This window comes from Rhodoferax sp. GW821-FHT02C08 (genome assembly GCF_059421805.1).
The window spans coordinates 1-56108 of the sequence record NZ_JBWKVR010000015.1 but is presented as its reverse complement, the minus strand read 5'-3'; the positions used below and the strand labels follow the sequence as shown (position 1 = coordinate 56108).

The following is a 56108-nucleotide window of genomic DNA, read 5'->3' as shown; positions in this document are numbered from 1 at the left end:
CAGCTTTCTGGGCGAATGCCAGGCCAATGGCCGGGCCATCCTGGCCGAAGAGGGCGACCCCGACCCGCTGTGCGACGACGGCGGCAGCCGCACGCGGACGGACATCCATGCCGAGCTGCTGTGGCTGGTGTCCAGGGCCTTGCTCAGCCCTTGATCAAGCCTTGAGGTATTCGGCCTTGCTGCCCAGCCAGCGCTGCACATGCTGCTCGGCCAGCGCCGGGTAGCGGTCCAGCATGGTGGGGGCCAGGGCGCGAGCCCAGTCCAGCAGCTCGCGGTCGGTCTCCAGGTCGGCGAAGCGCAACAGCGCGGCACCCGACTGGCGGGCACCCAGGAACTCGCCGGGGCCGCGGATTTCCAGATCGCGCCGGGCGATCTCGAAGCCGTCATTGGTCTCGGCCATAGCTTTCAGGCGGGCGCGGGCTACCTCGCCCAGGCGCGGCGCGTCGCCGGTGGAGTACAGCAGCACGCAGGCCGATGCGGCGGCGCCCCGCCCCACCCGGCCGCGCAGTTGGTGCAGCTGGCTCAGGCCAAAGCGCTCGGCATGTTCGATCACCATCAGCGAGGCGTTCGGCACGTCCACGCCGACTTCGATCACCGTGGTGCTGACCAGCACACCCATCAGGCCTTCGTTGAACATATCCATCACCGCCTTTTTCTCGGCCACCGCCATGCGCGAATGCAACAGGCCGACCAGCACGCCGGGCAGGGCATCGCTCAGGTCGGCATGGGTCTGCGTGGCGTTGACCAAATCCAGCGCCTCACTTTCCTCGATCAACGGGCACACCCAGTAGACCTGGCGGCCCTGGTCGATCTGGGCGCGGATGCGCTCTATCACCTCATCACGCCGGGCGTCGTTCACCAGCTTGGTGACGATGGGCGTGCGCCCGGGCGGCAGCTCGTCGATGGTGGACACCTCCAGGTCGGCGTAGTAGCTCATGGCCAGGGTGCGCGGAATGGGGGTGGCGGTCATCATCAGCAGGTGCGGCTCCAGGCCATCGTCCTGCAGCTTGCTGCGCAGCGCCAGGCGCTGGGCCACGCCAAAGCGGTGCTGCTCGTCGATCAGCGCCAGCGCCAGGTTCTTGAACTCCACCTTGTCCTGGATCACGGCGTGGGTGCCGACCACCAGCGCGGCCTCGCCGCTAGCGATCTTGGCCAGCATCTCGCGCCGGGCCTTGGTCTTCTGGCTACCAGTGAGCCAAGCCACGCATTTGCCCAAAGGCGTGAGCAGCGGCTCCAGCCAGCCCACCAGCTTGCGGAAATGCTGGTCGGCCAGGATTTCGGTGGGCGCCATCAGCGCGCACTGCCAGCCGGCATCCATCGCAATGCAGGCGGCCAGCGCAGCCACCACGGTCTTGCCCGAGCCCACGTCGCCCTGCAGCAAGCGGTGCATGGGCACCGGCAAAGCCAGGTCGGCGGCGATCTCCACGCCCACGCGCTGCTGCGCACCGGTCAGCCCAAACGGCAGCGCAGCCAACAGGTCTTGCTGCAGCCGTGCGCCGGGCAGCGGGTGCAGCGGCGGCGCGCGCAGGCGGTCGCGTTCGCGCTTGGCCTGCAGCTGCGAGAGCTGCTGGGCCAGCAGCTCCTCCGCCTTCAGGCGCTGCCAGGCCGGGTGGCTGCGGTCTTCCAGCGCGGCCAGCGATACATTGGGCGTGGGGTGGTGCAAAAAAGATAGCGCCTCGCGCAGGTTCCATATGCGCTGGCGGCCTATTTTCTGCAAATCCGCATCGGCAGCGCCGGGCGGCAGGGTCTCCGACAAGGGCGCGCGCTTCAGGCCGCCCAGCACGGCACGGCGCAGATAGGCCTGCGGCAGACCCGCCGTGCTGGGGTAGACCGGTGTGAGCGCATCGGGCAGCTCGCCACCGGCCAGCTTGAACACCGGGTGCAGCATCTGCCGGCCGATAAAGCCGCCCTTGAGCTCACCACGTATGCGCAGCCGCGCGCCCACGGACAGGGTCTTCTGGTGCGACGGGTAGAAGCTGAAGAAGCGCAGCTGGCAGGTGTCGCTGCCGTCATCCACCGTCACCACCAGCTGGCGGCGGCCGTGCAGCGTGACCTCGCTGTGCGTGACCGTGGCCTCGATCTGCACCGTCTCGCCCTCGCGCGCATCGGCCAGGCGGATGATGCGGGTTTCATCCTCATAGCGCAGCGGCAGATGCAGGGCCAGGTCGATATCGCGGTGCAATCCGAGTTTGAGCAGGGCCTTCTGGGCAGGATTGAGCTTCGCGGGGGGGGCAACCATGGGGCTGGATTTTGCCTTGTTGTCCATGGCGCTTCGCGGCAAACTTTATGGTGATGGGCACAGCATCCTGGGCCATACTATGCGAGCCAGTCCGTGATGCGGATGGGGGCACCACGTCATTCGCGAGTTTTTCTTGTCCTATGCTCAAACGAATCAAAGTTCAACAACTGACGCTAGGAATGCACATTGATGGCTTTTGCGGGCCCTGGATGGAGCACCCGTTCTGGCGCAACCATTTTGTGCTGACGGACCCCCAGGATCTGGCCCGCGCCCAGGCCAGCGCCATCCAGGAAGTGTGGATCGACACCCAAAAGGGGCTGGACATTGCCCCCGGCGAGGCCCCGGTGGCCGAGGCCGAGTCGATGATGGCCAGCTTGGAGGATGACGCAACCCTGGAGGATGGGCCTGTCCGCGATACCGCCCCCACCTCCGCCAGGACCGAACTCAAACGCGCCGCCAATATCTGCAACAAGGCCAAGGAGGCCGTGGTCGCCATGTTCCATGAAGCCCGGATGGGCAATGCCGTGGATACCGAGCTGGCGGGCCATCTGGTGCAGGAAATCTCCGACTCCGTGGCCCGCAACCCCGGCGCACTGATCAGCCTGGCTCGCCTGAAAACAGTGGACGACTACACCTATATGCACTCGGTGGCCGTCTGCGCGTTGATGATCGCGCTGGCCCGCCAGATGCACCTGAACGAAGAGCAGACCCGCTCCATGGGCCTGGCCGGCCTGCTACACGACCTGGGCAAGGCCATGATGCCCATGGAGGTGCTGAACAAACCCGGCAAGCTGACCGACGCCGAATTCGACATCATCAAGTCCCACCCCCTGAAGGGCTACAGCATGCTGGTCGAAGGCCAGGCGGTGGACAACACCGTACTCGACGTGGTGTTGCACCACCACGAACGCACCGACGGCACCGGCTACCCCGACCAGCAAAAGGGCGGCGCCATGAGCCTGTTCGCGCGCATGGGCGCGGTCTGCGATGTGTACGACGCCATCACCTCCAACCGACCCTATAAAAAGGGCTGGGACCCCGCTGAATCCATCAAGCGCATGGCCGAATGGACCTCGGGCCACCTGGACCCGATGGTGTTCCAGGCCTTTGTGAAAAGCCTGGGCATCTACCCCGTGGGCTCGCTGGTCAAGTTGGCGTCGGGCCGCCTGGGCGTGGTGACGGAGCAAAACCCCAGCAGCCTGCTCAAGCCCCTGGTCAAGGTGTTCTACTCCACCAAATCCGATATGCGCATCCCCCCGGAAGTCGTGGACCTGGCCGCATCGACCACCAAAGAAAAGATCGTCGGCCGCGAAAACCCAGACTTCTGGAACTTCGCAGATCTGAACGAGCTATGGGCCAGCGGTAGCTAACCCACCAGGCCCGACAGCCCCGCGTGGGAGAATCTAGGGTTTTCCCCTCAACTCTTGGTATGGGTTTGTCCAGCCCTCAAGTTCCATGCGCACCTATTCCCTCAGCGATTTCGACTTCATCCTGCCTGAGGCCCTGATCGCCCAGCACCCCGCCCCTGAACGTAGCAGCTCCCGCCTGCTGGACGGCACGGGCACCGCCGCCCAGGACCGCATCTTCCGTGACCTACCCAGCCTGCTGCAAACCGGCGACCTGCTGGTCTTCAACGACACCAAGGTGCTCAAAGCCCGCTTGTTCGGCGAAAAAGCCAGCGGCGGCAAGGTCGAACTGCTGGTCGAGCGCGTACTCACCGGCAACCAGGTTGCTGCCCATATGCGGGTCAGCAAGAAGCCCGAGCCCGGCGCTACCATCAGCTTGGTAGGCGATGGCGGTTTCCGCGCCACCCTGCTGGGCCGCTGGCCCGATGCCGACGGCACGCTGTTCCGCTTCGTGCTCAGCAACGACGCAGGCGACGACCCCTACACCCTGATGGAACGCCACGGCCACGTGCCACTGCCGCCCTACATCACGCACACCGATTCGGCCGAGGACGCGCAGCGCTACCAGACCGTGTTCGCCCGCGCACCCGGCGCCGTGGCCGCACCCACCGCAGCCCTGCACTTTGACGACGCTTTGCTGGCCGAACTCGAAGCCCGTGGCATACAGCGCGCCAGCGTCACCCTGCACGTGGGCGCCGGCACCTTCCAGCCGGTGAAAACCGAGAACATCGCCGAGCACCAGATGCACAGCGAGTGGTACGAAGTGCCTACCGCCACCCAGCAGGCGATTGCGGCCTGCAAGGCCCGTGGCGGCCGTGTGGTCGCTGTCGGCACCACCACCGTGCGCACGCTCGAATCCTGGGCCCAGTCCGGGCTGGCCAGTGGCGACACCCGCATCTTCATCACGCCGGGCTTTGTATTCCAGCATGTGGACCTGCTGGTGACCAACTTCCATTTGCCCAAGTCCAGCCTGATGATGCTGGTGAGCGCGTTTGCCGGCTACGAGCACATCATGGACCTGTACCGCCACGCCATCGCCAACCAATACCGTTTCTTCAGCTATGGCGACGCCATGCTGCTCCAGCGAAAGACCGCCTGACCATGTTGAAATTTGACCTACTCGCCACCGATGTCCCTTCTGCCGACGGCAGCTACGCTGGCAGCCATGCGCGCCGCGGCACGCTGACGCTGAACCACGGCGTGGTGCAAACCCCGATCTTCATGCCCGTGGGCACCTACGGCACCGTCAAGGGCGTGATGCCACGCAGCCTGGAAGAAATGGGCGCGCAAATCATCCTCGGCAACACCTTCCATTTGTGGATGCGCCCGGGCCTGGACGTGATGGCCCAGTTCGGCGGCCTGCACCAGTTTGAGAAGTGGAACAAGCCCATACTCACCGACAGCGGCGGCTTCCAGGTCTGGAGCCTGGGCGAGATGCGCAAGATCAGCGAAGAAGGCGTGAAGTTCTCCTCGCCGGTGAATGGCGACAAGCTGTTCCTCACGCCCGAGATCAGCATGCAGATCCAGACCACGCTGAACTCCGACATCGTGATGCAGTTCGACGAATGCACGCCCTACGACACCAAGGGCCACATCACCACCGAGCGCGAAGCCCGCAACTCCATGGAGCTCAGCCTGCGCTGGGCCAAGCGCTGCCAGGCCGAGTTCGCCAAGCTGCAGAACCCGAACGCGCTGTTCGGCATCGTCCAAGGCGGCATGTTCGAAAACCTACGCCAGGAGTCGTTGGACCAGCTGGTGGAGATGGACTTCCCCGGCTACGCGGTCGGCGGCGTCAGCGTGGGTGAGCCCAAGGACGAGATGCTGCGCATCATGGCGCACACGCCGCACAAGCTGCCGGCGCACAAGCCGCGCTACCTGATGGGCGTGGGCACGCCCGAGGATCTGGTGCAGGGCGTGGCCGAAGGCGTGGACATGTTCGACTGCGTGATGCCGACCCGCAATGCGCGCAACGGCACGCTGTTCACCCGCTATGGCGACCTGAAGATCCGCAACGCCCGCCACAAGACGGACGAGCAGCCGCTAGACGTCACCTGCACCTGCCACGCCTGCGCCGGAACCTCGGGCGTGTCCTACGCCAATGGCGGCCGCGACGGCTTCAGCCGCGCCTACCTGCACCACCTGGACCGCTGCGCCGAAATGCTCGGCCCCATGCTGGCCAGCATCCACAACCTGCACTACTTCTTGAACCTGATGCGCGAAATGCGTGAGGCGCTGGACGCGGGTACCTTCGGTGCATTCCGCGCGCAGTTCAAGGCCGATCGGGCGCGTGGCGTCTAGTCGACTGCAATGCTACATAATTCGTAGCTTGTAGCGCAGGTGGTACCTGCGCTACAGCCACTTTTCACCCAAATCCTCAACGGAACGGCCCGGGCTTCCAGCCCCAAACTAGCACCGGGCTGTGGCCTTTGATGGCCTGCGGACCCAGGTCGGTGAAGATGTGCGGCTGGGCCAGCTCGTCCACCACGGCCTGGGAGCAGACCACCGGGTGTCCCAGCTCCTTGGTCAGGCCCTCGATGCGCGAAGCCACGTTGACTGCGTCGCCAATAGCCGAGTAGTCGTGCCGCGCCTGCGAGCCCAGGTGGCCGACGATGGCCTCGCCGACGTGCAGGCCTATGCCGATGGCAATGGGAGCGCGGCCCTCAGACTGCAGCTCGGCGTTCAGGCCCTGCAGCGCCTCCAGCATGGTGCGGGCGGCGGCGAAGGCGGGTACGCTGGGTTTGTCCATGCCTTGCGGCGCGCCAAAGATGGCCATGATGCCGTCACCCATGAAGCAGCTGATGGTGCCGCCCTGGTCATGGATGGCCTGGTTGACCTGCTCGAAATAGCGGTTCAGCAAGGCGATGACGGCCTGCGGCGCCAGGGTTTCGCTGAGCGTGGTGAAGCCGCGGATATCGGCAAACAGCATGCACACATGGCGCAGCTCGCCGCCCAGGCCGGCGTTGAGGCGGCGGGCCAGTATTTCCTGCATCACCGGCGGGCTGACGTAGCCCGCAAAGGCGGCGCGCAGGCGGCGCCGCTCGTCCATTTCCAGCAGTGCCGTCAGCAGCCAGCGCCCGGCCAATGCCAGTACGCCGACCAGCAGCGGCACCCCCACCGGCAGGTACAGGCCCTGGTGCAGCAGCAGACTGGTGGCGCCCAGCAGACCCACAGCAAAAACCACGGCCAGCGCAAGCGCTACCTGCAGGCGTAGCTGTAAAAACCATAGCAAACTACACAACAGCGCCAGGGCTGCCACCCACGTCCCGCCCACCGGCACCACCAAACCGCCATTCAGCAGCGAACGCAGGATTTGCGCATGCACCAGCACGCCGGGCACGTTGCGGCTGTTATCCACCTCCCAGCCAGCCAGGTTCACCGGCTGGACCTGCCGGTCCTCAAAAGGCAGCACGCTGCCCAGCAGCACCGGCTTGCCGGCAAAGGCCTGGGCCAGCTGAGCCACATCGCCGGCCTCCACCCACTGGTTCACCTGCTGCAGCGGGATGTAGCGTGGGTAGTCGCCCAGGGCGTAGTTGACCAGGCCGGGCTGCGGGAAGGCGCGCGGGTTGAGCTTGCGCAGCATCTGGCCGGCCAGCGAAGGAATGGGCTGGCCGTCCGCGCCCAGGTCTTCGTTGAAGCGACGCACCACGTGGTCGGCATCCGGCGCCAGCAGCAACGAGCCGGTGCCGCCAGCGCCAGCCAGGGTGACGAAAGGCGCATGGATGGGCAGTGGCTGACCGGCCTCGTCGGCCGAGGCGCCCAGCACCACCGGCACCACCGGGCGCGCCGCCACCAGGCCGCCCAGCAGCTGGGCGTCGCTACCGGGCAGCACGCTGTCAAACGAGCGGCTGGGCAGCACCACGTCCAGCCCCACCACCGAGGCCTTGGCCAGCGCCATGCCACGCAGAAACGTACCGATATGGCCGTGCCACAGGGCAAAGGGTTCGGCGAACTGCTGCAGGCTGGCTTCATCGATGCCGACGATGACCACGTCCTTGCGCACCGGCTGGTGTGCGTAATGCAGCTGCAGCCGCTGCTGCACATCCAGCAGGCCCAGCTCCAGCGGGCGGACCAGCGGCGTGCCCAGCAACAGGGCCACCAGCGCCAGTACCAGGGCGTAACCAGCCCAGACGGTGCGCATGGGAATGGTTGGCGGGTTGGCCGGCACTTATTTGTTGGCCAGGCTGCGCAGCTCGGGCAGGTCGGGCCGCTCATCGGCCAGCTGCTGCCAGAGCTTGCGGGAGTCGCTCAGAAACCGGCCCTGCTCCAGCAGCGATGCATAGATCAGCCGGTCGGAAAACGGTGCCTGCGGGCCGGGCCGCAAGGCCTCCATGCGCTCACGCTCCTGCGGACTGCTGAGCGAAAAATACGAAGAGCGAACCAGGCTGTTGGCACCCGGCACCTCCAGCGTCAAGCTCCACACATAGTTCACACCGGCCTGCAACTGCACGCTGTCGTCCAGCACCAGCTGGCTGCCCGACACAGTGGTAGACAGCAGCTGCTTGTCGCTGCCCTCGTCGCGCAGTTCAAACTGCACGCGGGCATTACCGGGAGGCAGGGTCCAGGCGAATGTGGGGCGGACGCCGAGCACCTTGCCGGTGGGCTCCAGCAGTTTGAAGCGGTCCAGGCCCGGCCCGCGCATCACCATGCCGCCCAGCACCACGCGGCCATTGGTGGTCTGCAGCCGCGCGGTTTCGGCGGCCACCACTGACGAACGCAGAATGGCGCTGGCCCCGGCAACAGACTGCGGCCCGGTCGCTCCCAAGGTAATGCGCGCCGGCCCGCGCAGCTGGAATTCGGTGCCCGACTGCAGGTAGACAAAGCTCAGTGTGGCGCCCTTGTCCAGCTGGATGTCGGCACCCGTGGCCAGCTCGGACAGCAGTGCCACCGGCTTGCCGCCGGAGGCGAACGCCACTGCGCCTTTGACATCGGTCACCACTGCTACCGCCTGTGCCTGGGCGCCCGCAGCCCACAGGCTGAGCGCCAGCAGCAGAAGCCAGGCGGTCCATCGGGCCGGTACGAAAGCGTGTGTGGGGGACATGGGATTCCTCGTGAAGGGGGTCAACGCACCGGGTCGCCAAACAGCGCGTACGGCGCCCAGTAAAACGGGTGGCTCCAGCGGCCTCCGCCCAGTGTGCCGTCCAGCATGGCCAGCTGGGCCTGGCGCAGGCTTTCGCCGCGCGAAACCGCCCCCTTGGCCTGGACTGCAAAAGTGGCGCTGGTCAGGGCCGTGGCCGACTCCGATTCCACCGCCCAATGGGTTGCCAGCACCGAGCGCGCACCAGCAAAAAAGAAGCCACGCACCAGGCCGGACATCGCCGCCCCGCCCTGCTCGCCCGCCGCCGTGTTGCAGGCCGATAGCAGCACCCATTGCGCATTCAGGCGCAGGCCCAGCACGTCGTCCAGCTCCAGCAGCGGCGACTCGCGTTCATCACTGGTGGCAGCCATGGCCAGCGAGGGTTTGGAGATACCGGGCAGCTCACCGGGCAGCAGGCCGTGGGTGGCGAAGGCGACCACGCGGCGGTCCAGCAGATTCGCGTCCAGCACGGCGCGGCGCGTGGCCTGGGCGCCCAGCAGCAGGTCGGTCTTGGCATTCGCGCCGAGTGCGCCGGCCAGGGCCAGCAGCTCAGTGCGGGTATCGGGCAGAGCCGGCATGTCGGCGTAGCGAAAGCCCCATTCGGCGTCGTAACGCGCGGCATCCGGCTGCAGCTGGGTGCTCACGCGCACGGCTTTGCCGGCCTGGGCATTGAACAGTGGGTCGCCAAACCCCATCAAGGCCTTGGCCGCCACCGCAGGCTGGGCTACCCGGCGCAGCGCCAGCAAGGCCGAGGACGAAGGCAGCTGAGTCACCGCCATCTGCCGCACCAGCCAGGCCGGCGCCTGGTCGGGCTGCGGCGGCTGTGTGACCAGGGCCGCCAGCGGCAGGCTGGCCAGGGGCCCATCGGTGGCGATGAGCAGCGAGCGCACATCGCGCAGGCTGGGTTCTATGGGGCCTAGCAGGTCTTTGTACAGCGCGTACAGCGGGGCGCTGGGCACGACCGGCTCGCGCCCTGCGGGGGCGCTGCCCAGGTCCAGCTGGCCACGCAGCTGGGCCACGCGCCGGGCCAGATCGGCACGCGACACGGCCACGGCGCTGAAGGCCTTGCGGCCATCCGCACCCAGCAGCCAGACCAGGGTGGCGCTGTCGGTGGGGTAGAGCACCAGCAGGGCCTCGCCAGGGGTTAGCAACTGGCGCAGCTGGTCCGGCCGGGGCGTGCTGGGCGTGACCAGGTCGGCATAGGCGGGGAACTGCTTGGCGATCCGCTCGCGCTGGGTGGTCAGCGCGGTGCGCGCAGTGCTGACACCGGTTTGCTGGGTTTTGATGCTATCGCGCACGGCCTGCTGGCGCTCGGCAAAGGCTTTGCGGTCGGCCTCTGGCAGGGCCTTGAATTCGGCCGTCTGGGCCTGGCGGCGCAGGCTGTCTTCCTCGCCCAGGCTGGTGTTGAGCGTGGCGACCAAAGCGGACACGGCCTGGCGCTGGGTCTGCTCCTGGTCCAGCAGGGCACGCAGGGCCGGTGTGCTGGCCAGCACGCGGGCCGTGCTGTCGGTGATGGCACGCTGGGTCACGCCCAGGCTGCTGCGGTCGGCCAGCTGCAGGGCGCGGTCGCTCATGGCCGGGTCCACCGCCTCACCTTTCAGCGCCTTGTCGGCCACGAAGCGCATGAACTCGTCGAAGGTAATGCCCAGCACATAGCCGCGCACACCGCGCAGGTCCAGGTCCAGCCAGCCGCCGGGGTTGTCCAGCGTGGCGGCGAACAGGGCTTCGTAGTCCACCATGGCCAGGCGCAGGTCGCCGCGCAGCAGGCGCACCAGGCCGCGCATGCCGGCCGCCTCCTGGGTTTGCGGGTGGTTGGCGCCGTACAGGCGGTTGCGGTAGCGCAGCGAGCGCTCAGTCAGCTCCAGCGCCTCTTCCATGCGCCCGTTCTTGACCGCCAGCAGGGCCAGCAGCCGCCAGTCGGATGCGCGGGTGCGGGCCAGAGTGTCGGGCGGCATGCTGGCCAGAAAGCCCCGGTAAGACGCATCGGCCTCGGGCCAGCGCTTCAGGCCGATCAGCGCGCGCACGATCTCCTGGCGTGCCAGCCAGCCGGTATGGCTGGCGGCGCTGACACCGGCGCGCTGCAGCATTTCGTCGGACAGCTGGGCTGCGGCCAGCGCCGGGGCGAATTGCTGGGTGGCGTTCAGGCTGGTGGCCAAGCGGTAGTTCCAGCGCGCGCCCAGGCCGTCGCTGATCTGGCCGGAGCGCCACAGCGCCAGGTTGGCCTGGGCCACATGGATGGCTTCCTGCGGCCGGCCATCGCGCACCAGGGCGTAGGTCAGCATGCCCATGGAGCCGTCAAGACGGCCATAGGCATCCAGCACATCCGGGTCGCGCGGCCCGGTGCTGTGGCTGCGCGCGGCCTGCACGGCACTGCGACTCAGGCCTATCGATTCGCGCAGCGTAGCCACCATGGCCTTGCCATTACCTTGCCAGCGCTCGATTTCGGCACGCACCTGCAGCCGATTGACGGGCAGACCGGCGGGCGCCACGCCCTGGCGCAGGGCCTGCGCCGCCAGGTCGTCGGCACGCGACCACAGCCGGGCCAGAATGGCGCGGTCATTACCCTGGGCGGCGAAATAGGTCTGGCGCAACGCAGCCAAGGCACGCTGGCCCAGCGGCAGGCTGGAATCCGTGACGAAAGCTTCGCTGACCTCCAATGCCTTGCCCGAACTGCCCCAGGTGAATTCAGCATCCAGGTAGGTGGTGATCCAGCTCTCCCCGCCGGGCCGGCCGCGCCCGGCGTCCACCAATTGGCGGGCAGTGGCGATCAGGCGGGCGCGCTCTTCCAGCAACAAGGCCGCACGGTACTGGCGTTGCAGCGCGGCGTAGCGGGCATCCGGGGTATCGGGCAGAGGCTGGGCCAGCAGGCGGGTGGCTTCGTCGCGGGTCAGGTTGCTGCCGCTGACGTCGCCTTCGTCCAGGCTGGACATGTTGCCCGCGTCGTCGGCATCACTTTGTGCGTGGGCCGCCAGCGGCAGGGCTAGGCACAGCGCCAACAGGCAAATGGCGAGCCCATAGTGGCCCCGGTGGTGTCGCTCGGACAGTGCATGCACAAACAGCCTCCCAGGCAACCCAAGTCGGCAAATCTTAGTTCTGGCCGGCGACGGGTGTCAATCGGGGAACGACCTCACATGCTATCTATTCAATAGCTTCCAGCGCAGATACCAGCTGCGCCAGCGGCATATTTGGCTTGAACTTCAATGCGCAAACATCGCGGCCTTACGCGCGCTGGCCGTGCGGTGCGCATACTTGCGGTCCTGCGCGCGGGCCAGGAAGCTCATGCCGAAAGCCACCAACGCCAAGGCCGCGCCCACCCAGGGCAGTTTGGGCATGGGACACGCCGGACTGCAGGGCCGTGGCCTGGGCGCGCTGGTCACGCGACACCAGGTCCGCCGCCACCTCGGGCAGCAAACCCATGATGGCAAATTCGGTGGAGCCTGTACCGAAGGCGCCCGCAGTCAATGCCATCAAGAGAAGCCGCTTGCGCAGTCTGCTCGCTCAGGCGGCCTTGCGGCGGCGCACCGCCACCATCGCGGCCAGGCCCAGGCCCAACAGTGCCACCGAGCCCGGCTCGGGCACATGGTTGGTGGTTACGCTGTTGGCATTGGTGGTGAATCGATAGGTACCGGCCGCGCCATTCAGCGAGGACAGCGCCAGCGAGTAGCGGCCAGCGCCGAGCACCAGGTTGAAGTCGGGATCACCGTATGGGCCGCCCAGGCTGTTGCCGTGGGAGTCGTCGAAGTAGTTGATCCAGGTCAGCGCGGAGTTGTACTGCGCGGCCTGGCTGTAGGAGTAAAAAGCGTTGGCACCTGCCGCGGCGTAGTCAAAACCACTGGTGTCTCCGCGGTACAGGCCGGCAATCAGATCAGGAGCCGCCACCGTACGGTTGAAATTGAAGACCGTGGCTGACGTGCCGTTGGAGTCAAACACAAACCAGTCGACATTGCCGTCCACCGACGAAGCGCCGGTAAGCGAATAACCGGTGTTCATGCCGCTGTGGAACGACTCGGAGGTGACCGGCATGGCCTGGGCGACACCCGAAAGAGCCAAACCAACCAGAGCCAGTGCAGATGCAAATTTCATACGTTTCCTGAATTAATACAGGCGCCAGATGCCTGCTATTGGTAACAGTAACGTAAAGACGAAATGCCGAACTGGCACTAAGTCATTGAAATCTAATGAAATTTTTATTTCATCGCACCCAGTGTGTAAAAGTTGTTAATAGTTACATCTATTTGAGCAACCGGGCACAAGCCCCCATCACGTCGCAGCGCCACAGCTGTGGCAGAACTTGGCAAACGCACTCTTACGGGTGTTGCAGGGTTTGCAGTGGTCGAACAGGCCGATGCCGCAGTGCGGGCAGAAGTCGATACCGGCGTCCTTCAGATCCACCGTGCGCTCGCAGCCCGGGCACACGCTCTTGGCCAGGCGGGCCAGGGCCACGTCGTAGCTGAGTTCCTCGCGCCGCTGGGCATCCGGCAAGGCCTCGGCCAGCTTCTGCTTTTCCAGATAGCGGTTCAAGCCCACGATGGCCTGGCGGCCCACCAGCACGGTCAGCACGATGCCGACCACGTAGCGCACGTAGCCGCCGTAGCTGGGCAGGTAGGGCACCAGCTCGATGAAGAAAGCGAACAGCGCAAAGTAGATGAAGCCCCAGACGAACGGCCAGTAGGTGCTCTTGCGCTTCTTGGCAAACAGCCAGCCCGCCACCACCAGCAGGGGCAAGGTCAGCGCCAACCGGTAGCCGAACACGCGCAACTCCTGCTTGCGCTGCTCGGCGTACAGCGCCTCTTGCGCGGTCTGCTCCAAAGTGGACAGCTTCTTTTGCGCGGCCTGCACCGACTGGCGGGCGTCCAAGGCACGTTGCTCCAGCTGTTCGATCTGGCTCTGGGCGTTGCGCTCTGCGGCCTTGAGCTTGTCCAGCGCCTTGGTGCGCGACAGCAGCTCGGGGTCCTGGTCGGCGCTGCCGGTGGCGTGGCGGGTGGCCAGCCAGTTGTCAAAGGTTTCACGCGCCGCAGCGGCATCGGTCTGCGCCACCTGCAGCTTGAGCTGGGCCTGCTCCAGCGCAGTGTCGGCCTCGTGTTCGGCCTGCTCGCCGGTCTTCACGGCGGCACGCGCCTGGGCGGCGGCGGGCTTGTCTATGAAGTCCTCCTGGCTGAACTGGTGCTCCACCTGCGGCAGGTCGCCGACGATACTGCCCCCCAGGCCGATCAGGAAACCACCAAACACAAACGCCACCAGCCACAGGCCACGGCGGAACCACTTTTCAGACAAACGCAGTGCTTTGCTCATCGCAACTCCTTCACAGGGACAAACGGACCGGCGCCTTGCCCAGTTGGGCCCGCTGCAACCAGGCAAACACCGAGTCTACGGTGACTGTCTCGATGCGGTCGCTGAAACGCTTGGCATTCGGGTGGTCGTCAAAGGCCACGTTCGCCTGGGTCGCACGCGCGCCCAGGCGCGTCAACGGACCAATGTGCAGCGCTGTGGGCTCGTAGCCCTGGCGCTGCAGCCAGGCCTGGGCGCGCAGCCGGCTGTCGGCGCCGGGCTCCATGGCCGAGGCCAGGGTTTCCAACGCCCATTGGTTGGACTGCTGGTAGCGCGTGCCCCAGGCGTAGCTGACCAAGCTGTAGGGCTTGGTGTGCATACGGGTGGCGCGGGCCGGGTCCTGCAGCAGGGCCAGCAGGCGGTCCTGCACCTCGGGCGTGGGCACGACCCAGGTGGCCTCGTAGCGCCACAGGTCGTCCATGAAGAACTCGCCCAGGCCCTGGCGGTAGATGGCAGCATCTGGTGTGCCGCACTGGTTGAGCTTGTGCAGCACGCGCCACACGTGGCCGCCCTGCCCGTCAGGCTGCTGGTAGGCGAAGCCGAGATGGGAATAGCGCAGGCCGTACGCACTGAGGTCTTGCCCGGCGCGGGCCAGGACCACCACGCGCGCGCCGCTGGCATCCAGTGCCGCGAAGGTGCGCTCGGCCAGGGTCAGGCCGCGCTCCACCGTGGCGGCTTTGGGCGGCTGTTCGGCGTCGCAATTGCGCCCCGCCAGTGCGGGCTGGGCCAGCCACAGGCCGGCGCAGAGCCAGAGAATGGAGAAGAAACGGATCCGCATAGCCGACTAGCCCGTGACTTTTTCGTTGTACAGCAGGGCCCGGCCCAGAGCGTTGGGGATGAAGGCAATCGCCTCGCCCGCCGCCGACAGCACCACGCCAGCCCCGATGACGCTGACCGTCACCACGCTGCCCACCGCCAGCGCCGTGCCTGACACGGCCCGGGCGCCGATCTCCACGCTGGCCTGGGCGCCGTCCGAGGCACGCTCCAGCAGGTACACCGTGCCACGGGCGGTGGACTGCACCGTCTTCACCACCAGCACCGCGCCCGCCGTCAGCAGCACCACCGGCAGAGCCACGACCGTGCTGGCCGCCGCCGTCGAGCCCACCACGACCGAGGCGATGGGCAGGGCCGACATAGCGCTCAGCGCAGAGGCCTCGCTTTGGGCCTGAGCATCAAATGGGGCTGTAGCGCAGAAGATACCTGCGCAAGCAGCTATCAAAATACTAGCAATTGGGTTTCGCATAAGGGTCTCCAGAAGTTATTCAGCGTCGGCGCGGTGCAGGCGGTTGCGCAGCTGGGCATCGGCCACATCGGCCTCATGCCGGTCACGCAAAGTCTTGGCGAGGGTGAAGCTGCCGGTGATCAGATAGAGCCAGCTCACACCCAGAAAGGCCTTGTACGTGTCATTGACCTCCATACGCACCAGGCCCCAGCCGGTCAGACCCATGGCCAGAAAGAAGCCGCCCCAGACCACCAGCTTGAACATGGGCGTGTCGGCATTGCGCTGGTCGCCCTGGGTTTTCTCGTTGTCGCGCACAAACTTGGACAGCACGAACGCCGCCGTCAAACAAAAGAAGTAGCCCATCACCATAAAGGCGCGGTCCAGGTCCTTGCCGGGCAGATAGGCCAGGCCCACGGCGCAGACAAAGACCGCCAGGGCAAACGAGACCCAGACCTGCAAGGACCAGGCTTTGGAGTCGCGGTGGATCAGAACTTGTTTGGTGATTTGCATGCTGCCCTCTGGGAAGTGGTTGAAGATGGCCGCGATTATCAAAAGCCACCCGGCCCGGCCAGCCATATTTCAGGACCAGTGGCGATTAATCAGCTGCAAGGCATGAAAAAACGATACTTTCAGCCCACTGCCGGCTGCATGCACAATCGCCAGGATGAAACCACCACCCAGACTGCAAGCCTTGGTCGAAGAAGGCCTGATCGACACCGTGGTGCGCCAGCTGATGAGCGGCAAGGAAGCCATGGTCTACGTGGTGCGCAGCGGTGACCACACCCTGTGCGCCAAGATCTACAAGGAAGCGACGAACCGCAGCTTCCGCCAGGCGGTGGACTACACCGAGAACCGCAAGGTCAAGAACAGCCGCCAGGCCCGCGCCATGGCCAAGGGCAGCAAGTTCGGCCGCCAGGCGCAAGAGGCGGCCTGGCAGAGCGCCGAGGTCGATGCGCTGTACAAGATGGCCGATGCCGGCGTGCGCGTGCCCAAGCCCTACAACTTCTTTGAAGGCGTGCTGCTGATGGAGCTGGTGACCGATGCCGCCGGCGACGCCGCCCCGCGCCTGAACGACCTGGTGTTCAGCCCCGAAGACGCGCGCCGCCACCATGCCACGCTGCTGGCCGAGGTGGTGCGCATGCTCTGCGCAGGCACGGTGCACGGTGATTTGTCGGAGTTCAACATCCTGCTGGGCAATGTGAACGGGGTGGACGGCCCCGTCATCATCGACCTGCCCCAGGCGGTGGACGCCGCCGGCAACAACCACGCCCAGCGCATGCTGCTGCGCGACGTGGCCAATCTGCGCGACTTCTTCGGCCAGTTCGCCCCCGAGCTGCGGCACACCGCCTATGGCCCCGAGATGTGGGAGCTGTACCAGCGCGGCCTGCTGAGCACCGAGGTGACACTCACCGGCCAGCACGCCAGCAAGGCCGGCGCGGTGGACATGGGCAGCGTGCTGCGCGAGATCGACGACGCCCGTGCCGAAGACGCGGCCCGGCGGCTACGCATGCAGCAACGTACCCAGGGTCAATAGGGGGCTGGACAACGGCCTGGGCACGCTAATATCTACCAGGCCCACACACTACATCAGTTACAGCCCATCCTAGAAAGTCCTTATGCGTTCACGGGCATCTGGCAAGGGGGTTTCTTTATCGACCAGAATCCGGTTACTGGTCATGGTCACAGTCCTGCCCGCTGTTTTGCTGGCGGTCTACCAGGCGCAGGCCACCCGCACGGCGGCCATCGACGCCACCCGGGAGCTGGCCGCATTGACGGTGTACTCCATCGCCAACAGCCAGCAAAAGCTGCTGGACGACACCCGCCAGTTCCTGCAGAACCTGGCCTATCTCCCCGTGGCCCAGCAACTGGATGCACCGGCATGCTCGCAGTACCTGGCCGAACTATTGGCGCTCAGCACAAGCTACGTGAATCTCGGCATGCCCCGGGTCGATGGTGCGCTGCTGTGCAATGCCAAGCCTTTGAGCGCCCCCGTGAACGTGGCGGACCGGCCTTACTTCCAACGCGCCATCAAACAGCGAGAGTTTGCGATGGGGGCCTTCCAGATGGACCGCGCGGCAGAGGTCTCCAGCGTGAACTTTGCGTTTCCCATCGTCCGGTCGGGCAGCCAGGAGGTACTGGGTGCCGCCGTCGCGGTGGTTTCGCTGGACTGGTGGGGCCGCCGCCTGGCCGATCTGGACCTGCCGGAGGGCGCCGTGGCCCGCATGACGAATCCGCGGGGCGTCGTCATCGTCCGCTACCCACCGGCTCCTGATGAACTGGGTACGCGCTTGAGTGACGTGGACTCTTCCTCTTCACTCGTCCTGACCGAACCCGGCGTGCTGCAACGCCAGAATGGCCAGGGCGTGCGCGAACTGGTGGTGTTTCGCTCGCTGCTCGAATCCGGCGGCGACATCGTCGCCACCATCAGCCTAACCATACCGGTAGAAAAACTCTACGCGGTTGCCAACCGCCGTATGTGGACCGACATCGGCTTTCTGCTGGCCGGCTTGCTATTGTCTTTTGCGCTGGCCCATGAGGGCATACGCCGCGCTGTGGTGCGACCCGTGCGCCGGCTGCTGGATGCCACCGACCAGTTGGCGCAGGGCCAGTTTGTGTCCAGCATGCCAGCCACCGGCATCCCGGAATTGGCCGAGCTGGCACAGCGCTTCAACCATATGGCCTTGCGGCGCCAAAGCATGGAAGCCCAGCTGCGCCAAAGCGAGGAGGACCTGGCCATCACCTTGCACTCGATTGGCGACGCCGTGATTTCCACCGACACCGAAGGGCATATCAGCCGCATGAACGCGGTGGCCGAGCGGCTCACCGGCTGGCCTTTTGCCGAAGCCCAAGGTCTGCCCATGGCGCGGGTCTTGCGCCTGGTCAACACCGACACCCGCGCACCGGTGATGGACCAGGTACAGCACGCCATCGCACGCGGCAACGTGGTGGGCCTGAGCGAGAACACGACCCTGCTGGCCCGCGACGGCAGCGAATACCAGATCGCCGACAGCGCCGCCCCCATACGCGACACCAGCGGTACCGTGGTGGGCGTGGTGATGGTGTTCAGCAATGTGTCAGAGGCTTACCGCACACGCCGCATCCTGCAGGACAACGAGGCCCGCTTCCGCACGCTCACCGCGCTCTCGTCCGACTGGTACTGGGAGCAGGACGCGCAGTTCCGCTTCGTCACACTGGACGGCAGCCTGGAGCAGAAATCCGATGCTCGTTACCCCACCCCCTTGGGTGCAACCCGCTGGGATTTGCCCTGCCTGAACATCAGCGAAGCACAGTGGGAACAGCACCGCGCGGTACTGCAACAGCATCTGGAGTTTCGCGACTTCGAGATCCAGCGCAGCAAACCGGATGGCAGCACCTACTGGATATCCGTCAGCGGCACGCCCGTCTTCGATGGCAAGGGAAGCTTCTGCGGCTACCGGGGCGTGGGCAAGGACATCACCAAACGCAAACACGCGGAAGACGAGCTGCGCATTGCCGCCATCGCCTTCGAATCCCAGGAAGGTGTGCTGGTCTCCGACTGCGACAACACGATTCTGCGCACCAACCGGGCATTCAGCAAGATCACTGGCTACAGCGCGGAAGAGGCCCTGGGCAAGACCCTGCGCCTGCTGGACTCTGGACGCCATGACGCTGCATTTTTTGCCGATATGGCCCGTATCCTGAAAACCGCCCACGAATGGAAGGGCGAGATCTGGAACCGCTGCAAAAACGGTGATGTCTGCCTGTACTACATGACGGTTACCGCGGTGGCCGACGCCAACGGCCAGCCCAGCCACTATGTGTCCACGCTCGTGGACATCACGCAAAAGGCTGCTGCCGCCAAGGAGATCGAGCACCTGGCGTTTTACGACGCACTGACCCAGCTACCCAACCGCCGGCTGATGATGGACCGCATGCAGCAGGCCTTTGCCTCCAGCGCACGCACCGGCCGCCAGGGCGCCCTGCTGTGTCTGGACCTGGACCATTTCAAGAACCTGAACGACACCCTGGGGCACGATATGGGCGACGTGCTGCTGCAGCAGGTGGCGCAGAGGCTGAAGGCCTGTGTGCGCGAGGGCGACACCGTGGCCCGGTTTGGCGGCGACGAATTTCTGGTGCTACTGGAAGACCTGAACCTGCATGCCAGCGACGCCGCGAAACAGACCCAGAGCGTGGGCGAGAAAATCATCTCCACATTGAACCAGCCCTATCTGCTGGCCTCCCACACCGTGCACAGCACGCCCAGCATCGGCGCCGTCCTGTTCAGCGGCCAGACGCAGTCGCTGGACGAACTGGTCAAGTACGCCGATCTGGCCATGTACGCCGCCAAGTCCGCTGGTCGCAACACCATCCGCTTCTTCGACCCCATGATGCAGGCCGCCGTCAGCGCACGCACCGCACTGGAAAACGATTTGCACAGCGCCCTGGCCGAGCAGCAGTTCCAGCTGTACTACCAGATACAGGTGCAGCACGGGCAGCAGATCGTCGGCGCCGAGGCGCTGATACGCTGGCACCATCCCACGCGCGGGCTGGTGCCGCCCGCCCAATTCATCGCATTGGCAGAAGAAACAGGCTTGATACTGCCCGTCGGCCTGTGGGTGCTGCAAACCGCCTGCGAACAGCTTTACCGCTGGCAGAGCGACCCGCGCACGGCCGACCTGCAGCTCGCGGTCAACGTCAGTGCACGCCAGTTCCGGCAGTCCAACTTCATGGAGCAGATCTGCGCGGTGCTACAGCAAACAGGCGCCCGACCCGATCGACTCAAGCTGGAGCTGACCGAAAGCCTGGCGTTGGACAACGTGGAGGACACCATCGCCAAGATGACCGCGTTGCGCAACCTGGGCCTGCACTTCTCCATGGACGACTTCGGCACCGGCCAGTCGTCGCTGTCCTACCTGACGCGCCTGCCCCTGGACCAGTTGAAGATCGACCAGAGCTTTGTGCGCAATATCGGCATCCAGCAAACCGATGCCCTGATCGTGCAGACCATCATCGGCATGGCGCACAGCCTGGGCATCAACGTGATTGCCGAAGGCGTGGAAACCGAAAAGCAACATGCCTTTTTACAGCAGCATGGTTGCACCCTGTGCCAGGGCTATCTGTTCAGCCGACCGGTTCCGCTGGAAGAATTCGAGCAGCTGTTGCGCCGCAATACAAAAAATTCAACACCGGTGTAATTGCATCGCCTGCTGCAGCACGCATCTGCCCACCGCAAGCCCACGCCAGCCTCCTACGGAGACAACCGTTGAAGCTCGCAACTTATGGCATATGCATAACCCATACATCTCCTAAAATTCTGCGATTTCAATCGAATGGCGCCATGGCATCCACACCACGCTTTTATGTCTTCTTCCTCGTTCTACTTCTGGCCGGATGCGCTACTGGCATAAAAACGAACCAAGCCACCGGTACCCACTCCTTCGGATTCCAAGACCTTGCACTCAACCCAGCCAACGGCGGAATAGCGGTGGGGGTAGATGCTCTACGGCCTGGCGACATCATTCTCACGGCGGATAACGGACTGAACTCCTCGGGCATCCGTCTATTTACGCTGTCACCCGTCAGCCATGCGGGGATGTACGTCGGCGATCAACAAATTGCGGAGGCCGTGGGCGAAGGCATACGCCGACGAACAATCGCTGAACTGCTGGCACAAGAAGCCACCGTCGTGGCCTTTCGGCATCCTGGAATCACACCGGAAAACGTTGCCAGAATGGGAAACTTCGTAGACCAGCACGTGGGTCAAAAATACAACTATATGGGGGTCATGCTCCAAGCTCCTTTTACGTTGGAGCGGCGTTTTTGCGAACTGCCCCTGGTGCCATCCACCATACGGGACTTCTGCATCCGCGGCGTGGCTGCCGTACAACTTGGACTAGGGCGCAACGACCAGTTCTTCTGCTCGCAATTCGTATTGGAGGCATATCGCAGCGCCGGGCTTCCACTAACAGATGCTGATCCGCGTCTGATTAACCCCGGCGACCTGCTGCATATGCGGGAAGGGGACATCCCGTCAGTGAGAACCCACCAGACTCTGCAATACGTGGGCCATCTCAAAGCACCTCCGCTGGCCATTGCGGCAACCCAGCCAGAAAATTAAGGCCGCGACCGAAGTACTCTCGCCATTGTGGAGTTGAACAAGGTCACGTCCTCAATCTGAGGAATGTGTCCCACGCCAGGCAAGACAGTAAGCTGCGCACCGGGTACCAGAGCCTGGAGTTGTTGCGCCTGGACGAGCGGCGTGATGCTGTCCAGCTCACCCCAAACCAATGACACGGGCATTTTGAGGCGGCGAAAATTTTCCGGCTCCACGCTGGCAGGCGATTCGCAGCCCATCGCAAATTGGTAAGCCCAATCTCCCAGACCTGCGCTGAAATCCTGGTTCTTGAAAGGCTGCTGGTAAATCGCCGTGCGCGCCGCCGTCACTACGTCTTTGCGTGCCACAAACCGGCGCAGCAAGAACTGGCTGAAAGCCGGCTCCGTCGCCACCGCCGCCACGATGCCAGTACGCAACATACGCCAGGAAAGTACCGCCTGCAACCACTCCGACGGGACACAGGCAGCTTGCGGCACGGCATGCAGACCAATGGCTGCATCCAGTAGTACCAGATGTCCGATACGACTGCCATCCAGCATCGCAGCTTCTACGGCCGGCCCGCCGCCAAATGAATGCCCCAACAAGGTTACAGGTTGCCGCCCCATTTGCTCGAGCACCGCCAGAATCCGCTTCGCCTGGGTATGGCGGCTGTAGTCCCCATTGGCTGGCAGCGTAGTGAATCCAAAGGGCGGCAGATCCAGCGCAACGACGTGGTAGCCCGCTGCCGCCAGGGCATCGGCGTTGCCCACCCAGGTGCCACTCCAGGCACCGGTTCCATGAACCAAAAGCAGAGGCTTGGCATTCTTAGCGCCCCATTCGCGCAGATGCACGTCCACATCTACGGCATGTACCCAGCGGTCACCAGTGGGGCCGCCTGTACCGCGCGGCAGCGTCTCCGTTGCGCTGATGCGAATTTGGGCGTAGACCAGCCAGCAGCCAACGACCAGCAACAACAAGACCCCGACGTAGCCCATACCTTTGGCAAAGCCAATGAGCAGACGAACCAATAAAGACCGTTCAGTAGTCAAAAATATGCTCCACCTGCACGCCCGCTGCAGCCCACTCACGCAGCGCGGCACCGAGTTGCGGCACGCTGGCGGTCGCCACAATGCGCTTACGCCCGGGCTGGGTGAGTATGGGTTGCTCAAAAAGCAACTTATCGACTCCCTGCACAGGCCGCCAATCCGCAGCCCCCACCAGACTCACCAAAATGATGGACCGGTTACCCGCAATTTCGCGGAAATCGACACCCTGGGCTGCCAGCGCCTGGGCGTAAACCATAAACGCCTCATAGCGTGGGACGGTGGCCAATGCCGCACCATCGGGCAGCACCTTGAGTATCTTCAGGTCTGGCAGCACCGGATTGGATGCGGGTACAGGCTGGGTCACGATGGCCGTGACCAACAACGGTGTGTCGTAAATCGACTTGGTCGCCAGCTTGATGAGCTGCCCGTAAATCGCCTTGATGCCGTATTCGGTTGTCAACGCAAAGCGGCGCTCCCATTTACGCAGCATGTCCGGCCCCGTCCAGGGCACTACCGTCCACAAAGTCTTGAGCTGGCCCCAAAAATCGTACTCATACCAGGGTAAAACTCGGATGAAGTCCACATAGTCCTGGGCCACCCGCGCAGCGTGTTGGTCTTCTGGAGTACGCGTACCCGTGGTCGCTTGGCTCAAACGCCCAATCAGGCTTTCATAGACGGCTCGCAAGCTGTACTCGACCGACGTGCTGACGCCAATCACCATCACCATGAGATGGTAGCCAGGGTTCAAGGCATACCCTTGCGCCCGACTCTCATCAAACACCGCCTTGTAACCCTGCCAAAACTGAACCACGTGGCCTAAAAAAGGAAACTGGTCCGGGGGCGACTGCTTGGCAAAGCTTGCATATTCGGCAGGACTGAACACTAAAAACCACTCTGGATACGTCAACAGAGTCTGCTCGACGCCGCGCACATGTTCGATCGGCGTCACCGCCCCGTCTGCAGGACGGGCATCCGGCACAGCACCACCGGCAACAGCAGCGAGGCCCAAGGCCAATGTCGCACAAATAACCCGCATGGATTTCACGCCAACTCCTTGCGAAAAGCCAGCAGTACGTTATCGGACGGATCGCGCGCCTGCAACAGATGAGGCCCCACATCCTGCAAGCCATGCTGGCCCAGGTACGCAACCCAGTCTGCGATCGGCCGGAAGTAGCGCAGCTCTGCCTTGTTCTGTGCCCAGGGCACACCCAGCCCCGCATTGAACACGGTGTGGGCAAGCGAGACAAAGGCATTCATCGCATCAGACTTCACGTCATGGTCCCGCAAAATAAAGGTGGCACCTGGCTTCAGCACACGCACGATAGACGCCACAAAGGCCGGCAATTTGTCCAAAGGGCAATGGTGCAGGCCTATGTAGCAGGTCACCAAATCAAACGTATTGTCTGGCAGCTGTGCAGACAGCGGAGCATAGTCGGCCAAAGGTACAAAGCTGCCGATTTTGCGCAGACCACCGCGCTCCACAATATCCACAGGTGACCAACCTGGCGCCAGGTCATTGACCAGCACCACCGGACCACGTACATCCAATCGTTTACGCAATGTGCTGATGTAGCGTCCGGTACTGCCAATTTCCATATAGCCCTGGATCTGCCTCTGCGTCCCCAACAACTCCAGCGTCTGGCGGGTCATTTCATCCTTCTGTTTAAACAGCGATGGCAGCGCATACGTCAGATCCGCATGGAAAGGCTTGATGTGCGGTAACTGCTGCTGCAGATCACGATAAATCGCTTCGTCCGAATCGAACTGGGCGCAGCTGCGTTTGATCAGCGTATGAAAGCGATCTTCAGGGTACAACCGGTAGATGTTCTGCAAAAATTTATAGAAAGCATCATGCGAATGCACGTCGCCAAAAACGGCTTTAAATTCTGAGGCGGGTTGGACAAATTGCATCATGGCAAAGTAGGCGCGTAATAGGTGTCCCACAGGACGTTACGGAAGCGAAAGCTGGGGTCGAGTCGGCGTTTAAGTGCAAAAAGTTCTTGCGCGCGTGGGTAGGCCGCATGGAACTGCGCGGGCGTCGCATGCGGCTGGTAGGGCAGGTAATAGCTGCCGCCGACGCTAATAGCGGCGTCAATTAGCTCACGGGTCCAAACCGCGACGCGGTTCTTGGCGTTGTCCCGAGTGCGCTGCTTGTAGTACAGCACGAAGGCAAAAGTTTCTCCACGCGCCCAGGCCATCAAGGCCCCCGGGTCCGCCTGGGCGTGTCGTACCGATACGTTCAACGCATTGACGCGAAAGCGCTGCAATATCTCTGCCATCTTGGGCACAAACACATCAAACTGCTCCACCGGCACAAAATACTCCTGCAGAACATAGGTGGTGTGCTGACGAGATGCGGGCTCCAGTTCAGCCACGTCGTAACTGGCTTCAAAATTGCGCCAATGCACCTTGCGCCGCAGATACAGCAAAGGGTCAATCAGGAATTCGCGCCGCCATTTACCTAGCGGAGTCTCCGAGACGGCCCACACGAAGTACCGTTCCACCGCGTAGCCGATGCCCCCCTGGTGCAAGCGCCGTGGCTCCGTGACCGCATCTTCAGTTTGCACCCAGGTTACCGAGCGGGCTCGTTGGTAGTTCGGCGGGTACAGATCGGCATTGTGAAAAATCGCGTCAGGCGAATGGCGCACTTTGGCTTTAAAGTGCTCCAGATAATCCTTGACCGAAAGCTTTTTTGCCACACGCTTGATCCGCACGTTGTCAGCCAGCGACAACTCAACTTCCACGATCACACCCAAACCACTGTAGCCACCAATCACCCCATAGAACAGCTCGCTGTTACCCGCTGGCGTGACCTCCACCACGGATCCATCGGCCATGACCAGCTTGAACCATCGCACGCTCAAAATCACCGGCCCTAAACCCATGTATCGCCCGTGCACATTCACACTGAGCGAGCCGCCCACCGTGAAATTGGCATAGGTCTGCATGATCTTCACCGACAGGTCGTGCGGATCGATAAAACGCTGAATGTCACACCAGCGTATCCCTGCCTGTACGCGTATGGTCTTTGCCATTGGGGCAAACAGAATCACACGGTTCATCTCACGCATGTCCAAATGCAGGCTTCCAGGGCTGGCAGTTTGGCCACCCATGCTGAAGTGGCCACCCCCCACAGACACGGGGCCGTCCGTCCGTGTCACTGCATCCACCACCTCCTCCACCGTAGTGGGTTTGCTGATCGCCCATACCGAGACCGGATTCAAACCCGTCACATCATTTACTACCAGATTCGCGTTCTGCATATTCACCGCACCACTAAAAAGTCCTGGGCATCACGCAAGTACGTATGTGCTGCAGAGCCAGCACCTTTGCGAACAAACTGCCACACCAACCACGCAGCCCCCACTACTGGCACCAAGCCAAACCACAACCAAACGGCCGAGTAACCACGGTCGTGCAATCGTTGTCCACCCGCGGCAACCAGCGCCCACAAAGCCAAAGGATTGAGCAAGTAAACCACCGAGGTACCCAGCAGCGGACGCAATACGCTGTCGGCCACCATAAAAACCAGCAGCAAAACGAGCACGCGAGCCCAAAATGCGCCACGCGCTAACAGGCCACGGCACCGGAAAAACTTTTGAAACAGCGACATATTCTTCCTCACATCAAAGCTCGCACACGCCCGTACAAGCTCTCCAGACTGACATCTGCAGCAACCATAGGCCGATCCACATTCAAACCAACACGGTTAAACATCCCGCGCCGGAACGGCCGGACCATCGCGCCGCCCGGCTCGACACGGCTGAAATACGAGCCCCACAAATTGGTCAAGGCCATGGGAATCACCGGCACCGGCGCGGCCTCCAGAATCTTCATGATGCCGCCCTTGAACTCCTGCAGCTGGCCGTCCTTGGTCAGCCCGCCTTCGGGGAAGATGCCCAGCAAATCACCATCGGCCAGCACCTTGGCGGCGGCGGCAAAGGCAGCCTCGTAAGCCTCCGGGTCTTCGGCGCGCGGCGCGATGGGGATGGCCTTGGCCAGGCGGAACAACCAGCCCAGCACCGGCACCTGGAAGATGCGGTGGTCCATCAAGAAGGTGATGGGGCGCGGGCTGGCTGCCATCAGCAGCACCGCGTCCACAAAGCTCACGTGGTTGCAGGCCAGGATGGCCGCGCCGTGCACCGGAATGTGCTCGTCGCCCTGCACCTTGAAGCGGTACACGCAGTGCGACAGCAGCCAGGCCACGAAGCGCAGCAGGTACTCGGGCACCAGCATGAAGATGTAGAAAGCCACCACCGCATTCGCCAGGCCGGTAAACAGGAATATCTGCGGAATGGTGCAGCCCGCACCCAGCAGCGCACCGGCCAGCACCGAGCTGGCGATCATGAACAGCGCGTTCAAGATGTTGTTGGCAGCGATGATGCGCGCCCGGTGCGTGGGCTGGCTGCGCAGCTGAATCAACGCGTACATAGGCACGCTGTACAGCCCGGCAAACAGGCTCAGCAGCGCCAGGTCGGCCATCACCCGCCAATGCGCCGCCTGGGCCACGAAGGCACCCAGGCCCATCACACCCGTATCGGGCAGGCCGCGCGAGGCAAAGTGCAGGTCCACCGCAAACACGCTCATGCCGATGGCACCCAGCGGCACCAGGCCGATCTCCACATGGCGGCGGCTCAGCACCTCGCACAGCAGCGAGCCGGTGCCGATGCCGATGGAGAACACCACAAGCAAAAGCGTCGCCACCTGCTCGTCGCCGTGCAGCACTTCCTTGGCAAAGCTGGGGAACTGGCTCAAGAACACCGCGCCAAAGAACCACATCCAGCTGATGCCCAGCAGCGAGCGGAACACCACCAGATTGCCGTGCGCCAGCTGCAGGTTGCGCCAGGTCTCGGTGAACGGGTTCCAGTTGATCTTCAGACCCGGGTCGGTGGCCGGCAGTTGCGGAATCGCCTGCGCCACGCAACGCCCCACCAGCGCCAGACCCACGCAGCCAATGGCCACGGCCGTGTGGCCCACCTCGGGCACAGCCACCAGCAGGCCACCCACGATATCGCCCAGCAAAATGGCCACGAAGGTGCCCATCTCCACCATGCCATTGCCGCCGGTCAGCTCGGCATCATTCAACACCTGCGGCAGATAGGCGAACTTGACCGGCCCGAACAGCGTGGAATGCAGGCCCATCAAAAACACGCAGGACAGCAGCACCGGCACCTGCACCGCCACATTGCTGGTGAAGAAGCCATAGGCCGCCAGCAGCATGATGGCGATCTCCAGGTTCTTCACCGCACGGATCATGGCCGTCTTGGGGAACTTGTCGGTCAGCTGGCCACTGGTGGCCGAGAACAGCAAAAACGGCAGGATGAACAGCGCCCCGATCACCAGCCCGGCCATGGCCGGCGGCAGCCAGCTAACGCTGAGCTGGTAGGTCACCATCACCGTGAACGAGAACTTGAACAGGTTGTCGTTCGCCGCGCCGGAAAACTGGGTCCAGAAAAACGGCGCAAAGCGGCGCTGCTTCAACAGAGCGAACTGGTTCGGATGCGCAGCGGCGGCAGGAATATCGGCTGTCTGTGTCGTCATTTTTATAAACCCAATATGGCTGTGGCGCACATTCTATGTGCGGGTAAAGCTATTAAAAATATAGCTGCGTGGAAGTGCTGAAACTGCGGCTCTGGCGGGCTCTAAGAACGTGTTTACGATCTAAACACTGTACTGGCTAGGCATGACATGCAGCGCCATTGGCCCGCGCTGCCGCGCCACGCAGGCCCACACCGGCCAGGCCACCATGGCGGCCACCACATGCTTCAGACTATGGCCAGACACCCAGCCTGCCGTCCAGGCAAACACGCTGTGGTCGCCCAACTCCAGCAGCTTGGCCAGGGCATACAGGGCGACTACGGCACCTAAAGGCAGCCCCCAGGCACCAGCGACCGGCCGGCACATCGCCAGCAGCACCATCAGCAACATGCCACCGCCTTGCAACACCGCCCAAGGCAGCAGATTGCTGGAAAACACCCACACACCAACCGCATAGGGGCCACACACCAGCACTGCGGCCATGGTCGCTACCCCCGCCCTGTCGCTGACACGGTCGGCCACCGCCAGCCCCAGCAAGCCCGCGAATGCCACCACCATGCCCAGGCGGTCGATCGCCAGCCCACTGTCCCCTGGCTGCCAGTGGTAGGCGCTGGAGCAAAACGCCGTCACGACCAAGCCCAGAAAGAACAAGGCCGACAAATCGCGTTGCACACTGCGCACCAGGCTGTAGCGCCACAGCTGCACCAGCCCCCAGGCACCGCCCACGGCAAAAGGCAGGTTGCTCAGCACATCCATCGCATGCGGCACGCCCCACCAGGCCCGCTGGTCGGCAAACGCATGGTAGTGGTCGTACTGCGCCACGGCAGGCCCGAGGCAGGCGAACAATAGGGCCGAGGCGCAGGCCCATAGCAGCCTGGTTTCAAGCGAGGACAAAGATGTTTTCACAGCGGCTTCTTTCAATCGATAAGAGGTGCGCCAGTGTCTTGTCGAGAGTCCGATTGGACATCCAATATTCGATACAGACTAGCTAATTGCACCTAAAAGTATCAATAATCAATACCCATGAGCACCACCGCCGACCTCGTCACCGCCCTGAAGAAGGAACTCAAAGCCGCGCACATGACCTATGCCGACCTGGCAGTGCAGCTGGGCGTGGCCGAGTCCAGTGTGAAGCGCATGCTGGCCAAGGGCGACATGCCGCTGTCGCGCGTGGACGCCATCTGCCGTGCGCTGAAGCTGGACTTTGCCGAGCTGGCGCGCCGCGTGGCCGATGCCCAGCCGCTGCTGGCCGGGCTGACGCAGGAGCAGGAGCGCGCCGTGGTGGCCGACAAGAAGCTGCTGCTGGTGGCGATCTGCGTGCTGAGCCAGTGGACGCTGGAGCAGATCGTGGCCAGCTACCGCCTGAGCGAGGCCGAGTGCATACGCTGCCTGGCCCAGCTGGACCGCATCGGCATCATCGAGCTGCGCCCGTTGAACCGCTACCGCCTGAAGCTGGCCAAAACCTTCCGCTGGCTGCCGCACGGGCCGGTGATGCAGTTCTTCCGCGAGGATGTGCTGCTGGACTACTACAACGGCGGCTTCGACGGCCCTGGCGAGGGCCTGCTACTGGTGCACGGCAGCGTCAGCCGCAGCCTGGCGCCGCTGTTTCTGGAGCGCCTGCAGCGCGTGGCGCAAGACTTTGCGCAGCAGCACCTGGCGGATCAAAAGCTGCCCGAAGCGGCACTGGAGGGCTACACCCTGCTGCTGGGCATGCGTCGCTGGGAGTTTGCGGCGTTTACCGCATTGCGACGCTGAAACGCCACGGCTCAACGCCCACCAACCGTTCGCCCTGAGCTTGTCGAAGGGCCCTTCGACAAGCTCAGGGCGAACGAGTTGCTCATGCCGAAACGCTATCCGTAAACACCGTCAGCACCCCGGTATACCCATACAGGTTCTGCCGAGCGATCTCACCCGCGGCGAAGAAACCCACCAGGGGCACATCGCCCAGCGCGCGGCGCACGATTTGCAGCTCGGCGCTGGGGCCGCCAAAGTGGTCGCCGCCGCGGCCGGTACAGCTCACGTACACGGCACCGGCAATGCGCCGAGCCGGGTGCGGGGCGGACTCGGCCTCGGGAGCGGCGAGTGCGGCGGCGATCTCTACCGACAGCTCCTCGGGCTCCAACTCTTCGCGGATTTCGGCGCAGATGCGCACCAGGTCGGAACGTGCGGCCTGCATATTGCGCTGGCAGAAGGCCAGCCGGGTGCCGACCTCTACCGTGTCGGCAATGGCAATGCCTTCGCGCGCAGGGTCCAGGCCGATGATGTGGCGCACCACCACGTCGCTGCCGAAATGCGCGGTGCGCAGCACGGCATCGCCGGCGGGCGAGCGCGCCAGCCCGACCAGGGTGTTACGCACCTTGGCCAGGGCCTCTTGCGGCTGGGCCAGGTTCACGCCCAGGTCGTACAGCAGCACCGTCAACGCGGGCTGGCCGTCCAGCTCCAGCACCAGGTTTCCGTCCGAGGCGGTCACCGTGCGGTTGGCACTGATCGGCTGGCAACCCTGGGTGATGCGCGACACCAGGTGCACGCCCTCGGCAAAGGCCACGCCGCTGAGACCGCCGCTGAACACGCCACCGGCCGCGCCATGGCCTTTGATATTGCCGTTGCCACCGACCGCGAACTGTACCGAACGGGTGCGGCTGGAGGCCAGGCCGCCGAACAGGTAGCCGGTGTCGGTGCGCAGGGCCATCTCGGCCACCAGCTCGGTCAGGTCGTGGGTGTTCGCATCGGCGTGGACCAGGGCGGTATGCGCCTCGAAACCCAGGCCCAGCGGCGCCACGCCGGAGAACACCCGGTACTGGTCGGCCGGCAGGTCACACAGCATGACGCTGAGCGCGGGTTCGTCAAAGTACTCCACATTGTTAGCGGCAATACCTATGCCCACGGTGCCAGACCAGTCAGTCACCTCGGGCAGCTCGCCACTCAGGTGGTCCAGGATGTCCTGCGCATCGCCGGCGTAGTGGTCGGTGATGTAGAGCAGGCCCAGGCTGGGCGCGTTGGCGTAATCGGGCAGGGCCATCTGCGCGCGCAGCTGGGCCAGCACCAGGCCAGCCGCCATACGCCACTGCGGGTGCGTGGCATGGCCATGGGGAAAGAGTTTGAGGGCAGGCATAGGCCTCGGGTCCGAAGAAATAAAGCCTCAGCCTACGCGTTTTTTGGCAACAGCTTTTTTAGCAGGGGCTTTTTTGGCGGGCGTCTTTTTGGCGGCGGCCTTGGCCGGGGCAGACTGGGGCTCGGCCGCGGGCTTGGTTTTGGGGGTGGCGGCCTTGGCGAACTCGCCCACGCTTTTCAGGGCCTCGGCTGCGAAATTGCTGGCCAGGTCCTTGCTCTTTTCCAGCGCGGCCTGGGTGCCAGCGTCTTTCAGCGCGGCGCCGGCAATGTGCTGGAACTGCTCGGTCAGCGAGCCCCACCATTTCAGCGGGTCCACCACGCCGGGCAGCGGGGCTGCAGGCTCGGCTTGTGGCTCGGGCGCGGCGGCCTGGGGTGGAGGCGCGGGTTCTGGTTCCGGTTCGGGCTCGGGTGCCGCCTCGGGCGCGGGAGTGGGTTTGAGCTTGAAGGCATTCGCCAGGTCGGCCATGCTGAAGTTCATGCCCTTCAGCGTTGCCAGGGTCATTTTCTGCACCTCCAGCGCCTGGATGGTGGCTTTCAACGCCACCGCGTTCTGGTCCAGCCAGAACTGCACGGCCTTCAGCTCGGTGATGCGCTTTTCCAGCTCTTCCACATTGATGGTGGGCGCCACCCAGCCGCCGAGTGGCGACGCCGGCGCTGCACCAGCAGCCCCCTTGCCCAGGTTCTTCAGAAAGTCAAAGCCGGGCACGAATTTGCTGAAATCGAAGGCGGGTGTGTCGCTCATAAAGTCTCCTAGGGTGTTGCTGCACAGCTTACTCCAACAGACCCGCAGATCCCCCTACGCTAACCCCCATGGCGAACCATGGCTGCCTGCACGCCAGGAACCCGTGGAACCGGCTCTGCCGGGCCACTGGGTTCCCCCCAAGCTCAGTGCTTGTGCTCAGCCATGCCGCCTGGGGCCATGGTGGCCACGGGCAGCTTCAGGTCGAGCTTGCTTTCCACGCCCTTGGCGTCCTTGAAGGTCAAGGTCAAGGGGATGGTGCTGTCCTTGGGCAGGGCGGCTTTCAGGTCCATCAGCATGACGTGAAAGCCGCCGGGGCTCAGGGCCACGGGCTTGCCGGCGGGCAGGTCCAGGCCGCCCTGCACCGGGCGCATGCGCATCACGTCGCCGTCCATCTTCATCTCGTGCACCTCGGCCAGGCCGGCCACGGGGGTGGACACGGCCACCAGCTTGGTGTTTTCCTTGGCGGTCAGGGTCATGAAGGCGCCGGAGGCCTTCTGGCCCTGCACGCTGGTGCGGGCCCAGGCGTCTGAGACCACTACGTTTTGAGCATACAAATGCCCGCTAGCGCAGAGAATAGCTGCGGCAATAGCTATGAATTTCATAGTAATAAAGGCCTTAATGTTGGTGGCCGCCGACGTGCTCGGACGGGATGATTTCCAGCATGGCTGCGGGCGCTTTCAGGTCGTGCGCAGATTTACCGGGGGCCGGAATCTCGGCCCAGTCGGTGCTGCCTTGTTCGCAAGTTTGCAGCACTTTGAACCACATCGCACCGGCCTCACCAGGCAGGCTGCCGCGCAGCACGAATTCGTCGAAGTAGGCATCGGGCAGCGCGTTGCCAGGGGATGCGGTCCAGGTGATGCTGGTCACACCGTCGGTGATCTGCTTGCCGTGGTCATCCAACGGCTTGTCCAGCTTGCCAACCACCGTGGACAGCACCCAGCCCGCCTTGGGCATGGGCTTGGCGTCTTTGAAGCCGGCCGGCACGGTGACGCGGATGGCCGTGGTGGCCGCGCCGTTGCAGCCGTGGCCCACGCGCAGGGCCGCGCTGTAGCCGGTATTGCCCAAGGCGGCGGGCTCGGCCAGAACAATATGGGCAAAAGTGCTGCTAGCGCACACAGACACTGCGCAAGCAGCTACGAATTTAAGAGCAAAAGAAAAAGACATGGAACAACCTCTGGATCAAGACGAAACAAGCCTCCAGCGCAGATAAAACCTGCGCCAGCAGCTATACATTTGGTAGTCAGAGGAAGGTCGGCGGCCCGCGTGCGGGCAGGGGCGCAGCGGTCAGCCAGGCCAGGCGTGCAGCGGGAATGCTGCGCAGCGCATAGGCCAAGGGCTGGGCCGGTGCCACGCGCAGCTGTACCTCGGGCGGCGGCAAGCCACCACCGGTGATGCACAGCGGGCAGTCGCCCATCTGGCTCACCACCTGGCTGCTGCCGTCGGCCGACTTGACCAGCAGCTTGACACTGCCCACGCTGGAGCACACCAGCTCCAGCGACTGGTGGTTAACCAGCGGCGCGGCGATCGCCACACCCAGCGACAACACAAAGCACAGCAGCGCCCAACGGGCAATGGCGTGTGTGTGGCGCAGGAAGAGCATGCGCCGATTATCCATAGATAGTGCGATGGATCAGGCGCTGCACGGATTGCCCTGCGCCGCACAAGCCGCACAGAATCAGCCGCACCACCATGTCCGCGGCCCAACCGCCTCCACACCATGAAACGACTCATTCTTTCCAATGACGGCACCTGGAACTCCCCCGACCAGGAAGACAACGGCGTGTTGTCGCCGACGAATGTGGTCAAGCTGCACAACGCCCTGGCAGGGCATGGCAGCGACGGGGTGGAGCAGCTCGCCTACTACCACCCCGGCGTGGGCGCCAAGGGCCAGCTGCTGGACGCCATTGCCGGCGGGGCCGTGGGCGCGGGCATCAGCAACCACATCCGCAGCGCCTACCACTGGCTTGCCACGCACTATGTGCCGGGCGACGAGATCTACATCTTCGGCTTCAGCCGCGGCGCCTTTACCGCGCGCAGCCTGGGCGGGCTGCTGGGCCGGGGCCTGCTGGACCTGCGCAGCGCACCGCCCAAGGACGCCTGGGCCCGCGTGGACGCGGCCTACCAGAAGTACACAAAACGGTCGCTGGACGACCGCCAATGGGCCGCTGGCTGGAGCTTCTTCCACGGCCTGGACGCCACGCCGGTGCGCTTCATCGGCGTCTGGGACACGGTGGGTGCGCTGGGCGTGCCGGACGACCTGGAGCTGCTGAACCTGTTCGACAGGTCTGAGAAATGGCGCTTCCACGACACCAACCTGGGCGCCCACGTGCAAACCGCCCGCCACGCCATGGCGCTGGACGAAGTCCGCGCCAGCTTCACCGTGACACGCTGGGCCAATGCCGACCAGCACAAGGACGCCACCGAGCTGTGGTTCCCCGGCGTGCACTGCGACGTGGGCGGCGGCTATGCGCACAGCGACCTGTCCGACGGCGCGCTGTCATGGATGATGGAGCAGGCCAGCCTGGCGGGCCTGGCATTCCGCCCTGGCGTGCAGGCGGCGCTGCAACCCAACCCGCTGGGCGTGCTGCACAACTCCTACAAAGGTGCCTTCGCCAAGCTGCGTTCACGTCCGCGCAATATCGAGGCCATGGTGACCGCCAACGCCGCGAGCTTCCACCCTAGCGCCTTCGTGCGGCAAACCATGTCGCCCATCGCCTATCCGGCCTACCACCCGAGCTACGCACTCGCCCCGGGTGAAAGCCGCACGGTAGACATCTACGCCGACACCCAGTGGAACCCTACCGGCGTGTATATGGACCAGGGCCAGAAATACATCTTCAGCGCCACCGGCGAATGGCTGGACAGCACCGACGCCTGCGACTGGCGCGGCACCGAAAACCACGACTACACCCTGGGCGACGTGGTACGCGCGGGCGGCACTGCGCTGGGCAAGGTCGAGGGCTGGATGAAGAAAGCCACCGGCAACGCGTCCACCGACTTCTGGCTGACCAAGCGGGTGGAGGGCTACCGCTGGTTCACCCTGGTGGGTGCGATTACCAACGACTCGGGCATAGGCTCCATCGTGCCCAACGACGGCAGCCCCAACCCGCATGAATACCTGGACCTGCCGGTGCACGAGAAGCAGGCCTTCGTGGTGCAGCACCCGGGCTACCTGTTCTGCTTCCCCAACGATGTATGGGGCCTGTACAGCAACAACCATGGCAGCGTGCGGCTGACCATCACGCGCACCGAGTAAGCGTTCGGAGCGGCAGTGTCATGCAAATGACACAGCAATGCCGTGGAGCCGTCACATCAACGCGTGACACTGGCGGGACATCGCTTTGACAAGGAGCCGCCATGTCCTATTTGACGCCCATCCTGTGCCGCAGGAACGCCGATGCTGCAGCAGTTTGACGCAGGCCGTGCAGGCACGGCGCCCTGGCTGGCGGCCCTGCAGCCCAAGCCCGGCAGCACAGAGCACGACCATGACGACGACATCGGCCATGGCCAGCGCTACCGCTGCATCTTCATCTCGGACCTGCACCTGGGCACACCCGGCTGCCAGGCCGAGCCGCTGCTGCGCTTTTTGAAGACCCACCCCAGCGACTACCTGTACCTGGTGGGCGACATCATCGACGGCTGGCAGCTGCGCCGGCGCTGGTACTGGCCGCAGGCCCACAACGACGTGGTGCAAAAGCTGCTGCGCCGCGCCCGCAAAGGCTGCCGCGTGATCTTTGTGCCCGGCAACCACGACGAGTTCGCGCGCGGCTTCGTGGGCCACCACTTTGGCGGCATCGAGGTGGTGCAAGAGGCCGTGCACGTCACCACCGATGGCCGCAGGCTGTGGGTGGTGCACGGTGACCACTTCGACGCCGTGGTGCAGTACGCCAAATGGCTGGCCTACCTGGGCGACAACCTGTACGAGCTGACGCTGAAGCTGAACCGGCACCTGAACAGCTTTCGCGCGCGCATGGGCCTGCCCTATTGGTCGCTGTCGTCCTACCTGAAAGGCAAGGTGAAAACCGCGCTGAACTACGTCACCGACTTCGAAGACGCCGTAGCCGCCGAGGCCCGCAAGCGCGGCCACCACGGTGTGGTCTGCGGCCACATCCACCGCGCCGAAATGCGCACCATCAACGGCACGCTGTACTGCAACGACGGCGACTGGGTGGAAAGCCGCACCGCCCTGGTCGAACACATGGACGGGCGCCTGGAAGTGCTGCACTGGCAAGATCCTGTAGAAGCCACGCCCAGCGCCGCCATTGCCGCGCCACGCCCCAAGGCCGCAGCCGCCGTGGCCAGCCTGCCCGCCGAAGTTGCGCGCTAAGGCAGGCAGCACTTCATCACGCCGGATACGCGCCATGCACAGCACCGTACCCACCTGCGTCCGCAAGCAAATTCACCCGCCTGTCACACGGCCTGTCACCGTTTCGTCACCCCCTGTCACCCTCTTGTACCGTTCACATTGAAGGAGCCACCATGTCTGATTTTTTCGAGCAACTCAAGATCCAGCGCTGGGACGACCACCGCTACTACCACCACAGCCGCATCAACCAGTCGCTGCACTTGGTCAGCGCGGTCAGCTTCGTCTGTGCCTACGCACTGCTGTTCAAGGACCCGGCGCTGGCCGCGCTGCTGGCCTGGCTGGTGTCCATGACGAGTCGCCAGGCCGGCCATTTCTTCTTCGAGCCCAAGGGCTATGACGTGGTGAACCAGGCCACGCACGAGCACAAGGAAGACATCAAAGTCGGCTACAACCTGCGCCGCAAGGTGGTGCTGATGGCCATCTGGGCCGCATCTCCGCTGCTGCTGGTATGGCAGCCCAGCCTGTTTGGCCTGCTGGACCCGCACACCGGCTGGGAAAGCTTCGCGCGCAACACCGGCCTGGTCTGGCTGGCGGTCGGCGTGGGCGGCCTGGTGTTCCGCACCGTGCACCTGTTCTTCATCAAGGACGTGGAGGCCGGCCTGGTGTGGATGACCAAGATCCTGACCGACCCCTTCCACGACATCACGCTGTACTACAAAGCCCCGCTGGCCTTGATGCGCGGTGAACTCATCGAACCGCGCCAAGCGCACCACGCCTAAACCAACCGGTGCCCCTGCTTCGCGGCAGGGGCTTCGTCCCGTTCAAAACTTCTTCGCCAACATTTCCCGCAGTACCCGGCGCTTGATGGACTTATTGGTCAGCTCCGGGTTATGCCACCACCAGCCGTCGGCCTGCATGGCCTGGGCGGCGCGCACGAAGCGCTGGGCCACGGCTTCAAAGTCGGCGTCGCTGTAGTTCAGGCTGAAGATGAAACGCCCCGTGCCCACCCAGCTCAAAGCAAGTCCTTCCAGCCGCAAATAATGTTGAAGCAAAAAGTTGTAGCAGGCCGGCTGGGTGTAGAGCACGGTCCAGATGGACGACATATTCGCCACCTGCACCGGCAGGCCGGCCGCCTGCAGGCGCTGGTTCAGGCTGGCAGCGCGCTGGTCCCAGCGCGCGTCCTGCCCGGCGTACAGGGCCTGGATGGGCGCTGTGTTCAGGCTTTGCAAAAACACATTCATCGCGCCCATCACATAGGGGTGGGCGTTGAAGGTGCCGCGCGCAAAGCAGATGTCAGCCGGCGCCTCCTCGCGGTAGCGCTTCATCCAGGCATGCTTGCCGCAGACCACGCCCACCGGCAGGCCGCCGCCCAGGGTCTTGCCGTAGGTAACCATATCGGCCTGCACGCCAAAGTATTGCTGCGCACCGCCGGGTGCCAGGCGGAAGCCAACGAACACTTCGTCGAAGATCAGCGCAATGTTTTTCTCGGTGCAGATCTCGCGCAGCTGTTGCAGCCAGCGGGTGTAGGCGGCGCGGTCGTAATGCGCCTGGCGCGAGCTGTCCAGCAGCGACGAATCGCCGGGAGCACCAATGTTCGGGTGCAAGGCCTGCAGCGGGTTCACCAGCACGCAGGCAATGTCCTTGCGCTTGCGCAGCACGCGCAACGTAGCCTCGCCCATGTCCTTCAGCGTGTAGGTATCGCGCTCGGTCACGGGGTTACCGATGCCGGGCTGCACATCACCCCACCAGCCGTGGTACGCGCCGCAAAAGCGCAGCAGGTGCGTGCGCCCGGTGTGGTAGCGCGCCAGGCGCACGGCCTGCATCACCGCCTCGGTACCGGACATGTGGAAGCTCACCTCGTCCATGCCGGAGATGGCCTTGAGCCGCTGCGCGTTGTCTGCCACCACCGGGTGGTAGGAGCCCAGCACCGGGCCCAGCTCGGCCACCAGGGCGCTGCCCTGGGCGATGCTGTCCTTGTAGAAGTCGTTGCCAAACAGGTTGACGCCGTAGGAGCCGGTCAGGTCGTAGAACTGATTGCCGTCCATATCGGTCAGGGTTACGCCGCTGGTCGACTGCACAAAGGAGCCGGTCTTCAGCGCCTTGCCGAACAGCTCGCGGAACTGGTAGGGCAGCTTGTAGGCGGCTATGAATTGCATGTCCGAGATATCGCCCTCGGCCGCACGCGTCAGCGCCAGGCTTTTGGCATAGCGCGCACCGAATTGCGCGGCCAACCGGGCCAGCGCAGTTTTGCGCAGGCCCACCACTTCAGGCGGTGCGCCGTCCAGGCCAAAGGCCTGCGTTTCGTCGTAGCGGTAGCTGGGCAGTTGGGCTGCCATGCGGCGCGCCATGCGCGGATGGCCGGTGAGCGAGCGGTGCTTGGCCAGCGACAGCTCCAGCCGGGTCTTCACACGTGCCGCGCCATACAGCAGGGCACCGCCTGCGGCGGCATACAGAACCAGAGTTTCATTCACAACATTTTTCCTTTCAAAAGAGATTGACCATGCAGATACGCCAGCACATCCAGCAACTGCTGAAGCAAGAGGACCTGAACTTTTTGCTGACCAACCGCCTGCCCAGGCGCTGGCTGACCCAGGCCATGGGCTGGTTCAGCCAGATTGAGCAGCCGCTGGTGCGCGACGCATCGATTGCGGTGTGGAAGTTCTTCTCCGACCTGGACCTGTCGGAGGCCAAGAAAACGCATTTCAAAAGCATGCACGACTGCTTTACCCGCGAGCTGAAAGACGGCCTGCGCCCGCTGGCCATGGACCCTGCGGTGATGAGCAGCCCCAGCGACGGCATCGTGGGCGCCAGCGGCCCCATCCAGGGCACGCAGGTGTTCCAGGCCAAGGGCTTTCCGTACACGCTGGAAGACCTGCTGGGCGACGAGGCGCACAGTGGCGAATGGCGCGACGGCTACTTCGTCACGCTGCGCCTTACCTCCAGCATGTACCACCGCTTCCACGCACCACAGGACTGCACGGTGGAGAAGGTGACCTACTTCTCGGGCGATACCTGGAACGTGAACCCGATTGCCTTGAAGCGGGTAGAGAAGCTGTTTTGCAAGAACGAACGCGCCTTCCTCAAGACCCGCATCACCGGCGACAGCCCGGCCCAGGGCCAGCCGATTGCGCTGGTGCCGGTGGCGGCCATTCTGGTGGCCAGCATCCGCCTGCATTTTCTGGATGTGCTGCTGCACCTGAAGTACAAAGGCCCAACCACCCTGCCCTGCAATGCCAGCTTCCGCAAGGGGCAGGAGATGGGCTGGTTTCAGCACGGCTCCACCATCATCGTGCTGGCGCCCAGGGGCTTCACGCTGTGCGAAGGTCTGCGCGAAGGCTCGGCTGTCCGCATGGGCCAAGCCCTTATGCGCTGGGAACGCTAGTTGCGCTAGTAGCGCTGGGCAGAAGGTGCGGCGCGAGGCTGAAATGGCCGCCGTGGCACTGCACCACGGTGCGCAAGGTGCCCACGAAGCTGTCGTACACCGCCGCCCAGCCCAGGTGGGCCACGCTGGCCGCCGCCTGCTGGCGCATGGCCTGCAGCGCGGGCCGGTCGCTGGCCAGGGCTACGGCGGCCTGCACAAACTGCATTTCTTCGCCCAGCGGCACCAGCATGCCGTTGTGGCCAGGCCGCACCACATTGGCCGCTGCCGCATAGTCATAGGCCAGCACCGGCACGCCGCTGGCCAGGGCCTCGGGCACCACATTGCCATAGGTTTCGGTGGTGCTGGGGAACAAGAACAGGTCGCCCGATGCGTAATGGGCAGCCAGGTCTTCGCCCTGGCGCAGGCCAGCGAAATGGGCGTGCGGACAGTTGTCCTGCAGCAGCTTGCGCAGCGGGCCATCGCCCACCAGCACCAGCTTGGCATTCGGTACGCGGGCCTGGATGGCGGCAAAGGCCAGCACCACCGAACCCACATTCTTTTCCTTGGCCAGGCGGCCCACGTGCACCACTGCCAGATCGTCCTCGGCCACGCCCCAGCTGGCACGCAGCGCACTGGAGCGGCGGGCCGGGCTGAACTGCGACAGCTCCACGCCGCGCGACAGCACCGACACATTGCGGTAGCCGCGCGCCTGCAGCGCCGCCACCAGGGCCGGCGTGGGCACCAGGGTAGCCAAGGTGCGGTTGTGCAGCTTGCGCAGGTACGCGTCTATGGGTGTCTTCAACAGGCCCAGTCCGTAATGGCCGGAGTAGTTATGGAAATTGGTGTGGAACGAGCTGGTCACCGGCAGCTGCAGCTTGCGCGCGGCCGTCACGGCCGACCAGCCCAGCGGGCCTTCGGTGGCGACATGGACCACGTCGGGTTGCATCTGCTGCCACAGCTTGACCAGCCGGTTCTTGGACGGCAGGCCGAAGCGGAAGTTGCCGTAGCTGGGGATCGGCACGCCGGGCGACAGTACCTCGTCCAGCCCCTCGCGCGGGCTGCTGGCCTCGGCACCGGGCTGGCGCGGACGCACGATCTGTACCGCATGGCCACGCTGCAACAGCCCCTCCACCAGGCGGCCCAGGGTCATGGCGACCCCGTTGACCTCGGGCGGGAAGGTCTCTGTCACCAGTGCAATCCGCAGACTGGACGGGTGGGCAGCGAACGATTCGACGATGATCTCTTCGGTGTTTTTCACAAGCCCGAGGCTACGGGCTGCTAATTTCAGATTGATGATGCTTTTATGGCAGTTTCAAGACAAATGCATGCCCACGCCGCTCATCGCTTGCGCGTCACCAATGGCCCGCTCCGGCACCGCTGCGCACGGCTGTGGGCACGTCCGGCGACGGGCTGACCGCCAGCTGCGCTGCCTGCGCCATGCCCCGGCTGTCGTCCAGCACAGCCGCGTCTTGCTGCAGGCTGTTCGCAGGCCGTGCACCGGATATGGCATTCGGCACGCAAGGGCGATGCAATGCAGCATCACAGGCCGCTGAGCTTGAATCCACGTCCGCCTGCAGCCCAAATACAGCACCGGGCTCCTTGTCGCGCAAACTGGGTACGGCCACTCTCTCGAAATAATTGCCCTCCATCAGCACATGGGTGTGCGGGCCGTCCGCGTCCAGCGCATGCCAGGAGCCGTCCTGGAAATAGTTGTTCACCAGATGCACGAACACATCGGCCTGGATGCGCGGCCCGCGCCCGGCAAAGTCGTGCAACCAGTTGTAGGCCATGGTGACGTTGCCATTGCCGTACAGCAGCAGGTTCCAGTAGTGCCTGCCATTGCACATGGCCGAGTAGGTGTTGCGGCCGTCGAACTCGTTCCACGAAACTACCAGGTCTGTCACCCGGCCCTGGTGGTCGCCGGTGCCGGTCACCAGCATCTGGCGACCGATGCGGCTGAAATAGTTGTGGTCTATCCACACCTGGCTGGCCTGGCTGATGGTGATGGCATCGCCGCCAAACACCAGGCCCTGGTTGATGTCGGTAAAGGCCAGGTTGCGCACGATGATGTTGTGCACCCCGTTTTGCAGCAGCAGCCCCTTGCCCTTGATGGCGGCTGCCGCGCCCACGCCCAGCAGCGTCTTGTTGGAGCCGACCAGCATGCCGCGCACTGCCGCCTTGCGGTAAGTCACATCGAACAAAGGCTTGCCGTCGCAGTGCGTGTCTTGCGGATGCATGACGAGCGTAGCCTCGGTTTGCAATGGCGCGGTGCAAATGCTGGTGGCATGGCAGGCCTGGATGTGGCCGGTGGACTCCGTGTCGCTCAGGTCGATGGTGGACGCCACTTCGATGGTGCGCGGCGCGTCGTCGGTGCAGACACCGCCCACTGCGCTGTGGCACAGGGCGGACTTGAGTTCGTCCGGCGTGCTGACACGTACCGTCGGCCCTGCCCCGCCCCCGGTAATCCCCCGCGCCATGTCCAGCGTGGTGGAAGGCGCGGCCAAGGCCACAGCACTGCCAGCGACAAACACCATGCAACACCGAAAAATAAATCTTTGCAAAGACATGCAGGTCCACCTGTTTCATTCACAAGTGCGCAGCCTAGCCTGCCCAAGTTAAGGCAATGTATAGAGACGCTACGCAAACTCAGGACAAGGCCGCCAGCTCCGCACGGACCCGGTGGTGGCGCAGCGTGATCAGACCCATGGTGACCGCCACCAGCAGGCCAAAGCACCACAGCAGCTGGTGCAGCTCCAGCCGCAGCGCGGTGGCGGCCGCATACAGGGACAGCATCAGCAGGATGCCAGCGTTCTCGTTGAAGCCCTGCACAGCAATTGAGCGCCCGGCCGTCAGCAGCTGCTGGCCGCGGTGCTGCAGCAAGGCATTCATGGGCACCACGAAAAAGCCGGCCAGGCCACCGACCAGCATCAGCAGGCCTGCCGCCCAGCCCAGTGAGTGCACGCCCACCATGCAGGGCACCAGCAAACCCATGGCAATGCCCAGGGGCAGCACGCGGGTAGCTTGCTCCAGGCGCAGCATTTGACTGGCCAGCGTGGCCCCGGCGATCACGCCCACTGCCGTCACTCCCTGCAGATAGGCCGCCTGGCTCAATGCCAGGCCCAGCGCAGACTCGGCCCAGCGCAGCACCACCAGCTGCAAGGTGGCGCCAATGCCCCAGAGCAGCGTGGTCACCGCCATGGATACACCGCCCAGCGGGTCGCGCCACAGCGTCAGGTTTTCTTGGAAGAAACGGCGCACCAGGTACACCGCGTGGAAGGAATGCCGGGGGTAACGCACGCCGCTGTCCGGCACGCTGGCGTTCAGCAGCGCGGCCAGCAGGTACAGCAGCAGCAAACCCAGCATGCCGGCATGCAGCGAGGTAGGCGTGGCACCCACGGCCACCGCCAGCTCGGGCGGCAGCAGATTGCGCAGCTGCGGACTGACCAGCGCCCCGCCCAGCACCGTGCCCAGCAGGGCCGCGCAGACCGTGCTGCCTTCGATATAGCCGTTGGCCCGCACCAACTGGTCGGCGGGCAGCATTTCGGTGATCAGCCCGTACTTGGCCGGTGCGTAAACCGCCGCACCCAGTCCGGCCAGGGCCAAAGCCAGCATCGGGTCCGAGCCCGCCACCAGCAGGGCGGCGGCCAGGGCTTTCAGCAGATTCGCCGCCACCATGACCCGGCCCTTGGGCCAGGCATCTGCCAGCGCGCCGACAAATGGCGCCAGGAACACATAGCACAGGGTGAAGCTGAGCTTCAGCAGCGGCACGGTCCAGGCCTCTGCCGCAAGCTCCAGCATGCGGGCGATGGCCACGATGAGCAGAGCGTTGTCGGCCAGTGCGGAGACAAACTGCACCGCAATAACCCGGTAGAAAGCTGGCATGGTGGAGGCACACAGGTAGGCGCCGCGCCACGGACGGTGCGGTCAGCCCGCGATTCCAACAAAACCCTGTGTAGCCTGTGTGACGCTATGGAGTATTTATACCAAAACGGCCTGCAGCGCAGGTAATACGTGCGCAAGCAGCTATATAAACAATAGCAATTAACTTAACGCGGCCGGTCGTAGAACGGGAAGGTAAACGGCACGCTGACCGTCACCGCCTGGGCCTTACCCTGGCTGTAATAGGGGTTCAGACGCAGGCCCTGCACGGCGTCCAGCGCGGCCTTGTCCAGCAGCGGGTTTTCGCTGGACTGCGACACGCGCGAGCGCAGCACGCCGCCCGAGGCGTCCACCAGCATCTGCACCACCACCGTGCTGTTGTGCGAGCGGTCGCGCACCAGGTCTTTGTCCGGCGGCGGGACCTTGGCCTGTACCTCAACCGTGATGCCCAGGTCTTGCAGCCTGGCCTCCTGGTCCGGCCAGACCGGCTCGGGGGTGGACGAGGCGCATGCCGACACCAGCAGCGCAGCCAACACAGCGGAGCACAGGCCCGCCAACGATTTATTACCCCATAAATTTCGCATCAACATGTCCTTTGAAAACTCTTCAGCGCAGCCAGGGCGCTAGTTCCTGGTCGATGGCACCAAACAGGCTGTTGCCATCCTTGCCCATCATCTCGATACGCACGGTGTCGCCGTACTGCAGATAGCCGGTGCCAGGCGTGCCACCGTCCTGCGCCTCCATGGCGCGCTTTTCCGCGATGCTGTGGTAACCCTTGGGCCACTGCATCTGGGTCTTCTGCGCCACGCCGGCATTCGCCACCGGGCCGGTGCCAATGACGCTGCCGGCACGCACGGTGCGGGTGCTGCACACATGCGCCAACAGCTGGCCGAAGTGGAACTGCATCTCCGGCCCTGCATCACACATGCCGACCTTACGACCGTTCCAGCTGGTGTGCAGTGGCAGGTGCACGCGGCCCTTGTCCCAGCTGTCGCCCAGCTCATCCAGCGTAATGGCCACCGGGCTGAAGGCCACGGCTGGCGCGCTCTGCACCCAGCCCACGCCCTTGGCCTGTTCCGCCGTCTCCACGCTGCGCAGGCGCACGCTATTGGCCAGCAGCAGCAGGCGCACGCCGTCCAGCGCCTGTTCCGGGCTGGCGCCTTGGGGCACGTCGGCGGTGATGGCGGCCAGGCCGGCCGCGAAGTCCACGCCCAGGGCTTCGGAGCCGCAGCGCAGCGGCTCGCAGGCGCCCAGAAAATGGTCACCGCTGCCCGGGGCCAGCGCCAGGCGGCTGTCGGCATCCGGCCCGCGCAGCAGGCTGGGGTAGGCCTGCGCCTCGGCCCACTGGTAGGCGCGCGGCAGAGGTGCCATGCACTGGCGCGCGTCGAACGGGAAGCTGTGGCGGCCCCGGCCGTGGTTGAGTGCGTCGTACAGGTCTTGCAGCTGCGGGCTCATGAAGCCCCAGTCGTCCAGTACCTGCTGCAGGCGGCTGGCAATGCCGGTCGCATAATGGGCCGTGGCCAGGTCGCGCGACACCACCACCAGCTGGCCGTCGCGCGAACCGTCTTGGTAGGTGGCTAATTTCATGGCGGTGTCCGCCGGGAGGGGATGGAGAAGCGTTGCATAGTCAAATGAGTTTAACGAAGCCTTCCGCCGCACACTCGTCCCTGCCGCTGCGTGGCCTGGCGGTGCTGGGTGGCGCCGTGGTGCTGGCCCATCTGGCGGTGCTGCAAACGCTGCCCGCCGTGCTGCAGGTAACGGCCCCCGGAGCCACGACGGTGCACGCACTGAACACGCGCAGCATCCCGGCGCCCGCGCCTGCGCCTCCCATACCTCTCACACCGCCCGCTCCCGTCGCCAAACCGCCCGTGCAACACAAACCGCGCCCGGCGCCGCGTGTGCCCGCGCCAGAGCCGGTGGAGAACGTAGAAGTCGCCGACGCTACACCCGTAGCGCCGCCCCCCGAACCCGCCGCCTCCATCCCCGAGCCACCAGCCCCGGCCGCATCCGAGCCCGTGGCAGCCCCTGCACCGCCACCGCCCACTCCGCCGCCACAGCCGATGGCATCCGCCCCCGTGCCGCCAGCGCCTGACGTTGCCCAGGTCACCCAGGCCACGGCCTTCCGCTTCGCCGACCCGGTGCGGCTGCTGTACAACCTCAGCGGCGCATCCAAAGGCATGCACTACAACGCGCGCGGCGAACTGCTGTGGCAACAAGATGGCCAGCAGTACAGCGCCCAGCTCAGTGCCAGCGTGCTGTTCCTGGGCTCGCGCACACGCACCAGCACGGGCGCCATCACCCCGGCCGGCCTGGCACCCCAGCGCTTTGCCGACAAGTGGCGCAGCGAAGTCGCTGCGCATTTCGACTACGGCAAGGGCCGCGCCACCTTCAGCGCGAATACGCCAGACGTACCCCTGCTGCCCGCCGCGCAAGACCAGCTCAGCGTGGTGTTGCAAATCGCTAGCATGCTGGCCGCCGACCCGGCGCATTACCCCGTGGGCAGCAGCATCACGCTGCAGACCGTAGGCCCGCGCGATGCCGACATCTGGAAGTTCAACATAGAGGGGCCAGACAAGGCCTACGTGCCCTACGACACCCTGGACATCCTGAAACTCACCCGCGTCCCGCTGAAGGAATTCGACAAAAAGGTCGAGCTGTGGCTGGGCCCCAGCATTTCATACCTGCCAGTGCGGCTGAAAATCACGGATCCGAACGGAGATTTCATCGACCAGCAGTTGCGCAGCGTGGAAAAGCCCTAAGCTGGTGTGGCACGGAACTTGAATTCCCTGCTATCGCGACCATATAGCCCATAGTGATTGAGAAAAGGACTTCCACCATGAACACGCTATACGACTCCGAATCCTTTGCGGTGGTCCACATGCAACCTGATGCGGCCAACGCCGCCCTGCTGGCACCCGCCGACCCGCCACGCGCACCCACGCTGGAACGCCACGGCTTTGAAATCGTCGACAAACGCTCGGGCAAAGAGGTCTACCTGGACGGTTCCTGGGCCGAGCTGTTCCAGCAACATATTTCTGCCTGGCAGCTGAATACGCCGACCCAGGAAGAAGTAGAAGACACGCTGGAACAGTACGCCGGCCTGGCACAAAACCCGGTGCTGGTGCACTGAACGTGCGGCTCAGCGCCGCTGCGCTGCTGGCTTGCTGTGCTGCCCTGCTGTGGGGCTGCGCCAGCGTACCCGCCATAGACCAGCGTGTGCAGGCCCTGCTGCCGGCCGACGCCATCCTGCTCGGCGAGCAGCATGACGCGCCGGAACACCAGCAGATCCACCGCCAGGTGATTGAAACCCTGGCCAGTCACGGCCAACTGGCCGCCTTGGCCCTGGAAATGGCCGAACAAGGCCACGACACCCGCTCCCTACCCCGCGATGCGTCCCCGGAACAAGTACAGACAGCACTCCAGTGGGACGACGCTGGCTGGCCTTGGGTCGTCTACGGCCCGGCGGTCATGGCCGCAGTCCACGCCGGCGTGCCGGTACTCGGCGCCAATCTGCCACGCGCCCAGATGCGCCCAGCCATGGCCAACACCGCCTTGGACATGCAGTTGCCCGGCCCCGCGCTCAAAGCCCAGCAGCAGTCCATCCGCATGGGCCACTGCGGCCTGCTGCCGGAAAGCCAGATCGGCCCCATGACGCGCATCCAGATCGCCCGCGACCAGGCCATGGCGCAGACCCTGCAGACCGCCGCCATCCCCGGCAAGACCGTGCTGCTGCTGACCGGCAGCGGCCATGCCAACCCCAGCCTGGGCGTGCCGCAGCACCTGCCCGAAGGTTTTGCATCAAAATCCGTTCTGCTGCAGGTAGAACCTGCGCAAGCAGCTACTAAAGATGTAGCAAACTTCAACCAAATCTGGGTCACGCCCAACATCCCACCCAAAGACTACTGCGCCGGGCTGCGACAATCCGGCTCGCCATGAACACTGCTTACATCCTCACACTGTCTTGCCCGGACCGCCCGGGCATCGTCCACGCCGTATCAGGCTTCCTGCTGGAGCGCGGCAGCAATATCGAAGAAGCCGCCCAGTACAACGACCACGACACCGGTCTGTTCTTCATGCGGGTGCAATTCGCCTGCGACCAGATCCCCGCCGACGCACTGCGCAGCGCACTGGCCAGCTTCGCCGAAGGTTTCCAGATGCGCTGGAGCCTGCACAACACCTCGGAGCCGGTGCGCACGGTGCTGATGGTCAGCAAGGAAGGCCATTGTCTGAACGACCTGCTGTTCCGCTGGAAAAGCGGCCTGCTGCCGCTGGACATTCGCGCCATCATCAGCAACCACCGCGACTTCTACCAGCTGGCGGCCAGCTACAACGTGCCCTTCCACCACATCCCGGTGACCGCCGCCACCAAAGCCCAGGCCGAGGCGCGCGCTTACGAGGTGATAGAAAACGAAGGCGCGGAACTGGTGGTGCTGGCGCGCTACATGCAGATTCTGAGCAACGACCTATGCCAGAAGCTGAGTGGCCGGGCCATCAACATCCACCACAGCTTCCTGCCCAGCTTCAAGGGTGCCAAGCCCTACTACCAGGCGCACGACCGCGGCGTGAAGCTGATTGGCGCCACCGCCCACTATGTGACGGCGGACCTGGACGAAGGCCCGATCATCGAGCAGGACGTGGCCCGCGTGGACCACAGCCGCACGGTCGAGCATTTCACCGCCCAGGGCCGGGATACCGAGAGCCAGGTGCTGGCCCGCGCCGTCAAGTGGCACAGCGAGCACCGCGTGCTGCTGAACGGCCACAAGACGGTGATTTTCAAATAGCGTTAGCCATCACTTCACCTAGGCGCACGCTAGCTGCGGGTGCCCAGGCGGGGTTGAAGCTCAGCGGACCTTGGGGGAACAGCATCACCACGGTGGAGCCCAGCAGAAAGCGGCCCATCTCCTCGCCCTGCTTCAAGACGATCTGCTGCTGGTCATAACGCCATTCGCGCACCGGGCCACGCGGTGGGTTGATCACGCCCTGCCAGACGGTTGCCATGCTGCCGACGATGGCGGCACCGACCAGCACCAGCACAAACGGGCCACGCTCCGAGTCAAACACACAGACCACCCGCTCGTTGCGCGCAAACAGGCCGGGCACGCCCTGGGCGGTCACCGGGTTCACCGAAAACAGATCGCCCGGCACATAGACCATGCGCGTCAGCCGCCCGTCGCAGGGCATATGAATGCGGTGGTAGTCCTTGGGGCTCAGGTAGATGTTGGCGAAATGGCCGTTCTCGAACTGCGCGCCCAGCGCCGCGTCACCGCCCACCAGCGCGGTGGTCGAATAGGTATGGCCTTTGGCCTGGAAGATCTGGTCGCGCTCGATACGGCCAAACTGGCTGATCGCACCGTCCACCGGACACACCAGGTCGGCCTGGGCCAGCGGGCGCGCACCGGGCTTCAATGCACGGGTGAAGAACTCATTGAAGCTAGGGTAGCTGGTGATGTCTGGATTGGCCGCCTCGGCCATGTTCACCCCGTATTTGCCAACGAACCAGCGGATGATGCCGGTGGTGATGCTACCGGCGCGCGCCGTGGCAACATGCCAGCCAAAAGCGGTGATGGCGTGCTTGGGCAGCAGGTACTGCAGCCACACTTTGAAACGGTCAGACACGCGCAATCCCCTAGGCAAAAAGGGGGCCATTGTAACGAGCACCCCCTGGCGTAAGAGGGACAATGCCGGCATGAGTGCTACGCGTATACCCCCAATCCAGTGCCTGCTGACCTTCGAAGCTTTGGCCCGCTTGCGCAGCGTGACGCAGGCGGCCGAAGAGCTGTGCGTCACCTCCAGTGCGGTCAGCCACCGGGTCAAACAGCTGGAGCAGATCCTGGGCACCAAGCTGTTTGGCAGAGCCGACTTTTCACTGACCACCGAGGGCAGTGAGTACCTGGCCCATGTGCGCGAGGGGTTGTCCATTCTGGAGCGCTTTCCCAGCACCGCATCGGCACCTGGCAAGCGCAAGCTGCGCCTGGCCGTGACGCCCACGTTTGCCCGCGCCATCCTGATTCCGCGGCTACGCCAGTTCACCGAGGCTTACCCCGAGATTGACCTGGCTTTGCATGTATCTATACCGCTGCTGGACGTGGTGGCCGAGGATGCTGACCTGGTGGTGCGCTTCGGCACAGGTCGCTATGCCGACGTGGAACACATCTGCCTGACCCGCGACGAAGTCACACCGTTGGCCTCACCCGCCTTTGTGCGCGAACACGGGCCGTTCGACAGCGTGGCCGACCTGGAAGGCGCGCGCCTGCTGCGCTCGCCCCTGGAGCCCTGGCGCACCTGGTTCGCCGCCCACCAGCTGGACTGGCCCGAGCCCGCCGACGGCTCGCAGTTCAACGACATCGGCCTGATGTGCGATGCCGCGGCCGCCGGCATGGGCATTGGCCTGGTGCGCCTGCGCCTGGGCGCACCCTGGTTGGACAGCGGCGCCCTGGTCAAACTATTCACCCGCAGCGTGCCCAGCCCGCACGCGCATTACCTGTGCTGGCAAACCGGCACCATGGACCGCTGGGAATGTGCCGCTTTCGCCGACTGGCTGAAGAAAGCCATGGCCTGAATACGCAACCTGAACTTATAAGCAAAAAGAGCTTCTGGCGCAGGCAGTACCTGCGCCAGAAGCTCTTTTATTGATAGCAAGCAGCTTACGCGGCTTTGGCTTGTGCCAGCAAGGTAGCTGCGTCGCTGACTTCAAACTTTCCAGCGGCTTCAACGTTCAAGGTGACAACGACGCCGTTCTTCACCAGCATGGAATAGCGGTTGCTCCGCAGGCCCAGGCCCTTCGCCGTCAGGTCCAGCGTCAGGCCCGTAGCCTTGGCGAAGTCGGCACTGCCGTCGCCCAGCATACGGACCTTGCCGGCGGTCTTCTGGTCGCGCGCCCAGGCACCCATGACGAAAGCGTCGTTCACGCTGACACACCAGATTTCATCCACACCGGCTGCCTTGAAGGCTTCAGCGCTGGCCAGGTAACCCGGCACATGCTGGGCCGAACAGGTGGGCGTAAACGCGCCTGGCAGGGCGAACAGGGCAATCGTCTTACCGGCCGTGGCCTTGGCAACATCCACGGCGTTCGGGCCGATGCTGCAGCCTTCACCTTCTACTTCGGAGTACTCAAACAATGTGCTGGAAGGAAGTGTGTCGCCGACTTTGATCATGGAATGCTCCTGGGAATAAAGAAATAAAAAAGGGGCCACGTTTCCGTCGCCCCACAAACAAAAACGGTCCACATTGTGGACCGTTTTTTAAGCAACTTGCAGCTTTAGACCGCAATAGCCTTTTGCACCAAGCGGGTAGCAACCCAGTTCTTGGTCTTCGAGATCGGACGGCTTTCCGTGATCTCAATGGTGTCGCCCAGCTTGAACTCGCCCTTTTCGTCATGGGCGTGGTACTTGCTCGACTTACCAACGATCTTGCCGTAGAGCTCGTGCTTCACACGGCGCTCAATCAGCACGGTCACAGTCTTTGCACGTTTGTCGCTGACCACCTTGCCAATCAAGGTGCGCTTGAGGGATGTTTTAGCTTCCGTCATGTTTTCGCTCCTTACTTAGCGGCTTTGTCAGCGGCTTGCTTCTCGACAAGAATGGTCTTGGCGCGGGCAATATCACGACGCGCAGTGCGGATCGTGGCTGTGTTGTTGAGTTGTTGCGTGGCTTTTTGCATACGCAGGCCGAAATGGGCGCGTTGCAGCGCTTTCACTTCGTCCTTCAGGCCGGCGACGTCTTTGGTGCGCAGTTCAGTAGATTTGGTCATATCAGTCTCCTGCTTACTGGCCAATCATGCGGGCAACGAAGGTGGTGCGCAAAGGCAGTTTGGCAGCAGCCAAACGGAACGCTTCACGGGCCAGTTCTTCAGGAACGCCGACGATTTCAAAAACAATCTTACCCGGCTGAATTTCAGCCACGTAATACTCAGGGTTACCCTTACCGTTACCCATACGCACTTCAGCAGGCTTTTGGGAAATTGGCTTGTCAGGGAACACGCGGATCCAGATACGGCCGCCACGCTTCACGTGACGGGAAATCGCACGGCGTGCGGCTTCAATCTGGCGGGCCGTCAGACGGCCACGGTCCGTGCACTTCAAACCGAAGTCACCGAACGCAACCGAGCTACCCCGGGTTGCGATGCCGGTGTTACGGCCTTTTTGCTCTTTGCGGTACTTGCGACGCGCTGGTTGCAACATGTTTATTCTCCTTTACCGTCAGCTGCAGCAGGTGCAGCAGGCGCGGCTACTTTACGGACGCGCTGAACGGTAGATTTCGGTGCAGCTGCACCTGTGGCTTCAACAGGTTTGTCGCTGCCATCCGCAGGGGCCGCATTGGCACCTGCTGGACGACGGGGACCACGTGCTGGAGGACGGTCGTTACCACCGGGACGGCCACCGCGATCATCGCGACGGGGGCCACGGGGGCGACGCTCTTCTTCATTGCGCGGCTCTTGCACTGCAGGCAGATCGTTACGACCCAGGGTGTCACCCTTGTAGACCCAAACCTTCACGCCAATAATGCCGTAAGTGGTTTTGGCTTCAGAGGTGCCGTAGTCGATGTCTGCACGCAAAGTGTGCAGTGGCACGCGACCTTCGCGGTACCACTCGCAACGAGCGATTTCAATGCCATTCAGACGGCCAGACGACATGATCTTGATGCCCAGAGCACCCAGACGCATGGCGTTTTGCATGGCGCGCTTCATTGCACGACGGAACATGATGCGCTTTTCGAGCTGCTGGGTGATCGAGTCAGCGATCAGCTTGGCATCGATTTCAGGCTTGCGCACTTCTTCGATGTTCACTGCCACTGGCACGTTCAGCTGCTTGGCCAGATCACGCTTCAGGTTCTCGATGTCTTCGCCTTTCTTGCCGATCACGACGCCCGGACGAGCCGAGAAAATCGTGATGCGGGCGTTCTTGGCAGGACGCTCGATCAGAACGCGCGAAACCGAAGCGTTCTTCAGCTTGGCCTTCAGGTACTCACGCACTTTGATGTCTTCAGCCAGCATGCCAGCGAAGTCATTGTTGCTGGCATACCAGCGGCTGGACCAGTTGCGGCTGACCGACAAACGGAAGCCGGTTGGGTGGATTTTTTGTCCCATATCTTCCCGACCTCTTAATTGCCAACCGTCACGTACACATGGCACGTGGGCTTGCTGATACGGTTACCACGGCCTTTTGCACGGGCCGTGAAGCGCTTGAGCGTGGCACCTTGTTCAACGAAGATGGTTTTAACCTTCAACTCGTCGATATCGGCACCGTCATTGTGCTCAGCGTTGGCGATAGCGGACTCCAGAACCTTCTTGATGATCACCGCAGCTTTTTTCTGCGTGAATTCAAGAACGTTCAGAGCTTGGTCTACCTTTTTGCCGCGGATCAAATCTGCGACCAGGCGGCCCTTGTCAACAGACAAGCGGACGCCGCGAAGGACTGCACGTGTTTCCATGGTCTTTCCTTATTTCCGCACGACTTTTTTGTCGGCAGGGTGACCCTTGAAAGTACGGGTGAGTGCGAACTCTCCCAACTTGTGGCCCACCATTTGGTCGGTGATATAGACAGGGACGTGCTGTTTGCCGTTGTGCACAGCGATGGTCAGGCCGATGAAATCGGGCAAGATCATGGAACGACGCGACCAAGTCTTAATTGGCTTTTTGTCCTTGGTTGCTACGGCTTTTTCAGCCTTGGCAATCAGGTGGTGGTCTACGAATGGACCTTTTTTGAGTGAGCGAGTCATCTAGCTACCCCTTACTTCTTACGACGCGACACCACCATCACTTGGGTGCGCTTGTTGTTACGGGTACGGTAACCCTTGGTCAGATTGCCCCAAGGATCGACTGGATGACGGCCTTCGCCGGTCTTACCTTCACCACCGCCGTGTGGGTGATCCACAGGGTTCATCACCACACCGCGAACGGTTGGGCGAATACCCATCCAGCGCTTCACACCGGCCTTGCCCAAACGGCGCAGGCTGTGTTCTTCGTTGGCGACTTCGCCAATGGTGGCACGGCATTCGATGTGGATCTTGCGAACTTCACCGGAGCGCATACGCACTTGGGCGTAGGTGCCTTCACGTGCCAGCAGCGTTGCCGAGGTACCAGCCGAGCGAGCGATTTGCGCGCCAGCACCGGGCTTGAGCTCGATGCAATGGATGGTCGAACCCACGGGGATGTTGCGGATGGGCAGCGTGTTACCAGCGCGGATCGGGGCTTCAGCACCGCTCAGCAAGGTTGCACCGGCTTCCAGACCACGGGGAGCAATGATGTAACGACGTTCGCCGTCGGCATAGCACACCAGAGCGATGTGGGCCGTACGGTTTGGATCGTATTCAATGCGTTCCACTTTCGCGGGAATGCCGTCCTTGTTGCGAACAAAGTCCACAACACGGTAATGGTGCTTATGACCGCCGCCGCGGTGACGCGTCGTGATGTGACCGTTGTTGTTACGGCCGGCCTTCTGGAACTGGGGTTCCAGCAAAGCTGCGTGAGGAGCACCCTTGTACAGGTGATCACGCGTGACCTTCACCATGCCGCGTTGGCCTGGCGAAGTGGGTTTCATTTTAATGACAGCCATGATTACGCGGCCTCCCCGGTCAGGTTCAGCTCTTGACCTGGCTTCAGCGTCACATAGGCCTTGCGAACGTTGTCGCGGCGACCGATGGATTTGCCAAAACGCTTGGTTTTGCCCTTGGTGTTAACCACAGAAACGCCCTTGACTTCCACCTTGAACATCAGCTGCACAGCAGCCATGATTTCATGCTTGGTCGCGTCCTGGAGTACCTTGAACGTCACTGCATTGGACTTTTCAGCAACCATGGTGGCCTTTTCGGACACGATGGGAGCGATCAGCACTTGCATCAGACGGCCTTCGTCGAATTGACGGTTGGTCAAATTCATGCGGCTCATGCGAACATCTCCTGGAGTTTGTCCATGGCAGCCTTGGTCACCAGAACCTTCTTGTAGTGCACCAGCGACACCGGATCGGCGTAGCGGGGTTCAACCACCAGAATGTTCACGAGGTTACGGGAAGCCAGATACAGGTTTTCATCGATTTGGTCAGAAATGACCAGCACGGATGCCAGGTTCATTGCCTTGAACTTTGCCGCCAAGGGCTTGGTCTTGGGCGAATCCACCGTCAACGAATCAACCACGGCCAGACGACCTTCACGGGCCAGCTGCGACAGGATCGCGGCCATACCAGCGCGGTACATCTTCTTGTTGATCTTTTGCGTGAAGTTTTCATCAGGCATGTTCGGGAAAATACGACCGCCTCCGCGCCACAGTGGCGAGGACGTCATACCGGCACGTGCACGGCCAGTTCCCTTTTGCTTGAATGGCTTCTTGGTCGAGTGGCGAACCTGCTCACGGTCTTTTTGGGCACGGGTGCCTTGACGCGCATTGGCTTGGAAAGCGACTACGACTTGGTGAACCAGGTCTTCGTTGTAAGCACGACCGAATACGGTCTCGGGCACATCGATCTTCGATGCGGCCTGGCCTTGGTCATTCAGGAGTTCGAGCTGCATTAGTTCGCTCCTTTTGCTGCTTTGGCCTTGATGGCCGGACGCACCGTCACAAAACCACCCTTGGAGCCAGGAACTGCGCCCCGGATCAAAAGCAGCTGACGGGCTTCGTCAATACGGATCACATCCAGGTTTTGGGTGGTGACTGTGTCCACGCCCAAATGACCCGTCATGCGCTTGCCAGGGAACACGCGGCCTGGATCCTGGGCCATACCAATGGAGCCAGGAACATTATGCGAGCGGCTGTTACCGTGCGAAGCACGTTGCGAGCTCATGTGGTGACGCTTGATGGTACCGGCGTAGCCCTTACCAATCGTCGTACCTTGCACGTCGACTTTTTGACCCACCGCAAACACAGCACCGGCCGACACTACGGAACCCGCTTTGTATTGGGCTGCAGCATCCGACGTGACGCGGAATTCTTGGATGATTTCACCGGCTTCCACGCCTGCTTTCGCAAGGTGACCGGCTTCTGGCTTGGTCACACGCGAAGCTTTGCGTGCGCCGAACGTGACCTGCAAGGCCACGTAGCCGTCGTTCTCTTGGGATTTGATCTGGGTAACACGGTTGTTAGACACGTCTACCACCGTGACAGGAACTGCGTCCCCGTCATCGGTGAATAGGCGCATCATGCCTACCTTGCGGCCCAGCAACCCTAGGGAGTTGCTTTGACTCATTTTTTTCTCCGTAACTTCCACCCATGTAACTGCAATTGGCTACACGGTTTTGGTGTGAAAGACTGTTAATAAAACCGCGCCAAAACAGAACCCTGTTTTGACGCAGCCTTGGAGTATAGCCCGCACTTGCGTTTTCAGCAAGTGCGGGCTATTTCCTTGGGGTGGTAGCGGTTTTCGCTTGCGCGAAAACCACACCGTTTGCTTATTGCAGCTTGATTTCGACGTCCACGCCAGCAGGCAGATCGAGCTTCATCAACGCGTCAACAGTCTTGTCCGTTGGGTCAACGATGTCCATCAGACGCTGGTGCGTACGGATTTCAAACTGGTCGCGGCTGGTCTTGTTGACGTGCGGCGAACGCAGGATGTCGAAACGCTTCATGCGGGTTGGCAGGGGCACGGGACCCTTGACAATCGCGCCGGTGCGCTTGGCGGTATCCACAATTTCAGCGGCCGATTGGTCGATGAGCTTGTAATCAAAAGCCTTCAGGCGGATGCGGATTTTTTGCTTGGTAGACATGGTGCTTCCTTGTCAAATTAAGCAATGATCTTGGCAACCACGCCGGCGCCGACGGTCTTGCCGCCTTCACGGATGGCGAAACGCAGACCTT

Annotated in this window: 59 protein-coding genes (1 of these 59 running past the window's edge); 17 read left to right on the top strand and 42 right to left on the bottom strand. The window is 63.5% G+C overall.

Features of this window, described 5'->3' with window-relative positions; translation table 11 throughout:
• Positions 1–154 carry the 3' end of an alpha/beta hydrolase family protein gene (locus AC07VY_RS17940; protein ID WP_495098632.1) on the top strand. The gene continues 887 nt to the left of window position 1, outside the view, so only the last 154 of its 1041 coding nucleotides appear in the window; its start codon lies off the left edge, out of view; it ends in the stop codon at positions 152–154.
• On the opposite strand, the gene recG is transcribed toward AC07VY_RS17940, so the two are convergent.
• Positions 155–2239, bottom strand: coding sequence for an ATP-dependent DNA helicase RecG (recG, locus tag AC07VY_RS17935; protein ID WP_495111357.1), 2085 nt, complete (start codon positions 2237–2239; stop codon positions 155–157).
• A gap of 140 nt (positions 2240–2379) precedes the next feature.
• Here recG and AC07VY_RS17930 point away from each other — a divergent pair, with 140 nt between their 5' ends.
• From AC07VY_RS17930 to tgt, 3 genes are all read left to right on the top strand, one after another.
• A complete protein-coding gene (locus AC07VY_RS17930) occupies positions 2380–3609 on the top strand; it encodes a cyclic di-GMP phosphodiesterase (RefSeq protein ID WP_495098630.1) in 1230 nt (409 codons plus the stop codon).
• A gap of 85 nt (positions 3610–3694) precedes the next feature.
• On the top strand, positions 3695–4744 hold the full coding sequence (gene queA / locus AC07VY_RS17925; RefSeq protein ID WP_495098629.1) for a tRNA preQ1(34) S-adenosylmethionine ribosyltransferase-isomerase QueA: 1050 nt from the start codon (positions 3695–3697) through the stop codon (positions 4742–4744).
• A 2-nt stretch (positions 4745–4746) separates the two neighbouring features.
• Positions 4747–5943, top strand: coding sequence for a tRNA guanosine(34) transglycosylase Tgt (tgt, locus tag AC07VY_RS17920; protein WP_495098628.1), 1197 nt, complete (start codon positions 4747–4749; stop codon positions 5941–5943).
• A 76-nt stretch (positions 5944–6019) separates the two neighbouring features.
• Here tgt and AC07VY_RS17915 read toward each other — a convergent pair whose 3' ends face one another.
• From AC07VY_RS17915 to AC07VY_RS17875, 9 genes are all read right to left on the bottom strand, one after another.
• Positions 6020–7783 carry a CHASE2 domain-containing protein gene (locus AC07VY_RS17915; RefSeq protein WP_495098627.1) on the bottom strand — a complete coding sequence of 588 codons (1764 nt, stop codon included), beginning with the start codon at positions 7781–7783 and terminating at the stop codon, positions 6020–6022.
• A gap of 27 nt (positions 7784–7810) precedes the next feature.
• Positions 7811–8683 carry a hypothetical protein gene (locus tag AC07VY_RS17910; RefSeq protein WP_495098626.1) on the bottom strand — a complete coding sequence of 291 codons (873 nt, stop codon included), beginning with the start codon at positions 8681–8683 and terminating at the stop codon, positions 7811–7813.
• Positions 8684–8703: 20 nt separating this feature from the next.
• Positions 8704–11772: a CHAT domain-containing protein gene (locus AC07VY_RS17905; RefSeq protein WP_495098625.1), complete on the bottom strand. Its 3069-nt coding sequence runs from the start codon at positions 11770–11772 to the stop codon at positions 8704–8706.
• A 166-nt stretch (positions 11773–11938) separates the two neighbouring features.
• Positions 11939–12187: a hypothetical protein gene (locus AC07VY_RS17900; protein WP_495098687.1), complete on the bottom strand. Its 249-nt coding sequence runs from the start codon at positions 12185–12187 to the stop codon at positions 11939–11941.
• A 30-nt stretch (positions 12188–12217) separates the two neighbouring features.
• Entirely contained in the window at positions 12218–12802 is a 585-nt protein-coding gene (locus tag AC07VY_RS17895) for a PEP-CTERM sorting domain-containing protein (protein WP_495098624.1), read from the bottom strand.
• A gap of 177 nt (positions 12803–12979) precedes the next feature.
• The gene (locus tag AC07VY_RS17890; RefSeq protein WP_495098623.1) at positions 12980–14011 is read right to left on the bottom strand and encodes a serine endopeptidase; all 1032 of its coding nucleotides are present in this window, start codon (positions 14009–14011) and stop codon (positions 12980–12982) included.
• A gap of 10 nt (positions 14012–14021) precedes the next feature.
• Positions 14022–14825 carry a DUF2145 domain-containing protein gene (locus tag AC07VY_RS17885; RefSeq protein WP_495098622.1) on the bottom strand — a complete coding sequence of 268 codons (804 nt, stop codon included), beginning with the start codon at positions 14823–14825 and terminating at the stop codon, positions 14022–14024.
• Between the two features lie 6 nt (positions 14826–14831).
• Entirely contained in the window at positions 14832–15290 is a 459-nt protein-coding gene (locus AC07VY_RS17880) for a hypothetical protein (RefSeq protein ID WP_495111356.1), read from the bottom strand.
• A 15-nt stretch (positions 15291–15305) separates the two neighbouring features.
• Positions 15306–15779: a YiaA/YiaB family inner membrane protein gene (locus AC07VY_RS17875; protein WP_495098620.1), complete on the bottom strand. Its 474-nt coding sequence runs from the start codon at positions 15777–15779 to the stop codon at positions 15306–15308.
• A gap of 154 nt (positions 15780–15933) precedes the next feature.
• On the opposite strand from AC07VY_RS17875, the gene AC07VY_RS17870 reads away from it, so the two are divergent.
• From AC07VY_RS17870 to AC07VY_RS17860, 3 genes are all read left to right on the top strand, one after another.
• A complete protein-coding gene (locus AC07VY_RS17870; RefSeq protein ID WP_495098619.1) occupies positions 15934–16803 on the top strand; it encodes a PA4780 family RIO1-like protein kinase in 870 nt (289 codons plus the stop codon).
• A 142-nt stretch (positions 16804–16945) separates the two neighbouring features.
• Complete coding sequence (locus AC07VY_RS17865) at positions 16946–20443, top strand: EAL domain-containing protein (protein ID WP_495098618.1); 3498 nt, start codon at positions 16946–16948, stop codon at positions 20441–20443.
• Between the two features lie 143 nt (positions 20444–20586).
• The gene (locus AC07VY_RS17860) at positions 20587–21366 is read left to right on the top strand and encodes a C40 family peptidase (protein ID WP_495111355.1); all 780 of its coding nucleotides are present in this window, start codon (positions 20587–20589) and stop codon (positions 21364–21366) included.
• On the opposite strand, the gene AC07VY_RS17855 is transcribed toward AC07VY_RS17860, so the two are convergent.
• The 7 genes from AC07VY_RS17855 to AC07VY_RS17825 all read right to left on the bottom strand — a co-directional run bounded on the left by AC07VY_RS17855 (position 21363) and on the right by AC07VY_RS17825 (position 28832).
• Positions 21363–22430, bottom strand: a complete 1068-nt coding sequence (locus AC07VY_RS17855) for an alpha/beta fold hydrolase (RefSeq protein WP_495098616.1) — start codon at positions 22428–22430, stop codon at positions 21363–21365. The genes AC07VY_RS17860 and AC07VY_RS17855 overlap by 4 nt on opposite strands.
• Positions 22381–23433 carry a hypothetical protein gene (locus tag AC07VY_RS17850; RefSeq protein WP_495098615.1) on the bottom strand — a complete coding sequence of 351 codons (1053 nt, stop codon included), beginning with the start codon at positions 23431–23433 and terminating at the stop codon, positions 22381–22383. Before AC07VY_RS17850 ends, AC07VY_RS17855 begins: the two co-directional genes overlap by 50 nt.
• Positions 23430–24302 carry a methyltransferase domain-containing protein gene (locus AC07VY_RS17845; RefSeq protein WP_495098614.1) on the bottom strand — a complete coding sequence of 291 codons (873 nt, stop codon included), beginning with the start codon at positions 24300–24302 and terminating at the stop codon, positions 23430–23432. The genes AC07VY_RS17850 and AC07VY_RS17845 overlap by 4 nt, the downstream gene beginning before the upstream one ends.
• A complete protein-coding gene (locus tag AC07VY_RS17840; protein WP_495098613.1) occupies positions 24299–25651 on the bottom strand; it encodes an FAD-binding oxidoreductase in 1353 nt (450 codons plus the stop codon). The genes AC07VY_RS17845 and AC07VY_RS17840 overlap by 4 nt, the downstream gene beginning before the upstream one ends.
• Before the next feature lie 2 nt (positions 25652–25653).
• Entirely contained in the window at positions 25654–26001 is a 348-nt protein-coding gene (locus tag AC07VY_RS17835) for a DUF805 domain-containing protein (protein WP_495098612.1), read from the bottom strand.
• A gap of 8 nt (positions 26002–26009) precedes the next feature.
• Positions 26010–27929: an MFS transporter gene (locus tag AC07VY_RS17830; protein WP_495098611.1), complete on the bottom strand. Its 1920-nt coding sequence runs from the start codon at positions 27927–27929 to the stop codon at positions 26010–26012.
• Positions 27930–28049: 120 nt separating this feature from the next.
• A complete protein-coding gene (locus tag AC07VY_RS17825) occupies positions 28050–28832 on the bottom strand; it encodes a hypothetical protein (RefSeq protein WP_495098610.1) in 783 nt (260 codons plus the stop codon).
• A 117-nt stretch (positions 28833–28949) separates the two neighbouring features.
• Between AC07VY_RS17825 and AC07VY_RS17820 the strand changes: the two genes are divergently transcribed.
• On the top strand, positions 28950–29681 hold the full coding sequence (locus tag AC07VY_RS17820; protein WP_495098609.1) for a helix-turn-helix domain-containing protein: 732 nt from the start codon (positions 28950–28952) through the stop codon (positions 29679–29681).
• Positions 29682–29763: 82 nt separating this feature from the next.
• On the opposite strand, the gene AC07VY_RS17815 is transcribed toward AC07VY_RS17820, so the two are convergent.
• The 5 genes from AC07VY_RS17815 to AC07VY_RS17795 all read right to left on the bottom strand — a co-directional run bounded on the left by AC07VY_RS17815 (position 29764) and on the right by AC07VY_RS17795 (position 33394).
• On the bottom strand, positions 29764–31038 hold the full coding sequence (locus tag AC07VY_RS17815; RefSeq protein ID WP_495098608.1) for an FIST signal transduction protein: 1275 nt from the start codon (positions 31036–31038) through the stop codon (positions 29764–29766).
• A gap of 27 nt (positions 31039–31065) precedes the next feature.
• Entirely contained in the window at positions 31066–31779 is a 714-nt protein-coding gene (locus AC07VY_RS17810) for a PhaM family polyhydroxyalkanoate granule multifunctional regulatory protein (protein WP_495098607.1), read from the bottom strand.
• A gap of 143 nt (positions 31780–31922) precedes the next feature.
• Positions 31923–32381: a copper chaperone PCu(A)C gene (locus AC07VY_RS17805; protein ID WP_495098606.1), complete on the bottom strand. Its 459-nt coding sequence runs from the start codon at positions 32379–32381 to the stop codon at positions 31923–31925.
• Between the two features lie 13 nt (positions 32382–32394).
• Positions 32395–32943 carry a YcnI family protein gene (locus AC07VY_RS17800; protein ID WP_495098605.1) on the bottom strand — a complete coding sequence of 183 codons (549 nt, stop codon included), beginning with the start codon at positions 32941–32943 and terminating at the stop codon, positions 32395–32397.
• 76 nt (positions 32944–33019) lie between these two features.
• Positions 33020–33394, bottom strand: a complete 375-nt coding sequence (locus AC07VY_RS17795) for a DUF2946 family protein (protein WP_495111354.1) — start codon at positions 33392–33394, stop codon at positions 33020–33022.
• Between the two features lie 102 nt (positions 33395–33496).
• On the opposite strand from AC07VY_RS17795, the gene AC07VY_RS17790 reads away from it, so the two are divergent.
• From AC07VY_RS17790 to AC07VY_RS17780, 3 genes are all read left to right on the top strand, one after another.
• Positions 33497–35035, top strand: a complete 1539-nt coding sequence (locus AC07VY_RS17790; protein WP_495098603.1) for a T6SS phospholipase effector Tle1-like catalytic domain-containing protein — start codon at positions 33497–33499, stop codon at positions 35033–35035.
• Between the two features lie 141 nt (positions 35036–35176).
• A complete protein-coding gene (locus AC07VY_RS17785; protein ID WP_495098602.1) occupies positions 35177–36106 on the top strand; it encodes a UDP-2,3-diacylglucosamine diphosphatase in 930 nt (309 codons plus the stop codon).
• A 152-nt stretch (positions 36107–36258) separates the two neighbouring features.
• A complete protein-coding gene (locus tag AC07VY_RS17780; RefSeq protein WP_495098601.1) occupies positions 36259–36864 on the top strand; it encodes a hypothetical protein in 606 nt (201 codons plus the stop codon).
• Between the two features lie 42 nt (positions 36865–36906).
• Here the strand turns inward: AC07VY_RS17780 and AC07VY_RS17775 are convergent, their stop codons facing one another.
• Positions 36907–38556, bottom strand: a complete 1650-nt coding sequence (locus tag AC07VY_RS17775; RefSeq protein ID WP_495098600.1) for an aminotransferase class III-fold pyridoxal phosphate-dependent enzyme — start codon at positions 38554–38556, stop codon at positions 36907–36909.
• A 29-nt stretch (positions 38557–38585) separates the two neighbouring features.
• Between AC07VY_RS17775 and asd (AC07VY_RS17770) the strand changes: the two genes are divergently transcribed.
• A complete protein-coding gene (gene asd / locus AC07VY_RS17770) occupies positions 38586–39467 on the top strand; it encodes an archaetidylserine decarboxylase (RefSeq protein ID WP_495098599.1) in 882 nt (293 codons plus the stop codon).
• On the opposite strand, the gene AC07VY_RS17765 is transcribed toward asd (AC07VY_RS17770), so the two are convergent.
• From AC07VY_RS17765 to AC07VY_RS17745, 5 genes are all read right to left on the bottom strand, one after another.
• Positions 39448–40704 (bottom strand): glycosyltransferase family 4 protein, encoded by a 1257-nt coding sequence (locus tag AC07VY_RS17765; protein WP_495098598.1) that lies wholly within the window; start codon positions 40702–40704, stop codon positions 39448–39450. The genes asd (AC07VY_RS17770) and AC07VY_RS17765 overlap by 20 nt on opposite strands.
• Before the next feature lie 94 nt (positions 40705–40798).
• The gene (locus tag AC07VY_RS17760; protein WP_495098597.1) at positions 40799–41980 is read right to left on the bottom strand and encodes a pectate lyase family protein; all 1182 of its coding nucleotides are present in this window, start codon (positions 41978–41980) and stop codon (positions 40799–40801) included.
• A 112-nt stretch (positions 41981–42092) separates the two neighbouring features.
• Positions 42093–43328, bottom strand: coding sequence for a lysophospholipid transporter LplT (lplT, locus tag AC07VY_RS17755; protein WP_495098596.1), 1236 nt, complete (start codon positions 43326–43328; stop codon positions 42093–42095).
• Between the two features lie 164 nt (positions 43329–43492).
• A complete protein-coding gene (locus AC07VY_RS17750; RefSeq protein WP_495098595.1) occupies positions 43493–43909 on the bottom strand; it encodes an energy transducer TonB in 417 nt (138 codons plus the stop codon).
• Between the two features lie 22 nt (positions 43910–43931).
• Positions 43932–44912, bottom strand: coding sequence for a fumarylacetoacetate hydrolase family protein (locus AC07VY_RS17745; RefSeq protein WP_495098594.1), 981 nt, complete (start codon positions 44910–44912; stop codon positions 43932–43934).
• 44 nt (positions 44913–44956) lie between these two features.
• Between AC07VY_RS17745 and AC07VY_RS17740 the strand changes: the two genes are divergently transcribed.
• The 4 genes from AC07VY_RS17740 to purU all read left to right on the top strand — a co-directional run bounded on the left by AC07VY_RS17740 (position 44957) and on the right by purU (position 48106).
• The gene (locus tag AC07VY_RS17740) at positions 44957–46084 is read left to right on the top strand and encodes a DUF3108 domain-containing protein (RefSeq protein ID WP_495098593.1); all 1128 of its coding nucleotides are present in this window, start codon (positions 44957–44959) and stop codon (positions 46082–46084) included.
• 77 nt (positions 46085–46161) lie between these two features.
• Entirely contained in the window at positions 46162–46455 is a 294-nt protein-coding gene (locus AC07VY_RS17735) for a BTH_I0359 family protein (RefSeq protein ID WP_490591547.1), read from the top strand.
• 2 nt (positions 46456–46457) lie between these two features.
• The gene (locus AC07VY_RS17730; RefSeq protein WP_495098592.1) at positions 46458–47261 is read left to right on the top strand and encodes a ChaN family lipoprotein; all 804 of its coding nucleotides are present in this window, start codon (positions 46458–46460) and stop codon (positions 47259–47261) included.
• Positions 47258–48106 (top strand): formyltetrahydrofolate deformylase, encoded by an 849-nt coding sequence (purU, locus tag AC07VY_RS17725; protein WP_495098591.1) that lies wholly within the window; start codon positions 47258–47260, stop codon positions 48104–48106. Before AC07VY_RS17730 ends, purU begins: the two co-directional genes overlap by 4 nt.
• On the opposite strand, the gene asd (AC07VY_RS17720) is transcribed toward purU, so the two are convergent.
• Complete coding sequence (asd, locus tag AC07VY_RS17720; protein ID WP_495098590.1) at positions 48099–48941, bottom strand: archaetidylserine decarboxylase; 843 nt, start codon at positions 48939–48941, stop codon at positions 48099–48101. The genes purU and asd (AC07VY_RS17720) overlap by 8 nt on opposite strands.
• A 70-nt stretch (positions 48942–49011) precedes the next feature.
• Here asd (AC07VY_RS17720) and AC07VY_RS17715 point away from each other — a divergent pair, with 70 nt between their 5' ends.
• Complete coding sequence (locus tag AC07VY_RS17715; RefSeq protein WP_495098589.1) at positions 49012–49884, top strand: LysR substrate-binding domain-containing protein; 873 nt, start codon at positions 49012–49014, stop codon at positions 49882–49884.
• Between the two features lie 85 nt (positions 49885–49969).
• On the opposite strand, the gene AC07VY_RS17710 is transcribed toward AC07VY_RS17715, so the two are convergent.
• The 13 genes from AC07VY_RS17710 to AC07VY_RS17650 form a co-directional block, all read right to left on the bottom strand.
• The gene (locus AC07VY_RS17710; protein WP_495098588.1) at positions 49970–50479 is read right to left on the bottom strand and encodes a peroxiredoxin; all 510 of its coding nucleotides are present in this window, start codon (positions 50477–50479) and stop codon (positions 49970–49972) included.
• A gap of 104 nt (positions 50480–50583) precedes the next feature.
• A complete protein-coding gene (rpsQ, locus tag AC07VY_RS17705) occupies positions 50584–50853 on the bottom strand; it encodes a 30S ribosomal protein S17 (protein WP_092759968.1) in 270 nt (89 codons plus the stop codon).
• Between the two features lie 11 nt (positions 50854–50864).
• Positions 50865–51074, bottom strand: a complete 210-nt coding sequence (rpmC, locus tag AC07VY_RS17700) for a 50S ribosomal protein L29 (protein ID WP_490591553.1) — start codon at positions 51072–51074, stop codon at positions 50865–50867.
• Positions 51075–51087: 13 nt separating this feature from the next.
• Positions 51088–51504: a 50S ribosomal protein L16 gene (rplP, locus tag AC07VY_RS17695; RefSeq protein ID WP_029708121.1), complete on the bottom strand. Its 417-nt coding sequence runs from the start codon at positions 51502–51504 to the stop codon at positions 51088–51090.
• Between the two features lie 2 nt (positions 51505–51506).
• Positions 51507–52409: a 30S ribosomal protein S3 gene (gene rpsC / locus AC07VY_RS17690; protein WP_495098587.1), complete on the bottom strand. Its 903-nt coding sequence runs from the start codon at positions 52407–52409 to the stop codon at positions 51507–51509.
• 14 nt (positions 52410–52423) lie between these two features.
• Positions 52424–52753: a 50S ribosomal protein L22 gene (gene rplV, locus AC07VY_RS17685; protein WP_490591555.1), complete on the bottom strand. Its 330-nt coding sequence runs from the start codon at positions 52751–52753 to the stop codon at positions 52424–52426.
• 9 nt (positions 52754–52762) lie between these two features.
• A complete protein-coding gene (rpsS, locus tag AC07VY_RS17680; protein ID WP_076196164.1) occupies positions 52763–53041 on the bottom strand; it encodes a 30S ribosomal protein S19 in 279 nt (92 codons plus the stop codon).
• Between the two features lie 11 nt (positions 53042–53052).
• Positions 53053–53877 carry a 50S ribosomal protein L2 gene (gene rplB, locus AC07VY_RS17675; protein WP_490591556.1) on the bottom strand — a complete coding sequence of 275 codons (825 nt, stop codon included), beginning with the start codon at positions 53875–53877 and terminating at the stop codon, positions 53053–53055.
• A gap of 2 nt (positions 53878–53879) precedes the next feature.
• Entirely contained in the window at positions 53880–54200 is a 321-nt protein-coding gene (gene rplW, locus AC07VY_RS17670; RefSeq protein ID WP_369821623.1) for a 50S ribosomal protein L23, read from the bottom strand.
• Positions 54201–54205: 5 nt separating this feature from the next.
• Positions 54206–54826 (bottom strand): 50S ribosomal protein L4, encoded by a 621-nt coding sequence (gene rplD / locus AC07VY_RS17665; protein WP_092759960.1) that lies wholly within the window; start codon positions 54824–54826, stop codon positions 54206–54208.
• Positions 54826–55500 carry a 50S ribosomal protein L3 gene (gene rplC / locus AC07VY_RS17660; protein WP_490591557.1) on the bottom strand — a complete coding sequence of 225 codons (675 nt, stop codon included), beginning with the start codon at positions 55498–55500 and terminating at the stop codon, positions 54826–54828. The genes rplD and rplC overlap by 1 nt, the downstream gene beginning before the upstream one ends.
• Positions 55501–55702: 202 nt before the next feature.
• Positions 55703–56017 (bottom strand): 30S ribosomal protein S10, encoded by a 315-nt coding sequence (gene rpsJ, locus AC07VY_RS17655; RefSeq protein WP_019575636.1) that lies wholly within the window; start codon positions 56015–56017, stop codon positions 55703–55705.
• A 17-nt stretch (positions 56018–56034) separates the two neighbouring features.
• A partial coding sequence (locus tag AC07VY_RS17650) for an EF-Tu C-terminal domain-related protein (protein WP_495098685.1) occupies positions 56035–56108 on the bottom strand: 74 nt, incomplete at its 5' end.

Coding starts and splice junctions, on each gene's coding strand:
- rplD (WP_092759960.1), bottom strand. CDS start 54,826: ATGCAGCTCGAACTCCTGAATGACCAAGGCCAGGCCGCATCGAAGATC.
- AC07VY_RS17835 (WP_495098612.1), bottom strand. CDS start 26,001: ATGTCGCTGTTTCAAAAGTTTTTCCGGTGCCGTGGCCTGTTAGCGCGT.
- AC07VY_RS17880 (WP_495111356.1), bottom strand. CDS start 15,290: ATGCGAAACCCAATTGCTAGTATTTTGATAGCTGCTTGCGCAGGTATC.
- lplT (WP_495098596.1), bottom strand. CDS start 43,328: ATGCCAGCTTTCTACCGGGTTATTGCGGTGCAGTTTGTCTCCGCACTG.
- rplC (WP_490591557.1), bottom strand. CDS start 55,500: ATGAGTCAAAGCAACTCCCTAGGGTTGCTGGGCCGCAAGGTAGGCATG.
- AC07VY_RS17715 (WP_495098589.1), top strand. CDS start 49,012: ATGAGTGCTACGCGTATACCCCCAATCCAGTGCCTGCTGACCTTCGAA.
- recG (WP_495111357.1), bottom strand. CDS start 2,239: ATGGTTGCCCCCCCCGCGAAGCTCAATCCTGCCCAGAAGGCCCTGCTC.
- tgt (WP_495098628.1), top strand. CDS start 4,747: ATGTTGAAATTTGACCTACTCGCCACCGATGTCCCTTCTGCCGACGGC.
- AC07VY_RS17790 (WP_495098603.1), top strand. CDS start 33,497: ATGAAACGACTCATTCTTTCCAATGACGGCACCTGGAACTCCCCCGAC.
- AC07VY_RS17735 (WP_490591547.1), top strand. CDS start 46,162: ATGAACACGCTATACGACTCCGAATCCTTTGCGGTGGTCCACATGCAA.
- queA (WP_495098629.1), top strand. CDS start 3,695: ATGCGCACCTATTCCCTCAGCGATTTCGACTTCATCCTGCCTGAGGCC.
- AC07VY_RS17930 (WP_495098630.1), top strand. CDS start 2,380: ATGCTCAAACGAATCAAAGTTCAACAACTGACGCTAGGAATGCACATT.
- AC07VY_RS17805 (WP_495098606.1), bottom strand. CDS start 32,381: ATGAAATTCATAGCTATTGCCGCAGCTATTCTCTGCGCTAGCGGGCAT.
- AC07VY_RS17885 (WP_495098622.1), bottom strand. CDS start 14,825: ATGCGGATCCGTTTCTTCTCCATTCTCTGGCTCTGCGCCGGCCTGTGG.
- AC07VY_RS17900 (WP_495098687.1), bottom strand. CDS start 12,187: ATGGCATTGACTGCGGGCGCCTTCGGTACAGGCTCCACCGAATTTGCC.
- AC07VY_RS17745 (WP_495098594.1), bottom strand. CDS start 44,912: ATGAAATTAGCCACCTACCAAGACGGTTCGCGCGACGGCCAGCTGGTG.
- rpsQ (WP_092759968.1), bottom strand. CDS start 50,853: ATGACGGAAGCTAAAACATCCCTCAAGCGCACCTTGATTGGCAAGGTG.
- AC07VY_RS17810 (WP_495098607.1), bottom strand. CDS start 31,779: ATGAGCGACACACCCGCCTTCGATTTCAGCAAATTCGTGCCCGGCTTT.
- AC07VY_RS17750 (WP_495098595.1), bottom strand. CDS start 43,909: ATGCGAAATTTATGGGGTAATAAATCGTTGGCGGGCCTGTGCTCCGCT.
- AC07VY_RS17830 (WP_495098611.1), bottom strand. CDS start 27,929: ATGACGACACAGACAGCCGATATTCCTGCCGCCGCTGCGCATCCGAAC.
- AC07VY_RS17710 (WP_495098588.1), bottom strand. CDS start 50,479: ATGATCAAAGTCGGCGACACACTTCCTTCCAGCACATTGTTTGAGTAC.
- rpsC (WP_495098587.1), bottom strand. CDS start 52,409: ATGGGACAAAAAATCCACCCAACCGGCTTCCGTTTGTCGGTCAGCCGC.
- AC07VY_RS17865 (WP_495098618.1), top strand. CDS start 16,946: ATGGTCACAGTCCTGCCCGCTGTTTTGCTGGCGGTCTACCAGGCGCAG.
- rpsS (WP_076196164.1), bottom strand. CDS start 53,041: ATGACTCGCTCACTCAAAAAAGGTCCATTCGTAGACCACCACCTGATT.
- rpmC (WP_490591553.1), bottom strand. CDS start 51,074: ATGACCAAATCTACTGAACTGCGCACCAAAGACGTCGCCGGCCTGAAG.
- AC07VY_RS17795 (WP_495111354.1), bottom strand. CDS start 33,394: ATGGATAATCGGCGCATGCTCTTCCTGCGCCACACACACGCCATTGCC.
- AC07VY_RS17860 (WP_495111355.1), top strand. CDS start 20,587: ATGGCATCCACACCACGCTTTTATGTCTTCTTCCTCGTTCTACTTCTG.
- AC07VY_RS17820 (WP_495098609.1), top strand. CDS start 28,950: ATGAGCACCACCGCCGACCTCGTCACCGCCCTGAAGAAGGAACTCAAA.
- AC07VY_RS17845 (WP_495098614.1), bottom strand. CDS start 24,302: ATGATGCAATTTGTCCAACCCGCCTCAGAATTTAAAGCCGTTTTTGGC.
- AC07VY_RS17910 (WP_495098626.1), bottom strand. CDS start 8,683: ATGTCCCCCACACACGCTTTCGTACCGGCCCGATGGACCGCCTGGCTT.
- rplB (WP_490591556.1), bottom strand. CDS start 53,877: ATGGCTGTCATTAAAATGAAACCCACTTCGCCAGGCCAACGCGGCATG.
- AC07VY_RS17740 (WP_495098593.1), top strand. CDS start 44,957: ATGAGTTTAACGAAGCCTTCCGCCGCACACTCGTCCCTGCCGCTGCGT.
- AC07VY_RS17840 (WP_495098613.1), bottom strand. CDS start 25,651: ATGCAGAACGCGAATCTGGTAGTAAATGATGTGACGGGTTTGAATCCG.
- rplV (WP_490591555.1), bottom strand. CDS start 52,753: ATGGAAACACGTGCAGTCCTTCGCGGCGTCCGCTTGTCTGTTGACAAG.
- AC07VY_RS17895 (WP_495098624.1), bottom strand. CDS start 12,802: ATGAAATTTGCATCTGCACTGGCTCTGGTTGGTTTGGCTCTTTCGGGT.
- asd (WP_495098599.1), top strand. CDS start 38,586: ATGCAGATACGCCAGCACATCCAGCAACTGCTGAAGCAAGAGGACCTG.
- rplW (WP_369821623.1), bottom strand. CDS start 54,200: ATGAATTTGACCAACCGTCAATTCGACGAAGGCCGTCTGATGCAAGTG.
- purU (WP_495098591.1), top strand. CDS start 47,258: ATGAACACTGCTTACATCCTCACACTGTCTTGCCCGGACCGCCCGGGC.
- AC07VY_RS17870 (WP_495098619.1), top strand. CDS start 15,934: ATGAAACCACCACCCAGACTGCAAGCCTTGGTCGAAGAAGGCCTGATC.
- AC07VY_RS17915 (WP_495098627.1), bottom strand. CDS start 7,783: ATGCGCACCGTCTGGGCTGGTTACGCCCTGGTACTGGCGCTGGTGGCC.
- AC07VY_RS17875 (WP_495098620.1), bottom strand. CDS start 15,779: ATGCAAATCACCAAACAAGTTCTGATCCACCGCGACTCCAAAGCCTGG.
- AC07VY_RS17780 (WP_495098601.1), top strand. CDS start 36,259: ATGTCTGATTTTTTCGAGCAACTCAAGATCCAGCGCTGGGACGACCAC.
- rpsJ (WP_019575636.1), bottom strand. CDS start 56,017: ATGTCTACCAAGCAAAAAATCCGCATCCGCCTGAAGGCTTTTGATTAC.
- AC07VY_RS17890 (WP_495098623.1), bottom strand. CDS start 14,011: ATGAGCAAAGCACTGCGTTTGTCTGAAAAGTGGTTCCGCCGTGGCCTG.
- AC07VY_RS17815 (WP_495098608.1), bottom strand. CDS start 31,038: ATGCCTGCCCTCAAACTCTTTCCCCATGGCCATGCCACGCACCCGCAG.
- AC07VY_RS17785 (WP_495098602.1), top strand. CDS start 35,177: ATGCTGCAGCAGTTTGACGCAGGCCGTGCAGGCACGGCGCCCTGGCTG.
- AC07VY_RS17800 (WP_495098605.1), bottom strand. CDS start 32,943: ATGTCTTTTTCTTTTGCTCTTAAATTCGTAGCTGCTTGCGCAGTGTCT.
- AC07VY_RS17760 (WP_495098597.1), bottom strand. CDS start 41,980: ATGGTGTTTGTCGCTGGCAGTGCTGTGGCCTTGGCCGCGCCTTCCACC.
- rplP (WP_029708121.1), bottom strand. CDS start 51,504: ATGTTGCAACCAGCGCGTCGCAAGTACCGCAAAGAGCAAAAAGGCCGT.